This window comes from Afipia sp. Root123D2 (genome assembly GCF_001425835.1).
Lineage (GTDB): Bacteria > Pseudomonadota > Alphaproteobacteria > Rhizobiales > Xanthobacteraceae > Afipia.
This window is the reverse complement of sequence record NZ_LMDP01000001.1, coordinates 1,468,441-1,526,111: the sequence shown is the minus strand read 5'-3', so window position 1 is coordinate 1,526,111 and position 57,671 is coordinate 1,468,441. Positions and strand designations below refer to the sequence as shown.

Annotated in this window: 41 protein-coding genes, 2 tRNA genes and 1 pseudogene (2 of these 44 only partly in view); 35 read left to right on the top strand and 9 right to left on the bottom strand. The window is 61.5% G+C overall.

What is annotated here, in order from left to right; translation table 11 throughout:
• A protein-coding gene (locus tag ASC80_RS07370) for an LvrA C-terminal domain-related protein (protein WP_056294500.1) crosses the window boundary here: on the bottom strand, positions 1 to 1,088 show its 5' portion. The gene continues 286 nt to the left of window position 1, outside the view; 1,088 of the gene's 1,374 nt are visible here — the first part of the coding sequence; it begins with the start codon at positions 1,086 to 1,088; its stop codon lies off the left edge, out of view.
• The gene (locus ASC80_RS24000) at positions 1,075 to 1,287 is read right to left on the bottom strand and encodes a hypothetical protein (protein ID WP_162244583.1); all 213 of its coding nucleotides are present in this window, start codon (positions 1,285 to 1,287) and stop codon (positions 1,075 to 1,077) included. Before ASC80_RS24000 ends, ASC80_RS07370 begins: the two co-directional genes overlap by 14 nt.
• A 383-nt stretch (positions 1,288 to 1,670) precedes the next feature.
• Between ASC80_RS24000 and ASC80_RS07365 the strand changes: the two genes are divergently transcribed.
• The 6 genes from ASC80_RS07365 to ASC80_RS07340 all read left to right on the top strand — a co-directional run bounded on the left by ASC80_RS07365 (position 1,671) and on the right by ASC80_RS07340 (position 12,836).
• A complete protein-coding gene (locus ASC80_RS07365; protein ID WP_056294497.1) occupies positions 1,671 to 6,890 on the top strand; it encodes an alpha-2-macroglobulin family protein in 5,220 nt (1,739 codons plus the stop codon).
• Positions 6,887 to 9,019 carry a penicillin-binding protein 1C gene (gene pbpC / locus ASC80_RS07360; protein WP_082512433.1) on the top strand — a complete coding sequence of 711 codons (2,133 nt, stop codon included), beginning with the start codon at positions 6,887 to 6,889 and terminating at the stop codon, positions 9,017 to 9,019. The genes ASC80_RS07365 and pbpC overlap by 4 nt, the downstream gene beginning before the upstream one ends.
• A gap of 50 nt (positions 9,020 to 9,069) precedes the next feature.
• Positions 9,070 to 10,818, top strand: a complete 1,749-nt coding sequence (locus ASC80_RS07355) for an ArnT family glycosyltransferase (protein WP_056294495.1) — start codon at positions 9,070 to 9,072, stop codon at positions 10,816 to 10,818.
• A 40-nt stretch (positions 10,819 to 10,858) separates the two neighbouring features.
• Positions 10,859 to 11,665 carry a phosphatase PAP2 family protein gene (locus ASC80_RS07350; RefSeq protein ID WP_244487199.1) on the top strand — a complete coding sequence of 269 codons (807 nt, stop codon included), beginning with the start codon at positions 10,859 to 10,861 and terminating at the stop codon, positions 11,663 to 11,665.
• 80 nt (positions 11,666 to 11,745) lie between these two features.
• Entirely contained in the window at positions 11,746 to 12,504 is a 759-nt protein-coding gene (locus ASC80_RS07345) for a glycosyltransferase family 2 protein (RefSeq protein WP_056295749.1), read from the top strand.
• The gene (locus ASC80_RS07340) at positions 12,501 to 12,836 is read left to right on the top strand and encodes a lipid-A-disaccharide synthase N-terminal domain-containing protein (RefSeq protein WP_056294489.1); all 336 of its coding nucleotides are present in this window, start codon (positions 12,501 to 12,503) and stop codon (positions 12,834 to 12,836) included. Before ASC80_RS07345 ends, ASC80_RS07340 begins: the two co-directional genes overlap by 4 nt.
• A gap of 10 nt (positions 12,837 to 12,846) precedes the next feature.
• Here ASC80_RS07340 and metC read toward each other — a convergent pair whose 3' ends face one another.
• Entirely contained in the window at positions 12,847 to 14,046 is a 1,200-nt protein-coding gene (metC, locus tag ASC80_RS07335) for a cystathionine beta-lyase (RefSeq protein ID WP_056294486.1), read from the bottom strand.
• Positions 14,047 to 14,302: 256 nt separating this feature from the next.
• Between metC and ASC80_RS07330 the strand changes: the two genes are divergently transcribed.
• The 4 genes from ASC80_RS07330 to ASC80_RS07315 are packed head-to-tail and all read left to right on the top strand — an operon-like array spanning position 14,303 to position 18,821.
• Positions 14,303 to 15,319: an amino acid ABC transporter substrate-binding protein gene (locus tag ASC80_RS07330; RefSeq protein WP_056294485.1), complete on the top strand. Its 1,017-nt coding sequence runs from the start codon at positions 14,303 to 14,305 to the stop codon at positions 15,317 to 15,319.
• A 17-nt stretch (positions 15,320 to 15,336) separates the two neighbouring features.
• A complete protein-coding gene (locus tag ASC80_RS07325; RefSeq protein WP_056294484.1) occupies positions 15,337 to 16,542 on the top strand; it encodes an amino acid ABC transporter permease in 1,206 nt (401 codons plus the stop codon).
• Positions 16,539 to 18,068, top strand: coding sequence for an amino acid ABC transporter permease (locus ASC80_RS07320; protein WP_056294481.1), 1,530 nt, complete (start codon positions 16,539 to 16,541; stop codon positions 18,066 to 18,068). The genes ASC80_RS07325 and ASC80_RS07320 overlap by 4 nt, the downstream gene beginning before the upstream one ends.
• Before the next feature lie 12 nt (positions 18,069 to 18,080).
• Positions 18,081 to 18,821, top strand: a complete 741-nt coding sequence (locus tag ASC80_RS07315) for an amino acid ABC transporter ATP-binding protein (protein ID WP_056294478.1) — start codon at positions 18,081 to 18,083, stop codon at positions 18,819 to 18,821.
• Positions 18,822 to 18,830: 9 nt separating this feature from the next.
• Here ASC80_RS07315 and ASC80_RS07310 read toward each other — a convergent pair whose 3' ends face one another.
• Positions 18,831 to 19,874: a cysteine synthase A gene (locus tag ASC80_RS07310; protein ID WP_056294475.1), complete on the bottom strand. Its 1,044-nt coding sequence runs from the start codon at positions 19,872 to 19,874 to the stop codon at positions 18,831 to 18,833.
• A 90-nt stretch (positions 19,875 to 19,964) separates the two neighbouring features.
• Positions 19,965 to 21,194 carry an SAM-dependent methyltransferase gene (locus tag ASC80_RS07305; RefSeq protein ID WP_056294473.1) on the bottom strand — a complete coding sequence of 410 codons (1,230 nt, stop codon included), beginning with the start codon at positions 21,192 to 21,194 and terminating at the stop codon, positions 19,965 to 19,967.
• Between the two features lie 785 nt (positions 21,195 to 21,979).
• On the opposite strand from ASC80_RS07305, the gene ASC80_RS07300 reads away from it, so the two are divergent.
• The 14 genes from ASC80_RS07300 to ASC80_RS07235 all read left to right on the top strand — a co-directional run bounded on the left by ASC80_RS07300 (position 21,980) and on the right by ASC80_RS07235 (position 41,448).
• Complete coding sequence (locus ASC80_RS07300; protein ID WP_502690946.1) at positions 21,980 to 23,446, top strand: efflux transporter outer membrane subunit; 1,467 nt, start codon at positions 21,980 to 21,982, stop codon at positions 23,444 to 23,446.
• Positions 23,436 to 24,686, top strand: coding sequence for an efflux RND transporter periplasmic adaptor subunit (locus ASC80_RS07295; protein WP_056294469.1), 1,251 nt, complete (start codon positions 23,436 to 23,438; stop codon positions 24,684 to 24,686). The genes ASC80_RS07300 and ASC80_RS07295 overlap by 11 nt, the downstream gene beginning before the upstream one ends.
• A gap of 29 nt (positions 24,687 to 24,715) precedes the next feature.
• Positions 24,716 to 27,847 (top strand): efflux RND transporter permease subunit, encoded by a 3,132-nt coding sequence (locus tag ASC80_RS07290; RefSeq protein ID WP_056294467.1) that lies wholly within the window; start codon positions 24,716 to 24,718, stop codon positions 27,845 to 27,847.
• Positions 27,844 to 30,945, top strand: a complete 3,102-nt coding sequence (locus tag ASC80_RS07285; protein WP_056294464.1) for an efflux RND transporter permease subunit — start codon at positions 27,844 to 27,846, stop codon at positions 30,943 to 30,945. Before ASC80_RS07290 ends, ASC80_RS07285 begins: the two co-directional genes overlap by 4 nt.
• A gap of 63 nt (positions 30,946 to 31,008) precedes the next feature.
• Complete coding sequence (locus ASC80_RS07280) at positions 31,009 to 31,731, top strand: tRNA-uridine aminocarboxypropyltransferase (protein ID WP_056294460.1); 723 nt, start codon at positions 31,009 to 31,011, stop codon at positions 31,729 to 31,731.
• 162 nt (positions 31,732 to 31,893) lie between these two features.
• Positions 31,894 to 32,352 carry a carboxymuconolactone decarboxylase family protein gene (locus ASC80_RS07275; protein WP_056294457.1) on the top strand — a complete coding sequence of 153 codons (459 nt, stop codon included), beginning with the start codon at positions 31,894 to 31,896 and terminating at the stop codon, positions 32,350 to 32,352.
• Positions 32,352 to 33,230, top strand: a complete 879-nt coding sequence (locus tag ASC80_RS07270; protein WP_056294454.1) for a sigma-70 family RNA polymerase sigma factor — start codon at positions 32,352 to 32,354, stop codon at positions 33,228 to 33,230. The genes ASC80_RS07275 and ASC80_RS07270 overlap by 1 nt, the downstream gene beginning before the upstream one ends.
• A 179-nt stretch (positions 33,231 to 33,409) precedes the next feature.
• A tRNA-Cys gene (locus ASC80_RS07265) sits at positions 33,410 to 33,483 on the top strand.
• Between the two features lie 95 nt (positions 33,484 to 33,578).
• Positions 33,579 to 33,653, top strand: a tRNA-Asn gene (locus ASC80_RS07260).
• 338 nt (positions 33,654 to 33,991) lie between these two features.
• On the top strand, positions 33,992 to 34,657 hold the full coding sequence (locus ASC80_RS07255; RefSeq protein ID WP_056294453.1) for a protein-L-isoaspartate O-methyltransferase family protein: 666 nt from the start codon (positions 33,992 to 33,994) through the stop codon (positions 34,655 to 34,657).
• Positions 34,658 to 34,847: 190 nt separating this feature from the next.
• Positions 34,848 to 36,269 (top strand): TolC family outer membrane protein, encoded by a 1,422-nt coding sequence (locus ASC80_RS07250; RefSeq protein ID WP_056294450.1) that lies wholly within the window; start codon positions 34,848 to 34,850, stop codon positions 36,267 to 36,269.
• Positions 36,270 to 36,491: 222 nt separating this feature from the next.
• Positions 36,492 to 37,271 (top strand): PopZ family protein, encoded by a 780-nt coding sequence (locus ASC80_RS07245; protein WP_056295743.1) that lies wholly within the window; start codon positions 36,492 to 36,494, stop codon positions 37,269 to 37,271.
• 107 nt (positions 37,272 to 37,378) lie between these two features.
• Complete coding sequence (locus ASC80_RS07240) at positions 37,379 to 40,252, top strand: valine--tRNA ligase (RefSeq protein ID WP_056294447.1); 2,874 nt, start codon at positions 37,379 to 37,381, stop codon at positions 40,250 to 40,252.
• Positions 40,249 to 41,448 carry an MFS transporter gene (locus ASC80_RS07235; RefSeq protein ID WP_056294444.1) on the top strand — a complete coding sequence of 400 codons (1,200 nt, stop codon included), beginning with the start codon at positions 40,249 to 40,251 and terminating at the stop codon, positions 41,446 to 41,448. The genes ASC80_RS07240 and ASC80_RS07235 overlap by 4 nt, the downstream gene beginning before the upstream one ends.
• On the opposite strand, the gene ASC80_RS07230 is transcribed toward ASC80_RS07235, so the two are convergent.
• Positions 41,372 to 42,004, bottom strand: a complete 633-nt coding sequence (locus ASC80_RS07230) for a DNA-3-methyladenine glycosylase (protein WP_056294441.1) — start codon at positions 42,002 to 42,004, stop codon at positions 41,372 to 41,374. The two genes, ASC80_RS07235 and ASC80_RS07230, sit on opposite strands and share 77 nt — an antisense overlap.
• Positions 42,005 to 42,155: 151 nt before the next feature.
• Between ASC80_RS07230 and lipA the strand changes: the two genes are divergently transcribed.
• Both lipA and ASC80_RS07220 read left to right on the top strand, forming a co-directional pair.
• A complete protein-coding gene (gene lipA / locus ASC80_RS07225; RefSeq protein ID WP_056294439.1) occupies positions 42,156 to 43,115 on the top strand; it encodes a lipoyl synthase in 960 nt (319 codons plus the stop codon).
• 7 nt (positions 43,116 to 43,122) lie between these two features.
• Positions 43,123 to 43,593 (top strand): type II toxin-antitoxin system RatA family toxin, encoded by a 471-nt coding sequence (locus tag ASC80_RS07220; RefSeq protein WP_056295741.1) that lies wholly within the window; start codon positions 43,123 to 43,125, stop codon positions 43,591 to 43,593.
• 82 nt (positions 43,594 to 43,675) lie between these two features.
• Here the strand turns inward: ASC80_RS07220 and ASC80_RS24730 are convergent.
• Positions 43,676 to 44,044 (bottom strand): annotated as a pseudogene (locus ASC80_RS24730) (CinA family protein); the annotation flags it as partial.
• A gap of 55 nt (positions 44,045 to 44,099) precedes the next feature.
• Positions 44,100 to 45,296 (bottom strand): bifunctional 2-C-methyl-D-erythritol 4-phosphate cytidylyltransferase/2-C-methyl-D-erythritol 2,4-cyclodiphosphate synthase, encoded by a 1,197-nt coding sequence (locus ASC80_RS07210; RefSeq protein ID WP_082512431.1) that lies wholly within the window; start codon positions 45,294 to 45,296, stop codon positions 44,100 to 44,102.
• A 245-nt stretch (positions 45,297 to 45,541) separates the two neighbouring features.
• Here ASC80_RS07210 and dusB point away from each other — a divergent pair, with 245 nt between their 5' ends.
• The 9 genes from dusB to ASC80_RS07165 all read left to right on the top strand — a co-directional run bounded on the left by dusB (position 45,542) and on the right by ASC80_RS07165 (position 57,279).
• A complete protein-coding gene (gene dusB / locus ASC80_RS07205; RefSeq protein ID WP_283805039.1) occupies positions 45,542 to 46,576 on the top strand; it encodes a tRNA dihydrouridine synthase DusB in 1,035 nt (344 codons plus the stop codon).
• Positions 46,573 to 47,757 carry a two-component system sensor histidine kinase NtrB gene (locus ASC80_RS07200; protein ID WP_056295735.1) on the top strand — a complete coding sequence of 395 codons (1,185 nt, stop codon included), beginning with the start codon at positions 46,573 to 46,575 and terminating at the stop codon, positions 47,755 to 47,757. The genes dusB and ASC80_RS07200 overlap by 4 nt, the downstream gene beginning before the upstream one ends.
• Positions 47,757 to 49,199, top strand: a complete 1,443-nt coding sequence (gene ntrC / locus ASC80_RS07195) for a nitrogen regulation protein NR(I) (RefSeq protein WP_056294429.1) — start codon at positions 47,757 to 47,759, stop codon at positions 49,197 to 49,199. Before ASC80_RS07200 ends, ntrC begins: the two co-directional genes overlap by 1 nt.
• Before the next feature lie 175 nt (positions 49,200 to 49,374).
• Positions 49,375 to 51,636: a sensor histidine kinase NtrY-like gene (locus ASC80_RS07190; protein WP_056294428.1), complete on the top strand. Its 2,262-nt coding sequence runs from the start codon at positions 49,375 to 49,377 to the stop codon at positions 51,634 to 51,636.
• Positions 51,637 to 51,653: 17 nt separating this feature from the next.
• Positions 51,654 to 53,024: a nitrogen assimilation response regulator NtrX gene (gene ntrX / locus ASC80_RS07185; protein WP_056294425.1), complete on the top strand. Its 1,371-nt coding sequence runs from the start codon at positions 51,654 to 51,656 to the stop codon at positions 53,022 to 53,024.
• Positions 53,025 to 53,035: 11 nt separating this feature from the next.
• A complete protein-coding gene (locus tag ASC80_RS07180; protein WP_056294424.1) occupies positions 53,036 to 53,893 on the top strand; it encodes a D-amino-acid transaminase in 858 nt (285 codons plus the stop codon).
• 187 nt (positions 53,894 to 54,080) lie between these two features.
• A complete protein-coding gene (gene hfq / locus ASC80_RS07175) occupies positions 54,081 to 54,329 on the top strand; it encodes an RNA chaperone Hfq (RefSeq protein WP_056294421.1) in 249 nt (82 codons plus the stop codon).
• 12 nt (positions 54,330 to 54,341) lie between these two features.
• The gene (gene hflX / locus ASC80_RS07170; protein ID WP_056294418.1) at positions 54,342 to 55,727 is read left to right on the top strand and encodes a GTPase HflX; all 1,386 of its coding nucleotides are present in this window, start codon (positions 54,342 to 54,344) and stop codon (positions 55,725 to 55,727) included.
• A 115-nt stretch (positions 55,728 to 55,842) separates the two neighbouring features.
• Positions 55,843 to 57,279: an NAD-dependent succinate-semialdehyde dehydrogenase gene (locus tag ASC80_RS07165; protein ID WP_056295732.1), complete on the top strand. Its 1,437-nt coding sequence runs from the start codon at positions 55,843 to 55,845 to the stop codon at positions 57,277 to 57,279.
• 66 nt (positions 57,280 to 57,345) lie between these two features.
• Here ASC80_RS07165 and mazG read toward each other — a convergent pair whose 3' ends face one another.
• A protein-coding gene (gene mazG, locus ASC80_RS07160; RefSeq protein WP_056294415.1) for a nucleoside triphosphate pyrophosphohydrolase crosses the window boundary here: on the bottom strand, positions 57,346 to 57,671 show its final stretch. 490 nt of this gene lie beyond the right edge of the window; only the last 326 of its 816 coding nucleotides appear in the window; its start codon lies beyond the right edge, outside the window — the gene reads right to left on this strand; it ends in the stop codon at positions 57,346 to 57,348.

Here is a 57,671-nt window from a genome sequence, read left to right as displayed (position 1 = left end):
GTGTGATTGTATTCGACGCCAGTCTCGTCAGTTGCAACGATTGCAAGTGTCGACGACGCTGCGCCCTTCACAACGTCCGCCTTGATGATTGTCAGGAGGGTCTCGCCTTCCGCGAAAGCGTGGGTTGCCTTACTCAGCTTGCCAGCCTTGGCTTTCGTTGGCGCGTTCGCCTTGCCACTGCCGCGCGTCTTGCTGATAGCTGCGCTCTTGGCGTCGGTATGGATGATTGGCAAATCCTGAAGCCAGTTTTCACCGGCCAGCCAGTTATGCGGCAACACGCGCCAACGCGGCTCAACGTTGTGCTCAACATAGTGCGCAGCCCACCGGCCGGCTTCGGAGACGATTGTGGCGGCTAGCTCTGCATCTGGAACCAGTTTACCCCATGCCGCCTTCGCATCTTTGCGCTTCTGCTTGTGAGCGTAGGAATTCCAGAAACTCTCAAACCCTGGCGGCGTTTCCGCGGCGGTGGCCGCAAGGCCATCCGCAAGCGGCGGCGTAGCCGCGCCGTCAGAATCATTACTACTACTCATAGCCGCGTCTGGTAGCCGCGTCTTAGTAGTAGTGTCTTTGTCCGCTACGTCAGGGACGGTTAAGGCCAAACCGTCCGCTACGTCAGGGACAGTACTGTCCCCTACGTCAGGGACGGTTAAACCGTCCGCTACGTCAGGGACGGTTGGCATGTGGCCGAGCGCGGCATTGGCTAGGATGTCAGCCGGGACAACGTACCTTGAGGCATTCTTTTGGCCCGTGCCCTTGAAGGTGCGGACAATCCAGCCGGCATGGAGGAGGCAGGCAATGCCATTCTCGACGGTACGCTTAGCTATCGCGCAGCCCTCCGGCGCGCGGGCTTGGAGGTGCGCCACGATATGCCTTAGCGAGGCAAGCGAGTCGCCGCGCGCGTCGTGTTCCCAATCAATCATGAAATCGAGCACCTTGCGGGCTGCGGGCGTTAGCCTATCGTCCCACTCAGCAAGTTGCGCAATATTGCGCTCGGCCTTAATGCTCTTTGGATTATCGGCGCCGTAAGTCCAATACTGCCGGCTACACTTGATTTCGGCCACCGCGCCCGTTTTCTTAGCCTCGCTCATGCTGCGCCTCCATGTGCTGGAGGGCAGCCTTCGCAATGGAGTCCAAGAGTCGGTTGATGTCGTCACCAAAAACGCGAACGTCACCGTTCGGCTTTCGAATGAGCGTGAGCTTGTTGAGGCAAACGTTTTCGACTTCCGCGCTGAACATGCCAGCACGTCGTCCACCCCGCCCAATCGGGCGGAAATTCACGATTTCCAATGTGTAGTCCTATGGAGTGAAATAACCGGACTTTGCCGGGGAATGTGCGCCGTTGGCGGGCGTCTATTCAGGTAGGCAATCGCCAAAATTCGCTATGGGAAACAATGGCAGCAAAATTGCCTAACCTGCGTCTTAAGTGTCTGTAATCATTGAAATCAATCAATCCTGCTGGGATCGCCATCCCCTTTCCAGCCCCGCGGATTGAACCGAACTGCTCGCCCGGCAGACTAACGGTGGAGCGCCGTTGTCTTCGGCGCTTGCGCTCGTAAAGTCGTCCGGCACGGGTGGCGGAGCCAGGGCAGCCGGATAGCCTTGAGTCCGTCACGATTCACGCATTTCTTGGAATTCACGGCAGCGGTCGACTGCCGGGCAGGGAGTTCACCATGATCGGTCTGGTACGCGCCGTCGCCATTTGCGCCGCGCTCGCGGTTGGTCTCGTTTCGGCCCAGGCTGCCGACAAGGCATTCAAGCGTGACGATCTGGCCGATTCCGCGATCCGGCTCGAAGCCCAGATCAAGACCGAGGCCGGGGTGGTGTCAAAATCAGCCGCCACGCTCAAGACCGACGCCGACACCGCGTTCAGGAAGGGCGATTACCGCACCGGACTTCAACTGCTAGGGCAGGTCGCAACGGTGGCACCGAACGACAGCGGCAACTGGCTGACGCTGGCGCGAACGATTTTCCGGATCAAACCGGCCAACGCCCGCGAGCAGACTTTCCTGCGGGAGCGCGCCTCTACCGCGGCCTACATCGCCTATCAGCGCGCGACGACGTCTGACGCCGAGGCCGATGCTCTGGCAGTTCTGGGCCGTTCGTTCGTAGAACGGCGCCTGTGGCGTCCGGCGCTGGATACGCTGCGGCTGTCGCTCGACCAGCGCGAAGTCGCCGATGTGCGAGTGGAATACGAGAAAGTCCGTACTGACCACGGATTCAGGCTGCTGGACTACACAGTCGACTCGGACTCCGCATCGCCACGTGCGTGCTTCGTGTTCTCGGAAGACCTCGCGAAACGAGCCGATTTCTCGCCTTTCCTGACACTGGCCGATACTGACAGGCCGGCGCTGACCTCCGAAGACAAACAACTGTGCGTCGAGGGTCTCAAGCACGGCGAGCGTTACAACATCCATTTGCGCGCCGGCCTGCCATCAACCGTGAAAGAAACCCTGCCGAAGTCGGCCGAGTTCAACATCTATGTCCGTGACCGCAAGCCGCTGGTCCGCTTCACCGGCCGCGCCTATGTCCTGCCGCGCACCGGCCAGCGCGGCATCCCGCTGGTCAGCGTCAATACGCCCGCCGTCGCTATCGACATCTTCCGGATCGGCGACCGCAACCTGATCAACACCGTGCTCGGTAGCGATTTCCAGCGTAGCCTGTCGCGTTATGACCTGACGGACTTGGGCGGCGAAAAGGGTGTGAAGGTCTGGAGCGGTCAGGTCGCCACCGAGCAGACATTGAATGCCGATGTGACGACGGCGTTTCCGGTCGATCAGGCGGTCGGCGAAATGCAGCCCGGCGTCTACGTGATGACCGCCGCGCCGAAGGGACCAGGATCGTCCGCGAATGACGACTCAGGATCGTTGGCGACCCAGTGGTTCATCGTTTCCGATCTCGGCCTGACGGCATTTTCCGGCAATGACGGCATCCATGTTTTCGCCAACTCGCTGGCGACGACGGCGGCCGTCTCCGGCGCTGAAGTCCGGCTGGTCGCCCGCAACAACGAAATCCTCGCGACCAAGAAGACCGACAGCGCCGGACATGTGGCGTTCGAGGCCGGCCTTGCGCGCGGCGAGGGGGGACAATCGCCGGCGCTGTTGTCGGTGTCCGCCGGCAAGGGCGACTACGCCTTCCTGAATCTGAAATCGAGCGCCTTCGATATGAGCGATCGCGGCGTTTCGGGCCGGACCGTTCCAGCCGGGCCGGACGCTTTTGTCTACGCTGAACGCGGCGTCTATCGCTCCGGTGAAACCGTCTATCTGACAGCGCTGCTGCGCGACGGGCAGGGCAAGGCGGTCGCCGGGGCACCGCTCACGCTGGTGGTCGAGAGGCCGGATGGCGTTGAATTCCGCCGCGCGATGGTTCCCGATCAAGGAGCCGGCGGCCGCAGTCTAACCCTGCCGCTCAATTCAGCGGTTCCGACTGGTACCTGGAGAGTTCGCGCATTCACTGACCCGAAGGGCCATGCGGTCGGGGAAACCACCTTCATGGTCGAGGATTACGTCCCAGATCGGATTGAATTTGATATTAAAACCAACGCAAAGCACATTAATGCAGATATTCCTGTAGAACTTGAAGTCGCTGGCCGCTTCCTTTACGGCGCCCCCGCCTCCGGCCTGCAACTCGAAGGCGACATGCTGGTGACGCCGGCATCCGGCCGTCCCGGCTATGCCGGATACCAGTTCGGCGTGGTCGACGATGAAACCGCCAGCAACGAGCGGACCCCGATAGAAGACCTGCCGGAGGCCGACGCCAACGGCAAGGCGACCGTCAAGGTCAGCCTCGCCAAGCCACCGTCTGCCACCCGGCCGCAGGAAGCCCAGATCTTCATCCGCATGGTCGAAAGCGGCGGACGCGCGGTCGAACGCCAGCTGACCCTTCCGGTCGCTCCGAAGGATGCGATGATCGGCGTCAAACCTCTGTTCGCCGACAAGAACGTTGCAGAGGGCGACCCGGCCAAGTTCGATGTCATTTTCGTCGCGCCCGACGGCACATCACTGGCGCGCGGTGGGCTCCGCTACGAGTTGCTCAAGCTGGAGTCGCGTTATCAGTGGTACCGCCAGGGCTCGTCGTGGGACTACGAGCCGGTGAAGTCGAGCAAGCGGGTGGCCGATGGCGAGATTACCATCGCTGCCGACAAACCGGCCCGGATCGACGTCGCGCCTCAGCCCGGCCGCTATCGGTTAGACGTCAAATCGACCGAGGCTGACGGCCCGCTGACGTCCGTGCAGTTCGACGTCGGCTGGTACTCTGACGGCAGCGCCGATACGCCCGACCTGCTGGAGACGTCGATCGACAAGCCGGAGTACAGTTCCGGCGACACCATGACCGTGTCGGTCAACGCGCGCACCGAAGGGTTGCTGACGGTCAACGTGGTCGGTGACCGGCTGCTGACAACGCAGTCCGCCAACGTCAAGGCCGGCCCCAACAAGGTCGGCGTCGCCGTCGGCAAGGATTGGGGCACCGGCGCTTATGTGGTGGCGACCTTGCGCCGTCCGCTCGACGAGGCCGCGAAACGAATGCCGGGCCGCGCGATCGGCTTGAAATGGTTCGGCATCGACAAGGCCGAGCGCACGCTGAGGGTGAGCCTCACGCCACCAGCATTGATCCGGCCCGATACACGTCTGACGCTGCCGGTGAAAATCGACGGCATCAGCCCGGGCGAGGACGCCAAGATCGTGATCGCCGCCGTTGATGTCGGCATCCTTAACCTGACCAACTACAAGCCGCCGGCTCCGGACGACTATTATCTCGGACAGCGTCAGCTCACGACCGAAATCCGTGATCTCTACGGACAACTGATCGACGGCATGCAGGGCACGCGCGGCCAGATTCGCACCGGTGGCGACAGTGCGGCCGCCGAGTTGCAGGGCAGTCCTCCGGCGCAGAAGCCGCTGGCGCTCTATTGCGGAATCGTCACGGTCGGCGCCGACGGCGCCGCCAATGTCACCTTCGACATTCCGGAATTTGCCGGGACCGCGCGACTGATGGCCGTGGCGTGGACCGCAACCAAGGTCGGCCGCGCCGACACGGATGTCACGATCCGCGACCCGGTGGTGCTGACAGCGACGGTGCCGCGTTTCCTCCTGAACGGCGACCGCGGCACGATGAACCTCGATCTCGACAATGTCGAAGGCGCGGCGGGCGATTACGTGATCAGCGTCAAGGCCTCGGGGCCGGTGAAGCTGACAGGCAATCCGGCGACGACGATGCGTCTGGCCGCGAAACAGCGTAGCTCGGTCGCACTTGCGATCGATGCGGCAGGTGCAGGGGCAGGTCAGCTCGACGTCAGCATTACAGGTCCGAACGGCCTGACGCTGGCGCGGCACTATGCGCTCGACCTCAAGCCGGCCACGCAAATTCTGGCGCGGCGATCAATCCGCACGCTGGCGAAAGGCGAGAGCCTGACGCTGACGTCGGATATGTTCTCCGATCTCGTGCCGGGCACAGGAGGGGTGTCGATGTCGGTCGGGCTATCGACCGCGCTCGACGCCGCCACCATTCTCAAGGCACTGGATCGCTATCCATTCGGATGCTCCGAGCAGATCACCAGCCGCGCGATGCCGCTGCTCTACGTCAACGATCTTGCGGCGGAAGCTCACCTGGCGATGGACACCGCCGTCGATCAGCGGATCAAGGATGCCATCGATCGGCTGCTGGCGCGGCAAGGCTCGAACGGATCGTTCGGCCTTTGGTCGGCAGGCGGCGAAGATGCCTGGCTCGATGCTTATGTCACCGACTTCCTGACCCGCGCACGTGAGAAAGGCTTCGCGGTGCCGGATGTCCTGTTCCGTTCGGCACTCGACCGCATCCGCAATTCGGTGGTCAATGCCAACGAGCCGGAGAAGGACGGCGGCCGCGATCTCGCCTACGGTCTCTACGTTCTGGCCCGGAACGGCGCTGCGCCAATTGGAGACTTGCGCTATCTTGCCGACACCAAGCTGAACAACATTGCGACCCCGATCGCGAAAGCCCAGCTCGCAGCGGCGCTGGCGTTGGTCGGAGACCGCACCCGCGCCGAACGGGTGTATTCGGCGGCAGTCGAAAGCCTTGCACCCAAGCCGACACTCGAATTCGGCCGGACCGATTACGGCTCATCTCTGCGTGACGCTGCGGCTTTGGTCTCGCTTGCCAGCGAGGGCAATGCACCGCGTGCGACACTCACAATGGCGGTGCAGCGTGTCGAGGCCGCTCGCGACCTGACGCCGTATACGTCGACGCAGGAGAATGCGTGGCTGGTGCTGGCCGCCCGCGCGCTCGCCAAGGAAGCCAATGCAGTTTCGCTCACTGTCAACGGTGCTCCGGTCAAGAGTGCGCTCTATCGCAGTGAAAAGGCGGCAGAGATTGCGGCGAAGCCGATCACCATCGTCAACACCGGCGAAACGCCGGTGCAGGCGGTGATTTCGGTCGCCGGTGCACCGGTGGTGCCTGAGCCCGCAACCTCGAACGGCTTCAAGATCGAGCGCAACTATTTCACGCTCGACGGCAAACCCGCCGATCCATCGAAGGCGAAGCAGAACGACCGGTTCGCCGTCGTGCTGACCGTCACCGAAGCCAAGCCGGAGTTCGGTCACATCATGGTGGTGGATTATCTGCCCGCGGGGCTGGAGATCGACAATCCAAACCTCGTGTCGTCCGGCGACGCGGGTACGTTGGACTGGATCGAGGACGGCGCGGAGCCGGAGCACACCGAGTTTCGTGACGATCGTTTCAGTGCATCGATCGACCGGACGCGCAAGGACAAGGCTGTATTCACCCTGGCCTATGTCGTTCGCGCGGTGTCGCCCGGCAAATACGTACTCCCGCAAGCCTATGTCGAAGATATGTACAATCCGTCGCGCTACGGCCGAACCAATACCGGGTCCGCCGAGGTGCGGCCGGCGAAATGACGGCGTCAGCGACCATAGCGCCGGCCAATGGCTCGCGACGCTGGCGGCGCGTCAAAATTGCGGGAATTGCTTTCGCCGCGATGTGTCTCGCCGTCACCGGTGTGTTCGCGGCCTGGGTGATCTCGCTCCCGCCGCTGCCGCTGGAGCACGCGAGGCGCGGCTCGATCACCGTGGTCGATCGGCACGGCAAACTGCTGCGCGCCTATGCGATGGCAGATGGCCGGTGGCGGCTGCCGGTCGATGCCAGGACCGACGTGGATCCGCGCTATATCGGCCTGCTGCTCGCCTATGAGGATCAGCGCTTCCGGTCGCATCACGGCGTCGATCCGCTGGCGCTGGGCCGGGCAGCGCTGCAACTCGTGACGCGCGGCCACATCGTGTCCGGCGGGTCGACGATCACAATGCAGTTGGCGCGGCTGATGGAGCCGCGGCAACAACGCTCCGTTTACGCGAAGCTGCATCAGATCGTTCGCGCCGTCGAACTCGAGCGCCAGCTCAGCAAGGATGAAATCCTTGACCTCTATCTGATGCTGGCGCCGTTCGGCGGAAATCTGGAAGGCGTGCGCGCGGCATCGCTGGCCTACTTTGGCAAGGAGCCAAAGCGGCTGTCGCTTGCCGAATCCGCGCTGTTGGTCGCGCTTCCCCAATCGCCGGAGAGACGCCGTCTGGACCGTCATCCCGACGTCGCGCGAGTTGCGCGCGACCGCGTGTTGCGACGGATGGTCGAGGAAGGACAAATCTCGAATGAGGATGCAGCCCGCGCGATGCGGATGCCCGTGCCGCGCTTGCGCCAGCAGATGCCGATACTTGCTCCGCACTCGACCGACCGAGCCATCTCGATCCTGAAAAATCGACCGGCGATCCAGTTGACGCTGGACTCCACCATTCAACGCTCGCTTGAAACTCTCGCTCACGATCGCGCGGCAGCGATGGGCCCGGACATTTCGGTCGGGATTCTTGTTGTTGACCATGCGACCGGCGAAGTGATCGCCCATATTGGTTCGCCTGACTATTTCGATGAGCGCCGGGCAGGGCAGGTGGACATGACGCGCGCGGTGCGCTCGCCCGGATCGACGCTTAAACCGTTCATCTACGGCCTTGCCTTCGAGGACGGGTTCGTGAATCCCGAAAGTCTGATCGACGACCGGCCGTCGCGTTACGGCAATTATGCACCGGAGAACTTCGATATGAAGTTCCAAGGCACGGTTACCGTGCGCCATGCGCTGCAAATGTCGCTCAACGTTCCCGCCATCGCATTGCTCGACCGCGTCGGCTCAAGCCGGTTATCGGCACGGATCAAGCAGGCGGGCGCGGAGTTGATCCTGCCGAAGGACGAAGCGCCAGGACTGGCGATGGGGCTCGGCGGGGTCGGTATTACGCTGTCGGATCTTGTTCAGCTGTACGCGGGGCTGGCGCGGCTGGGCAGCACCGTGCCGTTGCGCGAGATCGCCCGCACCGGCCACGGAAGCGAACCGGACTTCCGCCGTCTTCTGGACCCTTCGGCTGCCTGGCAGGTTGGGAACGTTTTGCTTGGAACGCCCCCGCCATTGAATGCCCCGCGTCATCGCATCGCCTTCAAGACCGGCACCAGTTATGGCTACCGGGACGCCTGGTCGGTCGGCTTCGATGGCCGTTACGCGATCGGGGTCTGGGTCGGGCGCGCGGACGGCGTTCCGGTGCCCGGTCAATTGGGCCGGACGGCCGCCGCGCCGATCCTTTTTGATGCCTTTGCCCGCACCGGCAAACTGCCATTGCCGCTCGCCAGAGCCCCCCGAGGAACCCTGGTTGCCAGCAACACCAAGCTGCCGCTGCCGTTACGGCGATTCAGGCCGGCTGGCGATTTGCTCCGGACTGGCGGCGAGCAGCCGCTCAAAATCCAGTTCCCGTTGAACGGGTCGCGGATCGATGCGTCCGACATGGTGTCCGAAAGTGAAACAACCCTGCTGCCACTGCCTGTGAAAGTGGCCGGCGGTGAACTTCCGATGACCATGCTGGTCAACGGGATTTCGGTCGGTGAGATCGACAGCCGCCGGCAACGGATGGTCAAACCGCCGGGAAAAGGGTTTGTCAGATTGACCGTGATGGATGCGACGGGCGCGGCGGACACAGTTGTCGTAAGAATTCAATAGAACCGGTCTAACCGGTTGTCGCCCTAACGGTTTCATCGTATGCGGAACCGATGGCTGAAACCTTTCAACAACCGCGATTTGGCGCGCCACGTGAGCCGGCCGAGGCAAAAAACCCGGGGCAGGTGCTGGTGCGCTTGCTGGATTTCGTTGCCGCCGGCCGAATTCGCCCGATCGTGTTTCTGGTGATCTGCGGCGCGCTGTTCATCCTGCCGGGTTTTTTCAATATCCCGCCGATTGATCGCGACGAGGCCCGCTTCGCGCAAGCCACCAAACAGATGGTCGAAAGCGGCGATCCGGTCGATATCCGCTTCCAGGATGAGGTCCGTTATAAGAAGCCCGTTGGCATCTACTGGCTACAGGCGGCCGCGGTCGAAACCGCGTCGAAACTCGGTGTGCCGCGCGCCCAGCTGCGAATCTGGCTCTATCGGGTGCCGTCCCTGATCGGCGCGATCGGCGCGGTGCTGCTGACCTACTGGACTGCTCTCGGATTTGTCAGCCGGCGAGGCGCGGTGATTGCCGGCCTTGTGATGTGCAGTTCGATCCTGCTCGGGGTCGAGGGGCGACTGGCCAAAACCGATGCGATGCTGCTCCTGACCACCACTGCAGTGATGGGGGCAATGGCGCGCGTCTACCTGTCATGGCAGCGCGGAGACGTGTCACCACGTCCGTCGTGGGCGTTGGCGGCGATCTTCTGGACGGCGCTGGCCGGCGGAATTCTGCTCAAGGGCCCGCTGATCCTGATGTTCGTGGCACTGACCGTTGTCGCACTGGCGATCCTCGATCGTTCGGTGGAATGGCTGTGGCGTCTGCGGCCGGTATGGGGCGTGCTATGGACGCTGGTGCTGGTGCTGCCGTGGTTCGTCGCCATTTTCCTCAAATCCGGCGAAAGCTTTTTCGCCAATTCGCTCGGCGGCGACATGCTGAGCAAACTGACAAGCCCGCAAGAGTCGCACGGTGCGCCGCCCGGTACATATTTCGTGCTGTTCTGGCTGACATTCTGGCCGGGCGCGGCGATGGCCGGCATGGCCGCACCCGCGATCTGGCGCGCGAAACGCGAGCCGGGCGCGCAGTTCCTGCTGGCGTGGCTGGTGCCGTCGTGGATCGTTTTTGAGATCGTCATCACCAAGCTGCCGCACTACGTGCTGCCGCTTTATCCCGCAATCGCAATCCTGATCGTCGGCGCGCTGGAGCGCAAAGTGCTGTCGCGCTCGCCATGGATCGTACGCGGCGCGGCGTGGTGGTTCGCGGTGCCGGCTATCCTGTCGGTCGGCGTCATCGTCGGGGCAATCTCGCTGCTGTTACAGCCGGAATTCATCGCGTGGCCATTCGCCGCCGGAGCTATGATTTTCGGCTTGTTCGCATGGTGGCTGTATGACGACGAACACGCCGAGCGGTCGTTGCTTAACGGAATTGCTGCGTCTTTCTGTTTGAGCGTATGCATCTATGGGGTCGTGCTGCCGTCGCTGGCACCGCTGTTTCCCAGTGTCCAAATTGCCCGCGCGCTCCGCAGCGTCGAGTGCGTCGGCCCCCTTGCAGCCGCCGCCGGCTATCACGAGCCCAGCCTGGTATTCATGGCCGGAACGTCGACGTTGCTCACCAACGGATCGGGCGCGGCGGACTTTCTGCAGAAAGGAAGCTGCCGTTTCGCGCTGGTGGAGTGGCGTGAGGAGAAGGCCTTCGCCCAACGCGCGGAGACCATCGGACTACGTTATTCGCTGACGACGCGCGTCGAAGGGTTCAACTTCTCGCGGGGACGCTCCGTCTCCGTTGCGGTGTTCACCTCCGAAGGCACGAAATGATATGGCCGCGAATGTAGGTCATCCTTTGCCGGAGACTTACATGAGCCGGGCAGCGGTGCTCGGCTGGCGCTCAATGGCCAGGCTTGTGCGACCGCCGTCGCATTCACGCCGCGCGGAAGCCCGTCGTCGGCAGGCCCGGCATTGGTTGGCGTTGACCGCAGCCCTCGCCGTGGCGATTGCAGCGTTGATGTACACCTTCGATGTTACCGCTATTGTGGCGATGCCGCCGCGTGGCACCGCGAGCCTGTGGCCGCTGCATATTCTCACGGCTTTCGGCAAGGCGAGTTACATTCTCTGGGCCTTGTTCATGACGATGATTGCGGCGCTGGCGCTCGCGTCCGCCGCGCGGGGGAATAGAGCGGGAATCCTGATCGGATTCGGAACGCGTATTCAGTTCGTGTTTTTCGCGGTTCTGGTGCCGATGCTTGCTGGCGAGGTCATCAAGGGTATTGTGGGGCGCGCACGGCCGTTCGTCGGCGGCCATGCTGATCCCTTCAATTACTCCCATTTCGCCTGGACGGAAGCCTATGCGAGTTTTCCATCGGGGCACGCCAACGCCGCCTTCGCGCTGGCCTTCGCGATGTCTGCGGTGTGGCCCCGTCTGCGCGGTGCAATGTGGGCCTACGCGGTCATCATCGCCCTGACGCGGATAGCGCTTCTTGCCCATCACCCAAGCGATGTGGTCGGCGGCGCGCTGGTCGGCATTGTCGGCGCAATGGCGGTTCGTTACTGGTTCGCCGCCCGACGGCTGGTATTTACAATCCGCCCGAATGGTACAATCGAGCCGCTCGCTGGAGCCTCGTTGCAGCACCTGAAAGGGGTTGCCCACCGGGCGTCCGCCCCATAAGAAGCGGACGCCCCTGAACCCTACGGAACCGGAACTCCCTGGCCGAATACGCTGGCCGAGGCGGTCAGATTGATCGGATGATGAGCGACATACCACCAACCCGGAATGCGACGGCTCCGGCTGTATCGATCGTTGTGCCGGTCCGCAATGAAGCCGGGAACGTCGCACCGCTTATCGCCGAGATCGCCGCGGCGCTCGATGACCGCTGGGCCTATGAGATCGTCTACGTCAACGACGGCTCGACCGATGCGACCGCCGAGCGGCTGGCCGAGGAGATGGGCAAGCGGGCAAACCTGCGGCAGGTCCGCCATGCCAAATCGTCGGGCCAGTCCGCGGCGGTGCGGACCGGCGTTCGTTTTGCCCGGGGCGGGATCGTTGCGACACTGGACGGCGACGGCCAGAACAACCCGGTCTTTTTGCGGGACCTGATCACGGCGATCGAAAACGGCGGCGCCAGGACCGGCCTTGCGGCCGGGCAGCGTGTCGGGCGGAAAGACACCGGGTTCAAGAAATTCCAGTCGCGGGTCGCCAACGGCGTGCGCAACGCGATCCTGCGCGACGGCACGCGCGATACCGGATGCGGCCTCAAGGCCTTTCGCCGCGACGTGTTTCTGGCGCTGCCTTATTTCGATGGGTTGCATCGGTTTCTGCCGGCGCTGGTACGGCGCGAGGGATACGACATCGTCTATGTCGACGTCATAGATCGGCCACGTCATTCGGGCGTATCGAACTATGGATTTTTCGACCGGCTGTGGATCGGGATCATGGATCTCGCCGGCGTCTGGTGGCTGGTCCGCCGCAAGAAAACCACGCCGGTGGCAACCGAGGTGACGTCGTGATTATCCAGATCGGACAACAACTCTGGGACTACCTTTACGACGTGTTCGTCGCCAAGTTCGATTTCTGGCTGGCGTTCGGTCTGGTCGCGCAACTGTTCTTCACCGCACGTTTTCTCGTACAGTGGATATCGAGCGAGCGCGCCGGCATGAGCGTGGTGCCGATGGCGTTCTGGTTCTGCTCAATGGGTGGGGGAATCATGACCCTGATCTACGGCTTTGCCAAACGCGAGCCGATCATCATCCTTGGACAGGCGCTGGCGACGGTGATCTACATCCGCAACATCATGCTGATCCTGAAGAACAGGCGCAGGCAATCCGAGACCGCGCGCTGACCGGCTGAGGTCAGCCCTTCGCGGCGTTGAAGACCTCGAAACCTGCCGCAAGATCGGCCTTCAGATCGTCGAGGCTTTCCAACCCGATGTGAAAGCGCAGGGCCGGTCCACCCGGCGCCCATGTCGTCGCGGTGCGATAGCCGCTGCAGTCGAACGGAATCACGAGGCTTTCAAAGCCGCCCCACGAGTAACCCATTCCGAACAACGTCAACGCGTCGAGGAAGGCGTCGACGGCCTTCTGCGGCGCGGGCTTCAGCACGATGCTGAACAGGCCGCTGGCGCCGGTGAAATCACGTTTCCAGATCGCATGACCGGGATCGCTTTCCAGACCCGGATGGAGCACGCGAAGCACTTCAGGGCGGGCCGCGAACCAGCGCGCCATATCGAGGCCGGATTGCTGGTGATGGGCAAGGCGGACCGCAAGTGTCCGCAGACCGCGCAGGGCCAGAAACACATCGTCGGGGCCAGCGCAAACGCCTAGCAACCGGATCGCCTCCGTAATCAGCGGCCATGCCGTGGCATTGGCCGCGATCGTTCCAAACATGATGTCGGAATGCCCGCCGATATATTTGGTGGCTGCCTGGATGCTGATATCGACACCCTGATCGAGCGAGCGATGATACAGCGGCGTCGCCCATGTGTTGTCGTCGATGACGAGAATGCCCTTGTCGTGCGCAGCCTTGGCGATGGCCGGAATATCCGGCATCTCGAACGATTGCGATCCGGGTGCCTCCACCACGACCGCCCGGGTGTTCGGCTTGAACAGCGTGGCCACGTCGGCGCCGATCAGGGGATCGAAGTAACTCGTTTCGACGCCGTAGCGCTTCAGGAGACTGTCGCAGAAATTCCGCGTCGGCCGGTAGGCGCTGTCGATGACGAGCAGGTGATCGCCTGACTTCAGTACGGCGAGCAGCGTGGTGCTGATGGCTGCGACACCGGATGGCGCAAGGCCGACACCGGCGCAATTGGCTCCTTCAAGTGTCATCAATGCATCGATGAGCGCTTTCGTGGTTGGTGTCCCATGGCGGCCATACTGAAATTCTCCGCGATGCGCGTGGAGATCCTCGGCGGTCGGATAAAGCACGGTCGAACCGCGCACGATCGGGGGATTGATGAAACCCTTTTGCGCCAAGGTATCGCGTCCGGACGTCACGAGTCCGGTTGCGGGTGCGAGGGTTCGGGAAGGCTTCTTATCTTGTGGAGATTTCATGGGGCACATTCATTGCCGCGGCTGGATAAGCCGACGAATAGGAGAGCGAGGTGTCGGGAACGTCTGACAGACGGGATAATTGAGTAAGGAGACGGGGAACGCAAAGGTCAAGCCCTTGACCCGCCACGCCAGCCGTTCTGTTATGGGCTCCAAGTATTTACCTGGTCTCGGATCGGATATCGGACCCTCGATTCCGTTCGTTGGTTGCCGGATGGCGCGGCTGATCCGGGCTGGATATTTTTGAAAGGCACCCGTTATGAAACGCTCATCGCTCGGCATTGTCGTTGCTCTCGCTGCCGTCGGCTACATTCACGGCGCAGAGGCCCAGACCTTCAAGACAGTACAGGACCGCGGCATTTTGTCATGCGGCGTGAGCCAGGGATTGCCCGGCTTTTCGGCACCCGACGACAAGGGTAACTGGACCGGCCTCGATGTCGATGTCTGTCGCGCCATTGCTGCGGTCGTGCTGAACGATCCCAAGAAGGTGAAATTTGTGCCGCTGTCCGCCAAGGACCGCTTTACCGCACTGCAATCCGGTGAAATCGACGTCCTGTCGCGCAACTCGACCTGGACGCTGTCGCGCGACACCTCACTCGGTCTGAACTATACCGGCGTGACCTATTACGACGGTCAGGGCTTTCTGGTCCGCAAGGCGCTCAAGGTGAACTCCGCGCTGGAACTGAACAGCGCATCGATCTGCGTGCAGACCGGCACCACCAATGAGCAGAACGTCGCCGATTACTTCAAAAGCAATAACATGAAGTACGAGATCATCGCTTTCGGCACGGCGGACGAAACACTCAAGGCATACGAATCGGGGCGTTGCGATGTTTTCACCTCGGACGTGTCCCAGCTCTATGCCGAGCGCCTCAAGCTGGCGAATCCGGAAGATCATGCAGTGCTCCCCGAGGTGATTTCCAAGGAGCCGCTGGGCCCGGTCGTGCGCCATGGCGACGATCAGTGGTTCGACATCGTCAAGTGGACGCTGTTTGCGATGATCAATGCGGAAGAACTCAACATCACGCAAAAGAACGTCGATGAGATGGCCAAGGCGAGCAAACCCGAATTGAAGCGCGTGTTCGGAACCGACGGCAACCTCGGTGAACAGCTCGGCCTGACCAAGGATTGGGTGACCCGGATCATCAAGGCGGTCGGCAATTACGGCGAGTCGTTCGATCGCAATGTCGGCGCCGGCTCCAAGCTCGGGATTTCGCGTGGCCTCAACAACCTCTGGAACAAGGGCGGCATCCAGTACGCGCCACCGATCCGCTGACCCGACCGGTCGCTGCGATGGCAGCCGAGCAGCGAAAGCCTCCACTCCAGCTTCTCGCCCGGCTGCGCAGGATATTGGGCGGCCGCGCCGGTTGGGGCGGCTTCGTATTCCAGATCGCGTTTCTCGCGTTATTGGTCTGGGTCGGCTACGAGATCGTTGCCAATGCCCGCGCCAACCTCCAGGCCCAGCGCATTGCGTCTGGTTTCGGCTTCCTGTCCAACACCGCCGGATTCGGCATCAGTCAGACACTGATCCCGTATTCGGAGTCCGACAGTTACACCCGCGTATTCTTCGTCGGATTGCTGAACACGCTGGTGGTGTCCGCGATCGGCATCGTATTCGCGACGATCATCGGCTTTCTGGTCGCGCTGGGGCGGCTGTCTCCGAACTGGCTGCTCGCGCGCGTATCAGGCGGCTACGTCGAGTTGATCCGCAATCTGCCGCTCCTGTTCCAGATATTGTTCTGGTACCTTGCGGTGCTCGGCGCGCTGCCCAGCCCGCGGCAAAGCGTTTCCCTGTTCGATGCGATTTTCCTGAGTAATCGCGGATTCGTGGTACCGGCGCCGATCCCGCAGGGATCGTTCGGCACATTCATCGCTGCGATCGTGATCGCCATCGCCGCGTCGTTGGTGATGCGGGCCTATGCGCGGCGCCGTCTGTTTCAACGAGGAGAGACACTGACGATCTGGCCGCTTGCACTGGCGATGCTGGTTGGGCTGCCGCTGCTTGTGGTGTTGCTGTTCGGCGCTCCGATGCACTTCGAGGTGCCGGTCCTGCGCGGATTCAATTTCGCCGGCGGCTCGCGTGTCGCCCCCGAATTCGTGGCGCTGACGCTGGCGCTGTCGACCTATACGGCGGCCTTCATCGCGGAAATCGTACGCGCCGGAATACAATCGGTGCCGAAGGGGCAGATGGAGGCGGGCGCCTCACTCGGCTTGCCGCGCCGCACGACGTTGCGCCTTGTCGTGATTCCGCAGGCGCTGCGGGTGATCCTGCCGCCTTTGACCAACCAGTATTTGAATCTGACCAAGAATTCGTCGCTGGCGGTGGCTATCGGCTATCCCGACCTGTTCTCGGTGTTCGCGGGCACCACACTGAGCCAGACCGGGCAGGCGGTCGAAATCATCGCCATCACCATGGGCGTCTATCTGGCGATCTCGCTCGTGACCAGTGCGATCATGAGCCTCTATGGCTGGCGGATCGCGCGGAGTATGGGCGCATGACCGATCAGACCGCATCGTCATTCGTACGACAAGAGATCGCGCCGCCGCGCACTCCTCCAATCGCGACGACCGGGCTTGCGATATTCGTACGCACGCGGCTCCTGAGTTCGCCATTCAACATCATGCTGACAATCGTCAGCGCGTTGCTACTGTGGCTGACGATCGTGCCGACAGTCAGGTTTCTGCTGGTCGACGCAGTCTGGAGCGGAGCCGACCGGACCGCCTGCCTGCAGGCCAACGTCGGTCATCCGGTCGGAGCGTGCTGGCCATTCGTTCAGGCGAAATTCAGTCAGTTCATCTATGGTTTCTATCCGGACGGCGAGCGATGGCGGGTGAACCTGACCTTCGGACTGGGTGCGCTTCTCCTGCTGCCGTTGCTGATCCCGCGCGCCCCGGCGAAAGGCCTGAACGCAGGGCTGTTCTTCGCTGCATTTCCATTCGTCGCGTTTTTCCTGCTTCGTGGCGGCGGCTTGCGCGGGTTTGTGATCCACTGGCTCGCCGACCTCGGCTCGGCATTTTCATCGAGCTTTCGGGAAGCCGGGCAGCGGCTCGATTTTTCCGCTGGCACAATTGCGACCGGCTTACCGGCTAAATTACTCGGCCTGGTGGGCAAGGTGCTGGTCGGCATCGGAGATGCGATTGCGTTGGTTTGTTCTCCGCTGATCTGGCTGCGCGACTACATCGATGCGTTCGCCAGTTCGCTGTGGGCCGATCTTGCCTTCAGCGCGATCCTCGTCTCGATCCTCGTGTTCCTGGTGACGGGTGGATTTCGCAATGGCTGGCGCGGTCTATTCATCAGCCTCGCCACATTCGCCGGAATCGGCCTGTTGATTCTTGTCATGGGCCTCGACCAGGGCGGCCTGCCGCTCGTCGATACCCGGCTCTGGGGCGGTCTTCTAGTGACGATGGTGGTGTCCATCACCGGTATCGTCGCGTCGATGCCGGTCGGCATGGCGCTCGCGCTCGGGCGTCGTTCGACAATCCCGTTGATCCGCATCTTCTCTATAACCTTCATCGAGTTCTGGCGCGGCGTGCCGTTGATCACGGTGTTGTTCTTCGCTACCTACATGCTGCCGCTGTTCCTGCCCGGAAATTTCACCATCGACGGACTTGTGCGGGTGCTGATCGGCATCGCTCTGTTCGCGGGCGCCTACAACGCCGAGGTGATCCGCGGCGGACTGCAGGCGATTCCGCGCGGGCAACCGGAAGCCGCCAGCGCGCTCGGCCTGTCGCACTGGAAAACCACGGCGTTGATCGTGATGCCGCAGGCCTTGCGTCACGTCATTCCTGGTCTCGTCAATAGCTTCATTGCGCTGTTCAAGGATACAACGCTGGTTCTGATCGTTGCGATCTTCGATCTGCTTGGACAGTTGCGGGCATCCTTTGCCGATCCGAATTGGGCGACGCCGACGACGTTGTTCACCGGCTTTGCCTTCACTGGAATTATCTATTTCGTGGTCTGCTTTGCGATGTCCCGCTATTCGCTGTTCGTCGAGCGCCGCCTCAATGCACACCGCAACACCTGAGACGAGAACATCATGACAGGTGATCCGATCGTATCCATTGCGGGTCTCAACAAGTGGTACGGGGACTTCCACGTATTGCGCGACATCGACCTCGAGGTCGGGCGCGGCGAGCGTATCGTGATCTGCGGGCCATCCGGGTCCGGCAAATCGACGCTGATCCGCTGCATCAATGCGCTGGAGGAATTCCAGGAAGGCAAAATCATCGTCGACGGGATCGAACTGGGACCGAACCTGCGGCGCGTCGATGAAGTGCGCCGCGAGGTCGGCATGGTGTTCCAGAGTTTCAACCTGTTTCCGCATCTCACCGTTCTGGAAAACTGCACACTGGCGCCGATCTGGGTCCGCAATATTCCTAAAAAGGAAGCTGAAGCCGCAGCGATGAAATATCTCGAGCGGGTGCGGATTCCCGACAAGGCCAACAAATATCCAGGCCAGATTTCCGGCGGTCAGCAGCAGCGCGTCGCCATCGCTCGCGCCCTGACGATGAATCCCAAGGTGATGCTTTTCGACGAGCCGACCTCCGCACTCGACCCGGAAATGGTCAAGGAGGTGCTGGACACCATGGTGGATCTCGCCAAGGAGGGCATGACCATGCTGGTCGTGACCCACGAAATGGGCTTCGCCAAGGAAGTCGCCAATCGCGTGATCTTCATGGACGCGGGTCAGATCATCGAAGCGAACACGCCGGATCGCTTCTTCTCGAATCCGCAGCATGCGCGGACCAAGCTATTCCTCAGCCAGATCCTGCGCTGAGAGACCGCCTTACGCCTTTTCGTAAGGAACGCTGATCTTGCTCTTCTTCTGCTCAAGCCATGCAGGCACCGGCAGATTCTTTGAGCGCAGGAATGCCGGATTGAAGAGCTTCGACTGATAGCGTGTGCCGTAATCGCAAAGGATGGTCACGATGGTATGTCCGGGGCCGAGGTCTTTCGCAAGACGGATAGCGCCGGCGATATTGATACCGGACGAACCGCCGACACAAAGACCTTCATGTTCGAGAAGATCGAACACGATCGGCACGGCTTCCTCGTCCGGAATGAGATAGGCCTTGTCGGCCTTGACGTCTTGGATGATGGGGGTGACGCGGCCGAGGCCGATGCCCTCAGTGACCGAGCCGCCCTCCGTTGATTTGACCTCGCCATGGTCAAAATAGTTGTACATCGCGGCGCCGCGCGGATCGGCGACCCCGATCATGATGTCCTTTTTCTTCTCGCGGAGAAAACTCGACGTACCCGCCAGTGTACCGCCGGTGCCGATGGAGCAGATGAACCCATCCACCTTGCCGTTCGTCTGTTCCCAGATTTCCGGACCGGTCGAAACATAGTGAGCCTTGCGGTTATCCAGGTTGTTCCACTGGTCGGCAAAGATAACGCCGTTCTTCTCGGTCTTGCGCAACTCATCCGCGAGCCGGCGGCCGATATGCTGGTAATTGTTCGGATTGCTGTAGGGAAGCGCCGGCACTTCGACCAGTTCAGCGCCGAACAGCCGCAGCACGTCTTTCTTCTCCTGGCTTTGCGTTTCCGGGATCACGATGATGGTGCGATAACCGCGCGCGCCAGCGACGAGAGCGAGGCCGATTCCGGTGTTGCCGGCGGTGCTTTCAACCACAAGACCGCCCGGCCGGAGTTCACCGCGCTTCTCCGCTTCGAGGATCATCTGCTTTCCCGCGCGATCCTTGACCGATTGGCCGGGATTCATGAACTCGGCCTTGCCGAGAATTTCGCAGCCGGTCATTTCCGATGCGCGCTTGAGCTTGATCAGGGGGGTGTTGCCGATAGCGTCGACGACGTCTTTATGGATGTTCATGGGACCGCAATTCGCGCAGGAAAAAGGCAGGATGAGACAATCAACCTAGTTCCGCGACGCGGTCTGCACAAGTGTTCAGGAATAACGGTTTCATGCAGGTTTCGCGAAAATCACCTGACGCACGTCAATGTTTCCCGACAGAAATCCGGCTTCGCAATAGGCCAGGTAGTATTCCCACAATCTGCGAAACCGCTCATCAAAACCGAGTGGCATCAGGTTCGGCCAAGCCGCGCGGAAATTGTCTCTCCATGTCGCGAGCGTCTTGGCATAATCTTCTCCGAAGATGCGCTCCCGGATGACAGGTACACCAAATTTGTCGCCGAGCGATTTCAGCACCTGCGGGGAGGGCAGCATCCCGCCCGGAAAAACGTAACGCTGGATGAAGTCGACCTCGCGTCGATAGGTCTGGAAAAAGCGATCCTGAATCGTGATGGCCTGAATTCCGGCGAAGCCGCCGGGTTTCAACCGGTCGCGCAATTGACCGAAATAGTTCGGCCAGAACTGTTCTCCGACCGCCTCGATCATCTCGATGGATGCAATGCAATCATACTGGCCGCGTTCATCACGATAATCCTGCAGACGAATCTCGACTTTTTCACTGAGGCCGGCCGCCTGAATCCGCCTCTGCGCGAAATCATGCTGCTCGGTACTGATCGTCAGGCCGACCACTTTGACGTCATAGCTTTTGGCGGCGAACTCGGCGAACCCACCCCAGCCGCAGCCGATCTCCAGCAATTTCTGACCCGACTGGAGATGGATCGCTTCAGCGAGGCGACGATACTTGTTGTGCTGTGCGGCAGTCAGATCGTGGGTGTTGTCCTCGAAGATCGCCGATGAATAGGTCATGCTGGGGTCCAGCCACGCCGAATAGAACGCGTTGCCGATGTCGTAGTGCGCGTAGATGTTGCGGCGGGCCTGCCGCTTGGTGTTGCGATGGAACCAGTGCTGCAGGTGCTGGACCGCGCGCACGAGCGGCTTGTTGCCGAGCATCACCTGGATGAGATCGTGATTGACGCAAAAGATGTAGAGAAACTGCGTCAGATTGGGCGTGTCCCACTCGCGGCGCAAATAGGCTTCGGCGATTCCGATATCTCCACCGTTAAGGAAGCGCCACGCAAAACCATAACTGTGAATGGTCATGGTCGCGGCGGGACCTGGCTCGAGGCCACCGCATCGGATCGTGCGCCCATCCGGCAGCGTGATATCGAGTGTCCCGCGGCGCAGTTTTGCCGCGAAACCGAACGCCAGCCTCACGAGACGCGGCACGTCCCGCAACACAGACTCCACATTGTCGGGAGTCACGGTAATCAGATCAGACATCGCACAAGTCCATCAATCTGATGCGGCTCTGTATCCGGTATCCGGAAGTGTATTGTCCGAGTGGTTGCCGTCTGAGTTTGGGATTTCCCGTTTTGAAACTGCCCAGCCCCTCTTGCACCGCCGGCACGCTGGATTGTCCATCGGCTGCGGTGTGCATAAACCTCGCGCCTTTGAGCCAAAGACGCAAGACCTCCGGTGAACCGCGCCACATGATTTTAAGTGTCATGGGAGGGCAGACAAATGAACGTATTAGATTTGTCGATGTCAATTTCCTGCACTGACCTGAAGAGGGGCGAGGGCCGCGGCGCCCGTCTCGAAAATCCGCAACTTGAGGTCGATGGATGCAGCAGAAGCATCGAGCGCCTGGGCTACGGAAAGGCGACCGGAATACGTTCTCGTCGAAACCGATTCCGGCCCGGGCGCCGCACCAAGCGTCCGGTTGCCTTGAATTGCCCGGAGACGCTTCGGGTCCGCGAGCGCCGCTCCATCGTGGATGCTCGCATATCGCAGAGCTTAGCTCGCGGTCACGACCCGCCCGGAACGCCGACGTGACAAATGCGCATCAATGGATCGAAAATATCGGGTGAAATCTTTGTAATGAATGGCTGTTCACAATACGCGGTGCGCCAAAAGTTCATATTTTTCAGGACAAACTTGAATGTCTGGCGCAGCTCCCTGTGGAGTACTCAGGGTGCGCTCACATTAACATAGCTGTCCGCTATCCAGCCGGGTCGCTAGAATACCGCCTTGTTCAGCGAATCCCTTGGCTGGTGGTCTTGTTCCAGATTCAATCTTTACGCGACATACGCGCGCGGCTGTCGCGGCCGGCGGCGACATGTGCCCTGCTTGCGGCCGTTGCGTCCTCGTCGGGCTGTATTTTGACCACCGATCTTCCAGACCCCGCGCTCGATATTCCCGCCGCCTACAAATCCGACGCAAGCCGGGGGCAGGAACATCCACCCGCGCTGGACTGGTGGGGCGGCTTCCGGTCCCGCGAACTCACTACCCTGATCGAAGAAGCCCACACCGTGAATCTGGATATCGCCGCGGCGACATCCCGTATCCTGCAGGCAGATGCCCTCGCGCGACAAGCCGGCGCCAGTCTGTTTCCGGCGGTCGATGGCGGTCTGTCAGCAACGCGATCCAGGTCGTCGAACACATCGAGCTCCGTGACGAGCGGAACGACATTGAGGCGCGGTGAGGTCACGACCTATTCGGCCACACTGAGCGCGAGCTACGAAATCGATTTCTGGGGCAAGAACCGCGATGCTCTTCGGGCAGCCGAGGAAACGGCAAATGCCAACCGTTTCGATCGTGACGTTGTCGCTCTCACCACAATGGCGAGCGTGGCAAACGCCTATTTCCAGGTTTTGGCGGCTCAGGACCGGATTGCAACGGCGCAGCGCAATATCGCCAGCGCCCAGCGCGTCTACGACGCCATCAAGGCGCGGGTCGACGCCGGCACCGGCTCAGACCTCGATCTCGCCCAGCAGGAAAGCCTGCTGGGCAACCAGCGGGCGCAGTTGCCGCCGTTACGCCAGACGCTTGCGCAGAACCAGAACATCCTCGCGACGCTCGTGGCGCGCCCACCACAGAGCCTCCGCGTCATTGGCGGCTCATTAAACCGGATATCCGCTCCGCGCGTCACGCCCGGACTGCCGTCCGAGTTGTTGACCCAACGCCCCGACATCCGACGACAGGAAGCACAACTCGCGGCTGCCACCGCCAATGTCGGCAGCGCGCGGGCGCAGTTCTTCCCGAGCATTCAACTGACCGGGCAGGGCGGCTATCAAAGCGCGGCGCTCGTGGCGCTCTTCTCGCCGCAATCGGCCTTCTTCAGTCTGGCCGCCGGACTAACCCAGCCGATCTTCGATGCCGGACGAATTCAGGCCAATTTCGATCTGACCAAAGCCCAGCAGGACGAGTTGCTGCAGACCTACCGCAAGACCGTGGTGTCGGCATTCGCCGACGTCGATAACGCCTTGGTGGCGATCCGGCAGACGACCGAGCGGCTCCGATTACAGAGGATCGTCGTGTCAGCCTCGCGGCGGGCTTTCGACCTGTCCACGCGGCAGTTAACGGCCGGAACTGCCGACATCGTCACTGTGCTAAACACGCAATTGACGTTATTTCAGGCTGAGGATTCGCTGGCGCAGGCTCAGCTCGCACGGCTTCAGGCCATCGTCAGCCTGTACCAGGCGCTTGGAGGCGGATGGATGCCGAAGGTTGAAGGGGCGAGCAATGCTCTTTAAGCCCGATCTGAACGACACGGCTAAAGCAGCCGGCGAGGGCGTCGCCAAGGTGGCATCAGGCGCCCGCCGACGCACGGTGTCCATCGCCATCGCCCTGCTGATTGTCGGCGGCCTCGGTTACATCATCTGGTCGTCCTATCAGCAGGAGCATCGCGCAGGGCGCACAATACCGGAGCAAGCCGTTCCTGTGCTGGCTGCGAGCCCGCGTATCGAAAACATGCCGGTCTATCTCGACGGCGTCGGAACAGTCCGCGCGCTCAACACGGTTACGGTCCGCGCCCAGGTCGATGGCAAGCTGCTGTCGGTGAATTTCAAGGAAGGGCAGGACGTGAAAGCCGGCGACGTTCTCGCCGAGATCGATCCGGCGATCTACAAGGCACAATACGATCAGGCCGTTGCCAAGAAGGCCCAGGACGAAGCACAACTCGCGAACGCGCGCATCGATCTGACGCGCTATCAACAGCTCGCCGCCTCGAAAGCCGGATCAGCGCAACAGGCCGATACCCAGCGCGCCACCGTTGCGCAACTCGAGGCGCTGGTGCAGTCCGATCAGGCGGCGATCGACAACGCCAAGACCACCCTGGACTATACCAAGATCATCGCGCCGCTGTCCGGCCGCGCCGGTTTGCGACAGGTTGATCAAGGCAACATCGTTCATGCCTCCGATGCAACCGGCATCGTCGTCATCACGCAATTGCAGCCGATTGCGGTGCAGTTCAGCCTGCCACAGCAGCAGATCGTGCGGGTCAATGCAGCGGCGGCGAAAGGCACCCTGGAAACTGACGTGTTCGGCAATGACGGCAAGACGATTGTCGATAAGGGCAAACTGACCGGCGTCGACAATCAGGTCGATCAAACAACCGGCACGGTGAAGATCAAGGCCGAGTTTCCCAACGCCGACTTCCAGCTCTGGCCGGGGCAGTTCGTCAATGTGCGCCTGAAGGTGCAGACCCTCGACAAGGCCCTCGTGGTTCCAACCGCCGCCGTTCAGCGCGGCCCGAGCGGCACTTTCGCGTATGTGATCGGCGCGGACAACATCGTGAAGGCAAAACCGATTACAGTCACCCAGCAGACCGAAACCGATGCGGTGATCGCCAAGGGGCTGACGGTCGAAGATCGCGTCGTGACAACCGGGTTCGCCAACCTTGCCGATGGCGCGAAGGTCTCCATCGGTCAAGAAAGTACGCCGGAGCAGGATCTCGCGCCACAGAAGCGCCAGCAAAAAAAGGGCCGCCGCTAATTGAACCGATATGATCGCGGAACGATGAGATGAGCGTCTCCGAACCATTCATCCGCCGCCCGATCGCGACGTCGTTGCTCGGTATCGCGCTTCTGATCGGCGGCGCTCTGGGATACTGGTCGCTGCCGGTGTCCGCGTTGCCGCAGGTCGATTTCCCGACGGTGCAGGTGTCGACGCAATTGCCGGGTGCGAGCCCGGATGTGGTGGCGTCGCTTTTGACCGCGCCGCTGGAACGGCAACTCGGGCAAATCCCGGCGCTGTCGACGATGATCTCGACGAGTTCGTTCGGCGTCAGCCAGATCTCGCTGCAGTTCGACCTCAACCGCGACATCGACGGTGCCACGCAAGACGTGCAGGCGGCGATCAACGCTGCCGCCGGAACGCTGCCGAAAAACCTGCCGTATCCGCCGACCTACGCCAAGGTAAATCCCGCCGATGCGCCGGTGATGACGCTGGCGCTGACGTCCGAGACGGTGTCGCTTCGCTCAATGAGCGATCTTGCCGACACGATGATGGCTCAGCGCCTCGCACAGATCAGCGGTGTCGGGCGCGTCTCCGTCCTCGGTGGATTGAAGCCCGCGGTCCGGGTGCAGGCCGATTTGTCCCGGCTCGCGGCCTACGGCATTTCGATGGAGGATCTGCGCACCGCCATTGCCGGCGCCAACGTCTCGGGCCCGAAAGGCTCGCTCGACGGCGCCCAGCAGGCCTACACCATCGCGGCCAATGACCAGATCGCCGCAGCCGATGCCTACAAGGCGATCATCATCGCGTACCGCAACGGCTCGCCGGTCACGATCGGCAACGTCGCGCAGATCGTGGACGGACTTGAGAACGACAAGACCGGCGGCTGGTACCAAGGAACGCCGGCAGTCATCATCGACATCCAGCGCCAGCCCGGCGCCAATGTCATCGATGTCGTCCGGCAAATCCGTGCCGAAATTCCGAAATTGCAGAAGGCCGTTCCGGCGGCGGTGAAGCTGTCCATCGTCAGCGATCGCACCGACACCATCAAGGCGTCCGTGAAGGACGTTCAGTTCACGCTCGTCCTCAGCGTAATCCTGGTCACGCTGGTGGTGTTACTGTTCCTGCGCTCGATACGCGCGACCATCATCGCGGGCGTTGCCCTTCCGCTGTCGCTGATCACCAGCTTCGGCATCATGTATTTTGCGGGCTTCAGCCTCGACAACCTTTCATTGATGGCGCTGACCATCGGCACCGGGTTCGTGGTCGACGACGCCATCGTCATGATCGAAAACATCGTTCGCCACATGGAGAATGGCGAAAGCGCAATGGATGCATCGTTGCGCGGTGCGAAGGAAATCGGGTTCACGGTGATTTCGCTCACGGTCTCGCTGATCGCGGTGTTCATTCCACTGCTGTTCATGTCGGGATTGGTCGGGCGCATGTTCCGCGAATTCGCGCTGACCCTGACGATTGCCGTGGTGACGTCGGCAATCGTCTCGCTGACGCTGACGCCGATGATGTGTTCACGAATGCTGAAAGCGCATGGCGAGGAGCGGGCAATCCCCGGCCTTGCCGCGGTCAGCGCGTTTATCGACCGCACTGTCGAATCCTACCATCGCACGTTGTTGTGGGTGTTGCGGCATCAGCGCGCGACACTGGTGGTCACGTTCCTGACCATCATCCTCACTGTCGGTCTTTATATCGTGGCTCCGAAAGGCTTCCTGCCGCTCCAGGACACGGCGTCGATTACCGCCGTGACCGAAGCCGGGCCGGACGTGTCATTCACTGAAATGCAAGCGCGGCAGGAAGCCGTCGCCAAGGCTGTACAAGCGGACCCTGACGTGACCGGCGTGGTGTCGGTGATCGGCGCAGGCTCCGTCAACCCGACCACCAATGTGGGGCGTCTGGTAATGACGCTGAAGCCGCGCGGTGATCGCAAGCTCGGTGTCGGGGATATCGTGACCCGGCTTAAGGAACGCGTCGCGTCGATTCCGGGGATGACCGTTTACTTCCAGCCGGTGCAGGATATCCAGATCAGCACTCGCGCCAGCCGATCACAGTACCAATACACCCAGACCGGGACCAACGCGCCGGACGTGACGCTGTGGGCGAACCGGCTTGTTCAGGAGATGCGCCGCGACCCGTTGTTCCAGGATGTTTCGTCAGAATCGCAGGAAGGCGGATTGCGAGCGTTGATCGATGTTGATCGGCAGCGTGCCGGACAACTCGGCGTCTCGTTGCAGGCGGTGAACGACACGCTCAATGACGCCTTCAGCCAGCGCCAGGTTTCGACGATCTATGGTCAGGCCAACCAGTATCGCGTGGTGCTCGAGGCCATGCCCGAATATCAGCGTGACGCCTCGGTGCTATCGAAACTCTACGTGCCCGGAACCGCGGGCGCACAGGTGCCGATCGGCACCATCGCTACCCTGAAACGGACGACGGCGCCGCTGGCGATCTCGCATCAGGCACAGTTTCCGGCGGTTTCGCTCAGCTTCAATCTGGCGCCGGGCGAGGCACTCGGCAACGCCGTGACCCGGATCGCCGAGATCGAGAAGCGAATCGGGATGCCGAACATCATCACCGGGCTGTATTCCGGCGATGCTGCCGAGTTCTCCCGCTCGCTGGCGGGGCAGCCGTGGCTGATTCTCGCGGCGCTGATCACGATCTACATCGTGCTGGGCGTTCTGTACGAAAGCTACATCCATCCGATCACGATCCTGTCGACGCTTCCGTCCGCGGGCATCGGCGCTATTCTGGCGCTGATCCTGTGCGGGCAGGATCTGTCGGTGATCGGCCTGATCGGCATCATCCTGCTGATGGGCATCGTCAAGAAGAACGCGATCATGATGATCGACTTCGCGCTTGAGGCGGAGCGTCATCAGGGCATGACGCCTTACGATGCGATCGTGCAGGCATGCCTCCTGCGCTTCCGGCCAATCATGATGACGACTCTGGCCGCGTTGTTCGGTGCGCTGCCGCTGGCGCTGGAAAGCGGCACCGGCGCGGAACTGCGCTTCCCACTCGGCGTCTCGATCATCGGCGGACTGCTGCTCAGCCAGTTGCTGACGCTTTACACCACGCCCGTGATCTATCTGGCGCTCGACCGTATCAATCGCCGCATCGAAAAAGCCGTGCCGCCCGCCGGTGACCTGCCGTCGCCGCCGATCGCCGGGGTGACCGAGGGTCTGCATTGAGTTCGCTCTCTGAACCCTTCATCAGACGGCCGGTCGGCACCACGTTGCTGGCGATCGGCCTGTTTCTTGTCGGTGCGGTGGCCTACAACTTCCTTCCGGTCGCCAGTGTGCCGGCGGTTGATTTCCCATCAATCCGCGTCAGCGCCCAACGGCCGGGAGCTGACCCCTCGGTGATGGCCGCGACCGTCGCAGCCCCGCTGGAGCGACGGCTCGGCGAGATTTCCGGCATCGATCAGATCACCTCGCAAAGCTCGATCGGTTCGACGAGCATTTCGCTGCAATTCGCCATCGGCCGCGACATCGACAAGGCCGCACGCGATGTTCAGGCCGCAATCAACGCGTCGCTGAGTGATTTGCCGACCGATCTCCCGACACTGCCGAAGTTCCGCAAACTCAATCCCGCTGCCTCACCAGTCCTGATCATCGCGCTGACCTCAAAGACCATCCTGCCGAGTGCGATGTACGACATCGCCGACACCGTCGTGGCACAGCGTATCTCGCAGGTGCCGGGGGTGGGCGAGGCGACTGTGAGCGGCGCGGATCAACCGGCGGTACGCATCCAGATCAATCCGGGAGCATTGGCGACCGCCGGAATTTCCAGCGAGGATGTGAGAACCGCGATCGTCAATGCCAATCCGATCGGACCGGTCGGCATCTTCGACGGCGACCGGTTAGGAGAAACCATCGCGATCAATCCGCAAATGCGAACCGCCGTCCAGTTCCGCGACATCATTGTCAAGAACTCCAACGGCAATTCGGTGCGCCTGTCGGATATCGCTACGGTCGAGGATTCCACCCGCAACAGCCGCTCGTTTGCATGGTTCAACAAGCAGCCGGCCGTGCTGATCCTGATCACCAAGCAGCCCGACGCCAATGTCATCGAGACCGTCGATCGGGTGAAGGCGTTGCTGCCTGAATTGAAACAATGGATTCCGGGCGGCGTGGAAATATCGATTCTCTCCGATCGCACCGGCACGATCCGGGCCAGCGTCGACGACATGGAGTGGACGTTGTTTGCGACCGCTTTTCTGGTGATGGTCGTCGTCTTCATCTTCCTGCGCCGGCTCACGCCGACCATCGCAGCAGGCATTTCGGTGCCGCTGGCGCTGACCGGCACATGCGCCGGGATGTGGCTTGCAGGCTATTCGATCGACAATCTGTCGCTGATGGCGCTGGCGATTTCCGTCGGCTTCGTGGTCGACGACGCGATTGTCATGATCGAGAATATGTATCGCAATCTCGAACGAGGGTTGACGCCGTATCAGGCCGCGCTCGAGGGATCGAAGCAGATCGGGTTCACCGTGCTCTCGATCAGCCTGTCGCTGATCGCCGCATTCACTCCGCTGATCTTCATGGACGGCATCGTCGGGCGGCTGTTCCGCGAGTTCTCGATAACGCTGACCTTCGCAATCCTGGTGTCGATGGTGGTGTCGCTGACCGTGACACCGATGATCTGTGCACATTACGTCAAGGAAGCCGTTTCAGCGGATGCGACACGCTTCGACCGGCTGGTCGAGGGGACGCTGTCGCGCGTGGTGAGTTTCTACGAACGGACCTTGCGCGTCGTACTCGGTTTCCCGATTCTGACCCTGATCGTGTTCATTGCCACCATTGTCTTGACGGCAACACTGTATGTGACGGTTCCCAAGAGCTATTTTCCCCAGGACGACAGTGGTCTCATCATCGGTTCAACACGTGCATCGGCTGACGTGTCCTTCCAGGCCATGCTCGGGCTTCAACAGGAAGTTGCGGATATCGTGATGGCCGATCCTGCCGTCGATGGCATCGGATCGTCTCTGGGAGGCGTGAACGGTACCGGCTCCAATCGCGGCCGCATGTTCATCAATCTGAAGCCGGTCGCCGAGCGCGACGGTCTGTCGACGCAACTGGTCATCGACCGGTTGCGCCGCAAGCTGACTGCCGTGCCCGGCATCCGCCTGTTCATGTTCGCTGCTCAGGACCTGCGGGCGGGAGGGCGGCAAAGCGACTCCAACTATCAGTACACACTGGTCAGCCCCAATCTCGATCTGCTGGCGAAATGGTCGCCGATCGTCGCCAAGAAACTGGAAGGCGTCGAAGGTATCACCGGTGTATCCAGCGACCGCGAAACCGGAGGGTTGCAACTGACACTGTCGATCGACCGGCAGAAAGCCTCGAGTCTCGGCGTCGACGTGCAGGACATCGACAATGCTCTGAACAACGCATTCTCCCAGCGCCAGATCTCGACCGTCTATACCCAGCGCAACCAGTACAAGGTTGTGATGGAGGTGGGATCGCAATTCCAGGGCGACCCGGCCGACCTCGACCGCATCTACGTCGCCGGCAGCAATGGCGCGCAGGTGCCGCTTTCGGCGGTCATCCACACCAAACGCGAACTGTCGCCGTTGTCGATTTTCCATCAGGGGTCGTTCCCGTCGACCACTGTTTCGTTCGACACTCTGCCAGGCGTGCCGTTGCAGACAGCAATCAACAATATCGAGCGCGCGGTCGGCGAATTGCACATGCCCGAAGGCATCCGCACCAGCTTCGACGGAAATGCGGGCGACAGCCAGAAAACAACCGGGCGCCAGCCGTTGCTGATCCTGGGCGCGCTGATCGCCGTCTACATCGTTCTCGGCGTGCTCTATGAAAGCCTACTTCATCCGCTGACCATCATTTCGACCTTGCCGTCGGCCGGTCTTGGCGCCTTGCTGGCCTTGCAACTCACCAACACGCCGCTAACAGTCATCGCTTTCATCGGCATCATTCTGCTGATCGGCATCGTCAAGAAGAACGGCATCATGATCGTGGACTTTGCACTCGAGGGCGAACGCCATCGCGGGCTGTCCTCGGCGGAGGCAATCTTCGAGGCCAGCATCGCGCGCTTCCGCCCGATCATGATGACGACGATGGCCGCATTGCTTGCAGCCGTGCCGCTGGTCCTGGCGGTCGGGCCGGGGACGGAACTGCGGCGGCCGCTCGGCATCACCATTATCGGCGGTCTGATCGTGTCGCAGATCCTGACGCTCTACACCACGCCGGTGATCTACCTGCTGATCGACCGGCTGCGGGACCGGAGACGAACAGTTCCGCTGCCGGGGGCGGCACCGGCCGAATAGCGTCTGCCGGCATCGCTGAAGCCGACATTGCTGAAGTCTCGGGTGCAGCGTATAGGCTGGCCCATGTCAGCCGCTCCCGAGACCACGCCGCCACAAGAGTTCCCCGAATGTCCGCGGTGCGGCAAGCCCGAACCTTTGTGTATCTGCGACGAACTTGAGCCGATCGAAAATCGGATCGAGGTCGTCATCCTGCAGCACCCGCAGGAGCAGGACAGGGCGCTTGGAACAGCGCGGCTCACGGCACTCCAGCTTGCGAACTCGACGCTCAAAATCGGACTGTCGTGGCCGAGCCTGTCGAAGATTCTCGGCCGCACCGTCGATCCGGCGCGCTGGGCCATTCTCTATCTCGGATCGGCCAAGGTCGCGGACCTCGCGACCGACCGGGATATTGTCGCCATCGACCGCAAGGGGCAGCCCGAGGATCACCAGCGCGCGATCCTCGAAGACATCGAGGGCATCGTGGTGCTCGACGGGACCTGGAGCCAGGCCAAGGCTCTGTGGTGGCGGAATGCCTGGATGTTGAAGTGCCAGCGCGTCATCCTCGGACCGGCGAATCCGTCACTCTACGGCAAGCTGCGCCGCGAACCGCGCCGCGACGGATTATCTACCATTGAGGCGACCGCCATGCTGCTGGGACGTCTGGAGCGGCGCGCGGACGTCGAGGCGGCGTTGATCGGCACCTTCGAGCGAATGCTCGCGAAATATCGCGAGGCGCAAGCCACGGTTCCGGAACTCGCGCCAAAGCCTAGGCCGAAACGCGATTGGCGCCGCAAAAAGCCAAAGTAATGTCGGCATGTATTGCTGTATAATTTTGATACTGCTCGATTTTTAGCTTCGCCGCGTGGACTCGGCCGGAAGGCGATTGCAAAATTTTTGCCGACATCTGTCACACCACAACGTGCTGTCTCGTCTTGTTTCCGGGAATTGACCCATAACCAAGGAAACAACATGAAACCGAGACTGAACCTTTTCGCGATGCCGGATTTGCTCACACCGTTGCTCGATTTTGGAACCAGCATTACCAAGAACGGCCTTGAGCCGAGCCTAATGGAACTGGTGAAAATGCGAGCCTCGCAGATCAACGGCTGTGCTTTCTGCCTCGATATGCACGCCAAGGACGCCCGCAAGGCCGGTGAGACGGAAGCGCGTCTCTATCTGCTTCCCGCATGGCGGGAGTCGCCGCTGTACAGCGACAGGGAACGCGCGGCACTCGGGTGGACCGAAGCACTGACACTGGTATCGGAAAACGGCGCCCCCGACGATGTCTATGAAGCGGTGAAAGCGCAGTTCTCCGAGGAAGAGCAGATCAAGCTGACCATGATGATCATCGCCATCAACGGCTGGAACCGGCTTAACGTCGGCTTCCGCACCGTCCATCCCGTCAACGCTGCACGTACGGCAGCCTGATGGCATCGGCCTCTACACTGGGCGCAGCGGACTCATTCGATCCGCTGCGTCCCAAGCTGATCCGGATCGCATACCGGATGCTAGGGTCGGTCGCGGATGCGGAAGACGTCGTGCAGGACGCCTTCATCCGCTGGCTCTACACCGACCGGGATGCGGTTCGCGAACATGAGGCGTTCTTGCGCCGTGTGGTGACCCGGCTTTGCCTCGACCTCCTGAAATCGGCCCGACGACGGCGCGAGACCTATGTCGGGCCGTGGCTGCCCGAACCTGTCGTGGAATCCGGGGACGAGGAGATCGACGATATCACGCTGCCGCTGATGGTCGCGCTCGAACGCCTGTCGCCGCTGGAGCGCGCGGCCTTCCTGCTCCATGACGTTTTCGGCGTCGGCTTCGACGAGATCGCAGAAACGATCGGCCGTGAGCCGGCGACCTGCCGCCAACTCGCGAGCCGCGCCAGAATCAATGTCCGCTCCGCACGACCACGATTCGCGGTGCCGAAAGAGCAGGGGCTGGAGATCGCCGCCGCCTTCTTTACGGCATCCCGCAGCGGCGACATGAAGAAGCTGCAAGCGTTGCTAGCTACCGATGTCACCGTTCATGCCGACGGCGGGGGCAAGCGGGCGGCCGTCGCCAAGCCGATCGTTGGAATCGACAAGGTGGTGGCATTCCATACATCCCTCGCGCAGTTTTTCACGCAACATCCATCGCGCATCGTGCACTATGGCTTCATCAACGGCCTGCCGGGGTTCATCACTCTGGAGGATGACGGAGTGCCCCAAACGACGGCGCTCCAAATCGACGACGGCCAGATTGTCGCGATCTATGTGGTGCGTAACCCGGACAAGCTGCGGCACATCGACGATCAGGTGATTCACTGACTCCGCTCGATGCCGTATGGACGGCCGCGCGCATCGGCCCGCGAGATACTGCGCCGGCCGGATGGAGCACTGTCGTCTGTTTCAGGCGCCAAGCGGTGCTGAGCCCTGGAAAGGCGCAGGGGACAAACTGGCGCAGGTTGCCTAAGAGAGTGGTTGTCTATAAGAGTTTCGCCGGTTGAGGCCACGTGGCGGAGTGGTTACGCAGCGGTCTGCAAAACCGTTTACACCAGTTCAATTCTGGTCGTGGCCTCCAACACTCTCATCGCAGGTTGCCCTTTTTGAGCGATTTGAGCTTTGCAAGACTGGGGGCCTTTGTTATATGCGGCCCCATTGCTGCTTCGGCAGTATTCCTCGGTAGCTCAGCGGTAGAGCATTCGACTGTTAATCGAATGGTCGCTGGTTCGAATCCAGCCCGGGGAGCCAAAAACTCCACAAACTCAGATATTTATACAAGATTTTGACCGCAATTCCTGATGCGGGCCAAGCGACGTGCGCGGGAGCCTCCAGGTGCCGTTGCAGCCAACGGTCGTGAGAATCGCCGAATTCCGTCTGATCGAGGCGAATCCACTCCCGCGCAAATATGGGTTCGCGAACCGCAACCTTTCATATCCCAAGCGCCAATAGAGCTCGGGATTCCCACTGTTGGCGGACGGGCCGATGATGACGCCCTGCGAGACTTGCATCGCTCCGACGCTTGCATCAATGATGCCGCGCAGAAAGCCCCGTTGCGCGGGGACAATAGCTGCTTGCGAGGATATTTGATGTCAGACGTTTCGACCGCCCGCCAGAACATGGTCGATTGTCAGGTGCGGCCCAGCGACGTGACCGACTTGCGCATTATCGATGCGATGCTTGAAATTCCGCGCGAGGCATTTGTGCCCGGCGATCGCCGCGCGCTGGCCTATATGGATATGGACCTCGACGTCGGAGGAACTCCGGCCGCCAAGGAATATCTCATCAAGCCGGCCGTTCTCGCCAAGATGCTGCAGGCTGCCGAGATCACCGAAGCCGACCGTGCCCTCGTGACAGGTTGTGCCACCGGTTATGCTGCCGCAGTGGTTGCCCGTTTGGCGGGGGAGGTTTTCGCTGTCGCATCGACGGAGGAGATGGCTGCGGCTGCTCGCACCGCGCTCGGTAATTCGGGAACAGCCGGCGTGACTGTGTCCTCAGGGCCGGCGGGAGAGGGCGATCCTGCCTATGGCCCCTACGATGTGATCGTTCTCAATGGCGCCACGGAAATCGAGCCGGAAACGCTGTATAAGCAACTCAAGGTTGGGGGGCGCCTGGTCGGAGTCTTTGCAACCACCCGGCCGGCACGTGCAACCCTCGTAACCCGATCGCCCTCGGATTATGGTACTCGGGCACTCTTTGACGCCGCCGCACCCGTCCTGCCGGGCCTTGAGCGAGTGCCAGCTTTCAGCTTTTAGGGCGAGCCGGTAGCCGGTACAGAAGTGTGGCCCCAATGTCCCATGTGGGGACTTTCCGACCGGAAAGTACGGATGGGGTTCCGTCACACCGCGCCGCCGCATATGTTGGCGCGGGGAGCGGGCTCTCATTTGAGTCGATGATCCGGCGTGCGGATTGATAATCCAGCAGTCGGCCTTGGGAACGGATGGCATGTTGAAGAAGAATGGGGCGTGGCGGTTTGCAGGAGCTGCGGTAGCGGCACTTACGCTGTTCGCGGCGAGTACGCCCGTCCTTTCGGACACGATCGAAGCAGCTCTGGCCCGCGCCTATCAGAACAACCCACAGCTCAATTCCCAGCGCGCATCGGTGCGCGCGACCGACGAAAACGTTCCACAGGCCTTGTCGGGCTATCGTCCGAGAATCGCGGTGTCGGCGAGCGTCGGTGGTCAGTATACCTCAGTCAAATCGGACACCACGACCAACACACCGACCGGTCCCGTACAGTCTTCACAGGTCCTGAGCGGAACGCAGATACCGCGAAGCGTAGGCGGGACGATCACCCAAACACTTTACAATGGTGGCCAAACGGGCAATCGCGTTCGCGCCAGCGAGAGTCAGGTATCGGCCGCGCGCGAAGGTCTGCGAGTCCTTGAGCAGAGCGTTCTGTTGTCGGCGGCCACGATCTACATGGATTATCTTCGCGATTCAGCCATCGTCGAAGTTCAAAAGAGCAACGTGCGCGTGCTCGATCAAACGCTGAAGCAGACGCGTGATCGTTTCAACGTCGGCGAGGTGACCCGTACCGACGTCGCGCAGTCGGAAGCTCAGCTTGCGGCCGGCCGCACACAGTTGCTGACGGCAGAGTCCAACCTCACGACGACGCGCGCGAATTTCCGACGCATCATCGGCAGCGACCCGATGCAGCTAGCGCCCGGTTCGCCGGTTGACAGGTTCCTGCCCAAAACGCTGCAGACGGCGGTCAATCTCGGCCTGATCGAGAATCCGAACGTCACTGCCGCAATGTACGGCATCGACGTCAGTCACCTGCAGGTCAAGATCAACGAAGGTGCGCTGTTCCCGACCGTGACTTTGCAGGGCAGCGTGCAGCAGGCATATGAGCCCACCTTGGCGTATAGTCGGCAGTTCAGCGCCTCGGCGGTGGCTAATCTGTCGGTTCCTATCTATCAGGGTGGCGCCGAATACGCGCTGATCCGGCAGTCAAAGGAATCGCTCGCACAGCAGAGGCTGAACCTCGATCGGGTTCGCGACCAGGCCCGCGCCGACATCGCTCAGGCATGGGGACAGCTACTCGCCGGAAAGGCGCAGGTCTCCTCGGCGCAGTCGCAGGTGGAAGCTGCCGAGATCGCACTCAACGGTGTTCGCGAAGAAGCTCGCGTCGGCCAACGCACCACGCTCGACGTGTTGAACCAGCAACAGGCGCTGGTGAACGCCCGTGTGGCGCTCGTCACCGCGCAGCATGACCGCGTTGTGGCATCCTACAGCGTCCTCAACGCAGTCGGGCGCCTGTCGCCGCAGGTCCTCAGGCTGAAGACCTCAATCTACGATCCGAACGTGCACTATCAGCAGGTTCGCGACAGTTGGATCGGCGTTCGCACACCCGACGGACAATAACAGCGTTCATCGGCACATGATCGCTCTGCGATCCTGAGTGTCCATGAACGTACGTGCGTGGTCCGCTACCGATTTTTACCGCACGACGTTGTGGTGAAAGCCTCGTAGTCGGACCCGATTGCTTGCAATCAAATGTTACGATGCCGTACCTTTTACGAAGGTGACGAAGCGATTCGTGGCGATTGTGTGCGGCTTTCTAAGGCCGTCGATGTGGAGTCGGAGATGAACCAACCGGCAAAGGCGCAGGAGCCCTCGATGGAGGAGATTCTGGCGTCGATCAGACGGATCATTTCCGATGACGAGGCTAAACCGGCTGCGGCTGCGGAGCCGGCAAAGCCCGAGCCCGCCAAACCCGCCGTTGCGAAAACAGAGCCTCCGCGCGCCGCGCCCCCGGCATCGGATCCGAAGCCCGCTCCCGTGCGAACCGCCGGTGCCTTATCGTCCGTCAAGCGACCTCCGCCAGCGCCCCCGGCGCCGGTCGAGAAGGTTGCCGCCGCCGCTCAACCAGAAAAGAACAGCCAGGCCGAGATCGATGCGATGATGGCAAGCTTCGACGCGCCGGCGCAGACTGCTGCTGCCGCCGCGCCGGAAATTGATGAGTCCGAGAGCGACGTTTTCGAGTTGACCGAACAGATGGCGATGCCCGAACTGCCCCCAGTTGCATTTCAGAAAATCGAGGCCGATGACGACCTCGAATTCGCCGAATCCATGCCCCAGACACCGACACGTCCGACACCGATCGATCCTCCGACCTATGAGCGGGCGGCCTATAACGCCCTTGCGGAAGCTCCCAGTATGCTGTCGAACACAACCGTGTCTTCGGTCGAGTCCGCATTCAACGCGCTCGCAAGCACGGTGCTCAGCAACAATGCCCGGACCCTCGAGGATCTGGTCAAGGAAATGCTGCGCCCAATGTTGAAGTCGTGGCTCGACGACAATCTGCCCAATCTGGTGGAGCGCATCGTCAAATCCGAGATCGAGCGCGTATCCCGGGGCCGATAATCTCCGCTCCGGCAGGCTTTACGCCGAAAAACCTCCATTTTGACGTGTTGACTTGATGCGCGCCGGAAGGTTTCTAGCGCATCAGTCCCCATTTTGATTGCAGTCTCATGATCGAAAAGACCTATCTGCCAGCCGATATCGAAGGCCGCATCGCGCGCGCGTGGGAAGAAGTGGGCGCCTTCAAGGCTGGGCGGCCGGAACGCCGCGACGCGGAGCCGTTCACCATCGTGATTCCGCCGCCGAACGTCACCGGCTCGCTCCACATGGGTCATGCGCTGAACAACACGCTGCAGGACGTGCTGTGCCGCTTCGAGCGGATGAGGGGCCGGGATGTGTTGTGGCAACCCGGCACCGATCACGCCGGCATCGCCACCCAGATGGTGGTGGAGCGGCAATTGATGGAGCGGAAGCTCCCGGGCCGTCGCGACATGGGTCGTGCAAAATTTGTCGAGCGGGTCTGGGAATGGAAAGCCGAGAGCGGCGGGACCATCGTCAATCAGCTTAAGCGCCTCGGAGCGTCCTGCGACTGGTCGCGCGAGCGGTTCACCATGGATGAGGGGCTGTCCAAGGCTGTTCTTAAAGTTTTTGTGGAACTTTATAATGCCGGCCTAATCTACAAAGATAAAAGGCTGGTCAATTGGGACCCCAAGCTATTGACCGCGATCTCCGACCTTGAGGTCCAGCAGGTCGAGGTCAAAAGCAGTCTCTGGCATCTGCGCTACCCGCTGGAAGGCGTGGAGTTTAATCCGGAGAACCCAGCCACCTTCATCGTCGTTGCCACGACGCGTCCGGAAACCATGCTGGGCGATACCGCCGTCGCGGTGAACCCGGACGATGAGCGCTACAAGCATGTCGTCGGCAAACACGTGATCCTGCCTCTGGTCGGCCGGAAAATTCCGATCGTCGCCGACGCCTATTCCGATCCTGAAAAGGGATCGGGCGCGGTGAAGATCACACCGGCGCACGACTTCAACGACTTCGAGGTCGGCAAGCGGCACAGCCTGGCGCAAATCAGCGTTCTCGATCAGGAGGCGCGCCTGTCGCTGTCCGGCAACGAGGACTATCTGCGCAACCTGCCCGAAGGCTCGCTGATGTTCGCCGAAGAGCTGGACGGCATGGACCGGTTCGCGGCCCGCAAGCTGATCGTGTCACGTCTTGAGGAATTCGGCTTCCTCGACAAGATCGAACCCAACACGCACATGGTGCCGCATGGTGACCGTTCGGGCGTGGTGATCGAGCCTTATCTGACCGACCAGTGGTACGTCGACGCCAAAACGCTCGCCGAACCTGCGATCGCGGCCGTGCGGAACGGCGAGACGTCTTTCGTCCCGAAGAACTGGGAAAAAACCTACTTCGAGTGGATGGAGAACATCCAGCCGTGGTGCATCTCGCGTCAGCTGTGGTGGGGTCACCAGATCCCGGCCTGGTACGGTCCGGACGGCAAAGTCTTCGTCGCGGAATCCGAGGAAGAGGCCGTGGGCCATGCGCTCGGCTATTACGTCGAGAAGGAAATCATCACGCCGGAGCAGGGCGATGAGATGGCCCGCGACCCCGCAAAGCGCGAAGGTTTCATCACCCGCGATGAAGACGTCCTCGACACCTGGTTTTCGTCAGCGCTGTGGCCGTTCTCGACGTTGGGCTGGCCAGCCGATGATATCGACGTCAATCGCTATTACCCGACCAATGTTCTGGTCACCGGCTTCGACATCATCTTCTTTTGGGTCGCCCGCATGATGATGATGGGTCTGCACTTCAAGAAGGAAGTGCCGTTCCGCGACGTTTACATTCATCGTCTGGTCCGCGATGAGAAGGGCGCGAAGATGTCGAAGTCGAAAGGCAACGTCATCGATCCGCTCGGCGTCATCGACCAATACGGCGCCGACGCACTGCGCTTTGCGCTGGCGCGCGCGGCGGCTCAAGGGCATGACATCAAGCTCTCGCCCCAGCTTGTCGAAACCAATCGCAATTTCGCGACCAAGCTGTGGAACGCCGCACGGTTCGCCGAGATGAACGGCTGTGCACGGATCGACGGTTTCGATCCGGCGCAGGCCAAGGATCCGCTCAATCGCTGGATCGCCCATGAGGCGGCGCTCACCACCCGCGAGGTGACCGAAGCGATCGAGACCTATCGCTTCAACGACGCTGCGGCGGCCATCTATCGTTTCGTCTGGAACGTTTATTGCGACTGGTACCTGGAACTCGCCAAGCCCGTGATGATGGGCGCGGACAGCCCGGCGAAAAACGAGACGCAGGCATCGGTGGCGTGGGCGCGCGACGAAATCCTCAAGCTGCTGCATCCGTTCATGCCATTCCTCACCGAGGAGTTGTGGGCCGTGACGGAAAAACGCGAAGGCCTGCTCACGCTCGCCGAATGGCCGTTGCGCAAGCAGGTCAACGCGGCCGCAATGGCCGAAACGATCAACGCCGCGATGGCCGGCGATCCGCTGGCGATGACAGTGATGCCAACTCACGCGCCGTTCGAGGAGCAATTCAGCGACCCTGCCGCCGAAGCGGAAATCGGCTGGCTGGTCGATCTCGTCACTGCGGTGCGCTCGGTGCGGTCCGAGATGAACATCCCGCCGGCGACGCTCGTCCCGCTGGTTCTGGCAGGCACGTCCGGGGACAGCCAGGCACGCGCCGGCCGATGGATCGACGTGGTGAAACGTCTTGCGCGCGTGTCGGACGTCTCATTTGCGAATGTCGCACCGGGCGGATCCGTGCAGTTGCTGGTGCGCGGAGAAGTCGCTGCGATTCCGCTCAAGGGCGTCATTGATCTGGCCGCCGAGAAAACCCGCCTCGACAAGGAACTTGCGCGCGCAGATGGCGACATCAAGCGGGTCGACGCCAAACTCGGGAATGCCGACTTCATGGCCCGCGCGCCCGAGGATGTCGTCGATGAGCAGCGCGAGAAGCGCGACGAGGCGATCGGGCGCCGGGACAAGATTCTGGAAGCGCTGGAGCGCCTCAAAGGCGTCGGATGACCTCAGTACGATCCTCTTCGTTTGGCGCGCTCCTTTTGTTGTGGCTCGCGGGAAACGGCCTGCGGCTGACTATCCTCGCAGTGCCCCCGATCCTGGCGCTGATCATTCTCGATCTGAATCTGTCGGGTACCGAAGTCGGCATTCTGAACGCCATTCCGGTTTGCCTGTTTGCACTGGTTGCCGTGCCGGGTTCGCTGCTGATCGCACGCGTCGGCGCCACACCTGCGCTCATCATCGGGCTTCTGACGGCAGCCGCGGGATCGGCCCTGCGCGGGTTGGCATTCAATACCCTCACGCTTTATGCCGCGACGGTTGTCATGGCTGCGGGAATTGCCGTCATGCAACCCGCGCTGCCGCCCATAGTCCGTCAATGGGTGCCGCGCCGCATCGGCTTTGCTACCGCTGTCTATACCAACGGCCTTCTGTGCGGTGAAATCTTCCCGGTCATCCTCGCGGCGGCGATCCTGCCGCTTCTCGCAGGAAGCTGGCGCGCGAGCCTTGTAGTCTGGTCGATTCCCCTCGCGGTGATCGCGCTGTTAGTCTTTCTGTTCCAGCCCGGCGGCAAGGATGCACCGATCGCACGCCATCGCAACTGGATGCCGGATTGGCGCGATCCGCTGCTCTGGAAACTTGGCCTGATGATGAGTGGGGCCAATCAACTCTATTTTTGCGCGAACGCTTTTCTTCCCGGGTTTTTACTGCATTCCGAGCGTGCCGACATGATTGGCCCTGCGCTGACGGCGCTGAACGCCGGTCAATTGCCGGCGTCATTCATCCTGCTCACGATGGCGAACCGCCTGGAGCGCAAAAGATGGCCGTTGCTAGTTGCCGGCATAATGGGTCTTGCCGGAATCGCAGCCGTTTTGACGGGTTCCAGCCTGTGGGGAATTGTCAGTGGCGCGGTCCTTATTGGATTCGCCTGCGCGGTCGTGCTCACGCTTGTGCTGGCGCTCCCGGCACTCCTGGTCTCGGCTGATGATGTTCCGCGCTTGTCGGCCGGGGTCTTTGCGATCGGTTATAGCGTTGCGATGATCAACTCGATCCTCGGCGGCGTCGCATGGGATATAACCGGAAACGCAGCATTCGCGTTCCTGCCGGTGGCGATTGCGGTCCTTCCGATCATTGCGGTCTCGTACTTGATCGATCTTTCGAAGCAGCGTTCCGGAATGGCTTACTCAGGAACCGTGATCCTCTGATCCCGTAACGCCAGGGCAATTCGACTGCCTTGGTGATCCCGATGCGAATGCCCGTCGCAATCTCCGGAACCTCGGTGCGGGCGTGAACGACGATGGGTGCTGCATCGAGCGCCATTCCGTTGTGCTTGTCGGTCACAGCCATTGCCGAGCATAATTTTCCCGGTCCCGAACAGAGCGAGCGTTCCTCGTGCACCATTCGCCGCCGACGCATCGCCGCGATGCCGTGGGTCGGCTCCAGCGCCCGGATCAGGATCGCGCTGGCGGAGCCTTCCTTTTCGCAGACGAAATTCATGCACCAGTGGATGCCGTAGGAGCGATAGACATAGAGAAAGCCGGGCGGACCGAACATCACCATGTTGCGCGGCGTCGGGCCACGGTAGGAATGAGCCGCCGGCTCGGTGTGGTGGTAGGCCTCGATTTCGGTGATGATTCCGCCGACGCCGTTGACCAGCAAAGTCGCTCCCACCAGTTCGGGCGCGACCTCATGCACGCTGCGGGCAAAGAATTTGCGTTTCAGGGCTGGGCCAAGTGCGCGCGGGCTGCGGATTTCAGGCATCTGGTTCGGGAGGGCTGCAACTGGAGCATACGAAAGCGGGGCGGGACGTGCTACCTATTCCAAAGCTAACACAATGGAGGCGGGTTGCGGCAACCGGCGTCCGGTCTTAGGTAGTGGGTGCGGCTCAAAGGCCCGCCAGCAAGAGTTTTTCATGGTCGTTCTCATCGATACCGTTTCCGAGAAGCAGGTTCGCCCCCGGCACCCGGAAAAGGTCAACCGGCCCGACGCCAAATCGCCCCCGAAGCCGGACTGGATTCGTGTCCGCGCGCCGACGACGCGCGGCTATGCGGATACCCACAAGATCGTCAAGGAGAACGGCCTCGTCACGGTCTGCGAGGAAGCCGGTTGCCCGAACATCGGCGAGTGCTGGGACAAGAAGCACGCGACCTTCATGATCATGGGCGACACATGCACCCGGGCTTGCGCCTTCTGCAACGTCAAGACCGGCATGCCCGGCGTACTGGACGCGACCGAGCCGGAGCACGTGGCACTTGCGGTGGCGAAACTCGGCCTTGCGCATGTCGTCATCACCTCGGTCGATCGCGACGATCTGGCCGATGGCGGCGCCGATCATTTCGCGCAGACCATTCGCGCGATCCGCGCCAAAACCCCGACCACGACAATCGAGATTCTGACACCCGACTTCCTGCGCAAGGACGGCGCGCTGGAGAAAGTTGTTGCGGCCAGGCCGGACGTATTCAACCACAATCTGGAAACGGTCCCGTCACGTTATCTGACAGTGCGGCCGGGCGCGCGCTACTTCCATTCGATCCGCCTGTTGCAGCGAGTCAAGGAAATGGACCCGACGCTTTTTACCAAATCCGGCATCATGGTCGGCCTTGGCGAAGAGCGCCACGAAGTGTTGCAGGTGATGGACGACCTGCGCTCCGCCGACGTCGATTTTCTCACCATCGGCCAGTATCTGCAGCCCAGCCTGAAACATCATGCTGTGATGCGCTACGTCACGCCAGACGAATTCGGCGGCTATGAGAAGGTCGCCTACACCAAAGGATTCCTGATGGTGTCGGCGAGCCCGCTGACACGCTCATCGCATCATGCCGGCGAGGATTTCGCCAAATTGCAGGCGGCTCGTGCCGCCGCAGGCCGCTGATCGTAAGATGCCGCAGTTTTCGAACAAGCGCCGGGTCCGCCACAGCGCGGACAAGATGTTCGACCTTGTCGCCGACGTCGAGCGCTATCCGGAATTCGTGCCGCTGTGTCATTCGCTGAAGGTCCGTCAACGCACTCGAAATCCTGACGGCAGCGAAATCATCATCGCCGACATGACGGTGTCGTTTCAGTTGATCCGCGAAGCCTTCACCAGCCGCGTGACGCTCGACCGGCCGAATTCGCGCATCCTGGTCGAGTATCTGAAAGGCCCGTTCAGCAAGCTGGAGAACCGCTGGACCTTCGAGGCGAAGTCCGAGAATGCCTGCGAGGTCGGCTTTTTCATCGCGTACGAGTTCAAGAGCCGGATGCTCGGGGTGTTGATGGGCGCGATGTTCGACGCCGCTTTCCAGCGCTTCGCCGCGGCGTTCGAGAAACGCGCGGATGCGATCTATGGGCCACCGCGCGTGGGCGCTTCTTGAGCGGCGGTTTCGGCCCGCGCGCCATCTCCATCAGCATTTTCAGGGCTTCGATCACCGACTGCTGGCGCACCTGACCGCGGCCGATTGCGCCGAACCGGCATTCCTTGTGGGTGATGCGACCGTCGCGCGACGCCACAGCAAGGTGTACGAGGCCGACCGGCTTGCCGGGCGTGGCACCGCCGGGACCGGCGATGCCGGTGATCGACACCGAGAGATTGGCGTCTGCCTGTTCCAGCGCACCGACGGCCATAGCCACGGCGGTCTCCTTGCTAACGGCCCCGAAAGTCGCAAGGGTCGCGGTCTCAACGCCGAGCATCGCGTGCTTGGCCTCGTTGGAATAGGTGACGAAGCCACGATCGACGACATCGGACGATCCTGGAATTTCCGTCAGCGAGCCGGCGACAAGACCGCCGGTGCAGGACTCGGCGGTCACGATGGTCAGCTTGCGCATACGGCAAAGATCGAGCAGCGAACGGGCGAGGGCGCGAGTGGCGCTGCCGCTCATGCTAGTTGCTCCCACCATTGACGTCCCACGGCAGGCCGATGGTGGCGCTCGCCGTCGCTGCGATGCCCTCCTGACGGCCGGTGAAGCCGAGCCGTTCGCTGGTGGTCGCCTTCACCGCCACACGGGAGAGCGGCACGCCGGTGATTTCCACGATCCGCGCCCGCATCGCCTCGCGCAGCGGGCCGATTTTCGGCGCTTCGCAAATCATCGTCACTTCGAGATGGGCAATTCGGCCGCCGCGGCTCTTCACCAGATCGACAGCATAGGCGAGAAACTGGTCCGACGCCGCGCCTTTCCACTTGGGATCGCTCGGCGGAAAATGCGAGCCGATGTCCCCGTCGGCCAGTGCGCCGAGAATTGCGTCGACGATGGCGTGAAGTCCAACATCGCCATCGGAGTGGGCGAGAAAACCACGGTTGAACGGCACACGCACGCCGCACAGCATCAGGTGGTCGCCATCGGTGAGGGCATGAACGTCGTAGCCGGTGCCTGTGCGAATATCGCCGAGCATGGCGCCGAGCCGCGCTTCTTCACGCGCGAAGTCTTCCGGTGTCGTCAGTTTCATGTTCGCAACATCGCCTTCAAAGGTCGCGACCGTCAATCCCGCCCATTCCGCCAGCGCGGAATCATCCGTGAAGTCGTCACGGCCTTCCTGCGCCGCGCGGCGATGTGCTTCAAGAATGGCGTCGAAACGAAAAGCCTGCGGCGTCTGGGCGATCCTCAGGTGCGCGCGACTCGGCGTCGCCTCGACCGATCCAGTTTCACTCACCAGTTTGACCGTATCGGTCACCGGGATGACCGGAATGGCAGCCCCCGTCACCAGTGCCGCATCGATCGCTCGCGAAATCACAGCCTCGGTGACAAACGCCCGCGCCGCATCGTGGATCAGAACGATGTCGGGAGCCTGCGCCACCAGTGCTTCGAGCCCGGCGCGCACGGAAATCTGCCGGGTCGCGCCGCCGTCAACGGGCGGCTGGTAGGTCAGGTCGCCTGCCGCTTGGGGAAAAATATCGGCGTCGTCCCGATTGCGCACCGGCTGGACTGCAACGATCTGCGGATGCGTGCAAAAGGGGCTCATCGCCCGGGACAAGACGGTCTGGCCGCCGATAGAGCGGAATTGTTTGGGGCCGCCGGCGCCGGCACGCAAACCGCGTCCCGCTGCAACAATTATGGCGGCTGTCCGTTTCGACTTGGGCATGGATGACCGAGTTACCAGAATGCGGAATGGCTGCTCCACCATTGGCAGCCAAGGTAGCTGCCTTTACCATATCTTGGCGAAAAACAGCATGATTCCAGAGCCATGCGTCGATTACTGAATTTGCTGCGCTGCACTTGCAAGACATTCGAAATTGGCTAAACTGTAGGCAGAAAATTCCATTGCTCAACAATTGAGCTATTCGGCCATCGCAACGGCGCGATAGCCGCCAAAATACGAGAAGAGCAGTGATCGGCCTCGCACCATCACGTCTTGCGGACCTGCGGATTGGCGATATCGCAATCGCCAACAGGGTTCTTTTAGCTCCAATGTCCGGTGTCACCGACGCGCCGTTCCGGCGGCTGACAGCCAGGCTGGGCGCCGGTCTGGTTGTTTCCGAAATGACGGCGAGCGACGATCTTGCACGTGGCCGGCCGATGTCGGTCCTGCGCTGCGAGGCGACAGGCATCGGTCCTCATGTCGTTCAACTGGCGGGCTGTGAAGCGCACTGGATGACTGAAGGCGCGCGGATCGCCGAAGCCGCAGGCGCCGACATTATCGACATCAACATGGGTTGCCCTGCGCGGCATGTCACTGGCGGCCAGTCTGGATCGGCGCTGATGCGCGATCTCGATCATGCGTTGCGTCTGATCGATGCGACCGTGTCTGCGGTCAGTGTACCGGTGACGCTGAAAATGCGGCTGGGCTGGGACGAGCGCTCGATGAATGCGCCCGACCTCGCGCTGCGTGCGCAAAACGCCGGCGTGCAGATGATTACCGTTCACGGCCGTACCCGATGCCAGTTCTACAAGGGGGTCGCGGACTGGAGCGCGGTGCGCGCGGTCAGGGACGCCATCGATATTCCCCTAGTGGTCAACGGCGATATCACATCCTACGAGCAGGCCGTCACTGCGCTCGATTTGTCCGGCGCGGATGCAGTCATGATCGGGCGAGGCGCGCAGGGGCAGCCGTGGCTGCCGGGCCAGATCGCCCGCCGCATGACTACCGGTCTCGCGGAAACAACGCCGGCGCTTCCCGATCAGCTCGGCCACGTCCACGATCTCTACGAAGCTGTTGTCTCGCATTACGGCGCGCGTATCGGCATGCGTCATGCCCGCAAGCATCTCGGCTGGGCGCTCGACGTTGCCGCCGCCAGCGTCACCGCTTCGGCGGAGACTCTGAAGAGGTGGCGTCAGAAAATCCTCACCAGCGAAGAACCAGCGGACGTGCGGCGCGCCTTGCACGACGCATTCAACGAATTCGCATGGAGCGCTGCGGCATGAGTCATACAGCCGAACAGCTTGCTCCGGCCTCAAGCGACGGCGAGGCCGTCCTCAACGCCTTGCCAAACCCGGTGATGCTGATCGCGCCTGACGGCAAGATCGTCGACGCCAACATGGCTGCGGAATCGTTTTTTGAAACATCGGCTCAGCATCTCAAGCGGCAATTGCTCAAGGAACTGGTGCCGTTCGGAAGCCCCTTGCTGGCGCTGATCGATCAGGTGCGCCAGAGCAATACCGCCGTCAACGAATACAAGGTCGATCTCGGCACACCGCGGATCGGCATCGACCGTCAGGTCGATCTCCACGTCGCGCCGCTGCCAGAACGTCCCGGCCATATCGTCGTGATGCTTCAGGAGCGCTCGATCGCCGACAAGATGGACCGGCAACTCACCCATCGCAGTGCCGCCCGGTCCGTGATCGCGCTCGCCGCAATGCTGGCCCACGAAATCAAAAACCCACTGTCTGGCATCCGTGGCGCGGCGCAATTGCTCGAGCAGTCTGCATCGCCGGAAGATCGTACGCTGACACGGCTGATCTGCGACGAAGCCGACCGGATCGTGACACTGGTCGATCGCATGGAGGTTTTCGGCGACGAGCGTCCCGTGGCGCGCGGCCCCGTCAATATCCACTCGGTACTCGATCACGTGAAACGGCTCGCGCATTCGGGTTTTGCGCGCAACATCAAGTTCGTCGAGGACTACGATCCGTCGTTGCCGCCGGTGCTGGCCAATCAGGACCAGTTGATTCAGGTGTTTCTCAATCTGGTCAAGAACGCCGCCGAGGCACTGAACGATATGGACACCGATGCGGAAATTCAGCTCACCACCGCGTTTCGGCCGGGCGTCCGGCTGTCGGTGCCAGGCAAAAAGACGCGGGTGTCGTTGCCGCTGGAATTCTGCGTCAGGGACAATGGGCCGGGCGTGCCGGAAGACCTGATGCCGAACCTGTTCGATCCGTTCGTCACCACCAAGCCGACCGGCAGCGGCCTCGGCCTCGCGCTTGTCGCCAAGATCGTCGGCGATCACGGCGGCATCATCGAGTGCGAGTCGCAGCCGCGCAAAACCGTGTTTCGTGTTCTCTTGCCGATGTTCAACACCACCAGACAATCCACGCATGCAGATCACGACGACGAACCGGGAACGGCGTCGCGATCTCTCAATGCCCAAGATAAGGATCGCTAATGCCTGCAGCCAGCATACTTGTCGCAGACGACGACACGGCTATCCGGACCGTGCTCAATCAGGCCTTGTCGCGCGCCGGATATGAAGTCCGCCTGACCGGCAATGCTGCGACGCTGTGGCGATGGGTCAGTCAGGGGGAGGGCGACCTCGTCATCACCGATGTGGTGATGCCGGACGAGAGCGCTTTCGACCTGTTGCCGCGGATCAAGAAGATGCGGCCCAATTTGCCGGTCGTCGTCATGAGCGCGCAGAACACGTTCATGACCGCGATCCGCGCCTCGGAGCGCGGCGCTTACGAGTATCTGCCTAAGCCGTTTGACCTCAAGGAGCTGATCGCGATCGTCGGGCGCGCATTGGCCGAACCGAAGGATCGCCCGGCCGCGGCCAAGGATGATGGCGAGTTCGATTCGATCCCGCTTGTCGGCCGTTCGCCGGCGATGCAGGAAATCTATCGGGTGCTGGCGCGCCTGATGCAGACCGATCTGACGGTGATGATTTCGGGCGAGTCCGGTACCGGCAAGGAACTGGTCGCGCGCGCGCTGCATGACTACGGCAAGCGCCGCAATGGGCCGTTCGTGGCCGTCAACATGGCGGCAATCCCGCGCGATCTGATCGAATCGGAATTGTTCGGTCATGAGCGCGGCGCTTTCACTGGCGCCAATGCGCGGGCGACCGGCCGCTTCGAGCAGGCCGAAGGTGGCACGCTGTTTCTTGACGAGATCGGCGACATGCCGATGGAAGCTCAGACACGGCTGTTGCGCGTGCTGCAGCAGGGCGAATACACCACCGTCGGCGGGCGCACTCCGATCAAGACCGATGTCCGTATCGTCGCCGCATCCAACAAGGACCTGCGAATCCTGATCCAGCAGGGCCTGTTTCGCGAAGACCTGTTCTTCCGCCTCAATGTGGTGCCGCTGCGTTTGCCGCCGCTGCGCGAACGCATCGAGGATCTGCCGGATCTGATACGGCATTTCTTCGCGCTTGCGGAGAAGGACGGACTGCCGTCAAAAAAGCTCGACGCCCAGGCGCTCGAGCGGATGAAGCAGCATCGCTGGCCGGGCAACGTCCGCGAACTCGAAAATCTGGCGCGCCGACTTGCTGCACTCTATCCGCAGGACGTCATTACCGGCTCGGTGATCGAAGGTGAACTGGCGCCGCCGGCAATCGTGACCAGCGGCAGCATGCCGCAAACCGTCGATAATCTCGGCGGCGCGGTCGAACTTTATCTCGCGTCGCATTTCGCGGGCTTCCCGAATGGCATGCCGCCCCCGGGGCTCTACCATCGCATTCTTCGGGAAATGGAGGTGCCATTACTCACGGCGGCGCTGGCCGTGACTCGCGGCAATCAGATTCGTGCCGCCGATCTGCTCGGGCTGAACCGCAATACCTTGCGGAAGAAAATCCGCGATCTCGATATTCAGGTCTACCGGAGCGGTAGTTGATCGCTTGGTAGCGGGCAGGGCGCAATTGACGTCACTTTGGCGTGGAATGTCTCCAGATCGGGGATAGGCACGCCAAGGAAATGTCGCAATTTGGCAACATTGTGATATGAAAGCATCACCGGGCTGGGCGTTAGCCGCCTCCCGGTCTCTCTTTCCGCCTTTCATATTGCCAGGCATGACCAGCGCAAACACGTCGGCCCCATCGTTCGACCCAGCGTTTGCCGAGCAACGCAGGCGTCCCCTCCACAGGCTGGTAGCGCCGTTCGCGGTCGGGCTAGCCTTGCTGTCGGCGTTTCTGACCTTTGTTGTGCTGACCGGGCTGACGCCGATCATGCCGACCCACAGGGTCGTCGTCACTTTCCTGCTGATCAACGCAGCCACCGTGCTGCTGCTGCTCATCATCATCGGCCGCGAACTCTGGCAGGTGGTGAAAGCACGGCGCGAGAACCGCGCGGCGGCGCGGCTGCACGTTCGCATCGTCGGCCTGTTCTCCGTGATCGCGGTGCTTCCGGCGGTGCTGGTGTCTATTGTCGCGAATGTCACGCTGGATCGCGGCCTTGACCGTCTGTTCTCCGGCCCGACAAAGGCGGTGATCCAGAACTCGCTGATCGTCGCCAACGCCTATCTCTACGAACATGCCCAGTTGATCCGTGGCGACATCATCGGAATGGCGAACGACATCGCGCGCGCGCGACCGCTATACGATCAGGATCGCCAGAGCTTCCGGCAATTGCTGACCCAGAGTGCTGCCTCGCGCAATCTTCCCGGCGCCATGCTGATCGACAAGGATCGTCATGTCCTTGAAACTGCTGCCACCGGAATTCGGCAGGATTTCACCACGCCGGCGCCTGAATTTTTGAGCAACGTCAACGAGACTGATCCCCAGATCGGTGTGTTTATCGAGCAGAATTACGTCGCGGCGGTTATCCGCCTGCGCGCTTTCAGCGACACCTTCCTTTACGTCGCGCGTCTGCTTGATCCGCGCGTGGTGGCGCAACTGAAACAGACGCAGGCGAGCGTTGCCGAATATGCCGAACTTGAATCGCGCAAGCTCGGCATTCAGGTGGCATTTGCGCTGATGTTCACCGTGATCGCACTCACGGTTCTCATGTCATCGGTGCTCATCGGTCTGAACTTCTCAAACGGACTCATCGCGCCGATCCGGCGCTTGATGGGCGCGGCCAATCTGGTGTCGACCGGCGACCTTCATGTCCAGGTGCCGGTCATCAAGTCCGAAGGCGATCTCGCGACCCTCGGCGAGACCTTCAACAAGATGACTCACGAACTGCGGACCCAGCGCGATGAACTGGTCAGCGCCAGTGACGTCATCGACAGCCGCAGGCGTTTCATCGAAGCGGTGCTGTCGTCGGCCAGCGCCGGTATCATCGGCGTCGATGGCGTCGGGAACATCGGTATTCTCAATCGCTCCGCCGAAAAGCTGATCGGGTTTGTCGAATCCGAAGCTCTCGGCCATCCGCTGTCCGAGATCATCCCCGAGCTGAATGATATGATGGCGACAGCGCGAGGCAGCGCCCACCGGATGGTGCAGGGTCAGATCGAAATCCAGCGCGGCGGAACAGAGCGCACTTTGTCGGTCCGCGTCAGCGCCGAACAATCCAGCCAATCCAAGGAAAGCTACATAATCACGCTCGACGATATTACCGAGCTTGTGTCGGCGCAGCGCACTTCGGCGTGGGCCGACGTCGCGCGCCGCATCGCCCACGAGATCAAAAATCCGCTGACACCGATCCAGTTGTCGGCCGAACGTATCCGCCGCAAGTTCGGCAAGAGCATCGTTGAGGATCGCGCCATCTTCGATCAATGCACGGAGACCATTGTCCGTCAGGTCGACGACATCCGTCGCATGGTCGATGAGTTCTCGAAATTCGCCCGAATGCCGAAACCAGTGATGGAAGGCGAGGACGTCGCCGATACCGTGCGGCAGGCGGTATTCCTGATGCGCGTCGGCCATCCCGACATCGATATACAAGCCGAAATCAAGCAAGAGCCGATGCGCGCGCAATTCGACCGCCGGCTGATTTCGCAGGCGCTCACCAATATCATCAAGAACGCAACCGAGGCCATCAGCGCCGTTCCGCCGGACGAACTCGGCCGTGGCCGCATCGATGTCACAGCCGCGATGGAAGATGACGATATCGTTATCGATGTTATCGACAACGGCGTCGGACTGCCCAAGGAAAGCCGCGCACGCTTGCTGGAACCCTATGTCACCACCCGCGAGAAGGGCACTGGTCTCGGCCTCGCGATTGTCGGACGAGTGCTGGAGGAACATGGCGGGCGGATCGAACTCAACGATTCCGCTGCAATCAGGCCGGGAACGCGCGGGGCATGGGTGCGACTGCGATTTGCCGTCACAGGCGCGAAGAAAGACGAAGAGACTGAGCAGACGAAAGCAGAAGCCGCCGTTGGCGGCTAAGGGAGCGGGCGATATCTATGGCGAATGATATTCTGATCGTCGACGATGAAGCTGACATCCGGGATCTCGTCGCGGGCATTCTCGACGACGAAGGCTTCAAAACGCGCACCGCGCGCGATAGCGATTCGGCGCTGGCGGAAATTTCGAACCGGCGGCCTAATCTGATTTTTCTCGACATCTGGTTGCAAGGCAGCAAGCTCGATGGCCTGCAGCTGCTCGAGCAGATCAAGAAGGACCATCCCGAAGTCCCCGTGGTGATGATCTCCGGGCACGGCAACATCGAAACCGCGGTCGCCGCGATCAAGCGCGGCGCCTACGACTTCATCGAAAAGCCGTTCAAAGCCGACCGCCTGGTGCTGGTCGCCAATCGTGCCTTGGAGACTTCGCGACTTAAGCGCGAAGTGCGAGAGTTGAAACATCTGACGTCGTCCTCCAATACGCTGATCGGGCGATCGCCGTGTATGAACCAGTTGCGCCAGACCATCGATCGCGCGGCCAAAGCGAACAGCCGCATCATGATCGTCGGCCCGTCGGGTGGTGGCAAGGAATTGGTCGCTCGCACGCTGCACGCTCACTCGGCGCGAGCGTCGGGACCGTTCGTCGTCATCAATGCCGCTGCGATCACCCCTGAGCGCATGGAAGTCGAACTGTTCGGCGTCGAACTGTCCGACGGTGAAAGCCAGCGCAAGGCCGGCGCCCTCGAAGAGGCGCATGGCGGCACATTGTTTATCGACGAAATCTCCGACATGCCGCGCGAGACCCAGAACAAGATCCTGCGCGTGCTTGTCGATCAGACCTTTCAGCGCGCCGGCGGCACGACGAAGGTCAGCGTCGATGTCCGGATCATTTCATCCACCGCGCGTAACCTCGAGACTGAGATCGCCGAGGGGAAGTTCCGCGAGGACCTCTATCATCGTCTGTCCGTCGTGCCGATCCGGGTGCCGCCATTGTCGGAACGCCGCGAGGACATTCCCGAGCTTGTCGACTATTTCATGGAGCAGATTTCGTCATCGACCGGCTTGCCGAAGCGGCGGATTGGCGATGACGCAATGGCGGTGCTGCAATCGCACGTCTGGCCCGGCAACGTCCGCCAGCTTCGCAACAACGTCGAACGCGTGATGATTTTGGCCGGCGGCGAGCCCGAGGCAACGATCACCGCAGATATGTTGCCGCAGGACGTCGGCTCGATGATTCCAGCGATGCCGACCGGCGTGAACGGCGAACACATCATGGGTCTGCCGTTGCGCGATGCTCGCGAGGTGTTCGAACGTGACTATCTGATCGCCCAGATCAGCCGCTTCTCCGGCAACATTTCGCGCACGGCGGAATTCGTCGGCATGGAGCGCTCGGCGCTGCATCGCAAGCTGAAGGCGCTGGGCGTCGGCTAGGATCGGAAATCATGTCTCGCATTGCTTACGTCAACGGCCAGTATCGCGACCTGCGCGATGCGACCGTTCATATCGAGGATCGTGGCTACCAGTTTTCCGACGGTGTTTACGAAGTCTGTGAAGTGCGCGGCGGCAGGATCGTCGATCTGCCGAAACATGTGGCGCGATTGCAGCGGTCGCTCGGTGAATTGCGGATCGACATGCCGATGTCGCCGCAGGTCCTTAAGATTGTCATTCACGAAACCGTCCGCCGCAACCGCGTCACTTACGGAATCATCTATCTGCAGATCACGCGCGGCGTGGCGCACCGCGATCACGCGTTTCCCGTTAACCCGGTGAAGCCAAGCATCGTCATTACCGCGAAGAATCTCAGCTACGCGAAGAACCAGGCAACCGCTGCGCGGGGCATCGGCGTTATTACCGTTCCCGAAAATCGCTGGCCACGGGTCGACATCAAATCGGTAGCGTTGCTGCCGAACGTGCTGGCCAAGCAGCAGGCCCGCGAGCAGGGCGCTTATGAGGCCTGGTTTGTGGACCACGACGGTTTCGTCACCGAGGGGGCCTCAAGCAATGCCTGGATCATCACCAAAGAAGGGGCCGTGGTGACCCGCTCGGCGGAGAGCGGGATCCTGGCTGGTGTCACCCGCAAGGTTCTGCTGGACGTGATCGCTTCCCTTCAGATGAAGTTCGAGGAACGACCCTTCACCCCGCAGGAGGCCTATGGTGCGGCGGAGGCTTTCGTGACCGCCTCCAGCCAGATCGTGATGCCGGTCGTGACCATCGACGGCAAAAGCATTGGCACTGGGGTACCGGGCCCCTTGGCGCTGAAACTCAGGGAGCAATTCCATGGATTTTCAGCATTTTCCTGATTTTTCAGCCGATTCCAGTCATCCGGACCTGAAGCGGCCTTGCGTACCGGCCGGGCCTGCCGTTTAATTGCAACGCAGCACCCGGAGGGGGATCTCAGGGCACGCAGGCAGCCTAGCTGATATCCCGCAGAAGGGAGGAGCCGGGTCCAAATATAAAAACAAGCAATGAGACTGCGAGACAAAAACAATGGCGGCAGAGCGCGCACAAAATCTACAGGACACCTTCCTTAATCACGTTCGGAAAACCAAAACGCCGCTGACGATCTTTCTGGTCAACGGGGTCAAGCTACAGGGCATTGTCACGTGGTTCGACAATTTCTGCCTGCTGCTACGGCGCGATGGTCATTCGCAGCTTGTCTACAAGCACGCGATCTCGACCATAATGCCCGGCGCCCCAATCCAGTTGTTCGAGGGCGGCGAGGACGCTCCAGCTTGAGATTGAACTGACTTGGAACCCCGCACGTTCGACGGGGGCGCCGACCGTCCAGGGTCGGCAAGGGGCGAAACAACCGGGCGGGTGCTGGTCATCGGCCCGTACAAACGTTTGCGACGCGGCGATGCCGACTCGCAAGCGTCGGCTCACACTGTACGGAATCCGGAAGCTAGGCTCGAGGAAGCAGTCGGTCTGGCGCGTGCGATCGACCTCACGGTGACCGAAGCCATCATCACCCCGCTCAATGATATCCGTCCGGCAACCTATCTCGGCAAGGGCAAGGTCGAGGAAATCGTCGGCCTGATCAAGGCGCACCATGCCGACCTAGTGGTCATGGATTGTGCACTGTCGCCGATCCAGCAACGAAACCTCGAAAAGGAATGGAACGCCAAGGTGCTCGACCGCACCGGGCTCATCCTCGAGATTTTCGGGCGGCGTGCCAAAACGAAAGAGGGCGCACTGCAGGTCGAGCTTGCGCACCTCAACTATCAACGCAGCCGCCTCGTCCGGTCATGGACCCATCTGGAACGCCAGCGCGGCGGTTTCGGCTTTCTCGGTGGCCCTGGTGAAACCCAGATCGAGGCCGATCGACGGCTGATCGGCGAGCGCATCGTGCGCATCGAAAACGAGATCAAGAAAGTACAGGCGACACGGCGGCTCCATCGCGCCGGCCGCCAGCGGGTCCCTTACCGCGTCGTGGCACTGGTCGGCTACACCAATGCCGGTAAATCGACGCTGTTCAACCGGCTGACCCGAGCCGACGTGCAAGCCGCCGACATGCTGTTCGCCACGCTCGACCCGACGCTGCGCGCGTTGACGCTCCCTCACGGCGGCAAAGCGATGCTGTCCGATACGGTCGGGTTTATTTCCGATCTGCCGACCATGCTGGTGGCTGCATTCCGCGCAACGCTGGAGGAAGTGATCGAAGCCGATGTCATTCTCCACGTTCGCGATATTTCGCACGAAAATGCCGAAGCCCAACAACGTGACGTTGACACGATCCTGCGACAATTGAACATCGATCCGGATAACGGTCATCGCATTCTCGAAGTCTGGAACAAGATCGATCGTTTCGATGTCGACGAACGCGAGAATCTCGCGCGGATCGCCGCTCGCCGTCCGCCCGAGCGGCCCGCTTTTCTCGTCTCCGCGGAAACTGGCGAAGGGATCGAAGCCCTGCTGGCCGCGATCGAGGGATTGCTGGCCGCGACGCGGATTACGCTCGATCTGTCGATCGACGCGTCGGACGGCTCCGGCATCAGCTGGCTTCACCGCAACTCTGAAGTCCTCGACAAGCATCTCGAGGATGGACGGTTCGTGATGACCGTGCGCGTCGACGAAACCAAGCGTGACACCGCGATCGGCCGATTTGGCGCAGTCCCGCGGCGACCTCCAGACTGAATGCATTGCAGGGCTGTTTTACCCGGCGACACTCCATGCGGGAAACACTTGACCGCACAGGCACCGGGTCTATTCATTCTCACCAACTCCAACAAACGATAATCGGGAGATGCACGTGACATATCCAAACGTACAGCTGCATATCGACGGCAAGTGGCGCGCCAGCGCCTCGGGAAAGACCATTCCTGTGCTCAATCCCGCGACGGAAGAAACCGTCGGCACTGTAGCCCATGCCGGCAAAGCGGATCTCGATGAGGCGCTCGCCGCCGCCGACAAGGGCTTCAAGGTGTGGCGCGCGGTCGCACCTTTCGAGCGCGCCAAGATCATGCGCAAAGCTGCTGAAATTCTGCGCGAGCGCGCAGACGCTATCGCTCCGCTGATGACGATGGAGCAGGGCAAGACCCTGGTGGAATCCAAGGGCGAGACGCTCGCTGCGGCCGACATCATCGACTGGTTCGCGGAAGAGGGAAAACGCGCCTATGGCCGTGTTATTCCCGCGCGCGGCCCAGGCATCTATCAGCTCGCGATCAAGGAGCCGGTCGGCCCGGTCGCAGCGTTCACGCCATGGAATTTCCCGATCAATCAGGTGGTCCGCAAATTGTCCGCCGCGCTGGCCGCCGGTTGCTCGATCATCGTGAAGGCTCCGGAAGAAACCCCGGCGTCGCCCGCCGAATTGATCCGCGCCTTCGTCGACGCCGGCGTTCCGGCCGGTGTCGTCGATCTTGTCTATGGCGTGCCGTCTGAAATCTCGGAGTATCTCATTCCGCACCCGATCATTCGCAAGATCTCCTTCACCGGCTCGACCAATGTCGGCAAGCAACTCTCCGCTCTCGCGGGCTTGCACATGAAGCGCGCCACCATGGAGCTCGGCGGCCATGCACCGGTGATCGTGTTCGACGATGCCGATGTCGACTCGGCAGCCAAAATCATGAGCGCCGCCAAATATCGTAACGCCGGACAGGTCTGCATTTCGCCGACGCGTTTCCTTGTACAGGAAGGCGTCTACGACAGGTTCGTCGAACAATTTGTCGCTAACGCCAAGAAGGTGACAGTCGGCAACGGTCTCGACAAGGACTCTCGCATGGGTTCGCTCGCAAACCCGCGCCGCGTCAACGCCATCGAGGAAATGGTGCAGGATGCGGTCAGCAAGGGCGCGAAGGTGGCGACCGGCGGAAGCCGCATTGGCAACAAGGGCTATTTCTTCGAACCCACCGTAGTGACCGATGTGCCGAACAACGCCCGCGCGATGAGCGAGGAGCCGTTTGGACCGCTGGCGCTGATCTCACCGTTCCAGAAATTCGATGACGCTGCGCAGGAAGCCAACCGCCTGCCGTTCGGTCTTGCGTCTTACGCCTTTACCCGATCCGCGAAGACTGCGACTGCCATCGGCGCCGCGATCGAAAGCGGCATGGTGTCGATCAACAGCTTCGGCCTCGCGCTGCCCGAAACCCCGTTCGGCGGAATCAAGGATTCCGGCTACGGGTCCGAAGGCGGCACCGAAGCGATGGACGCCTATTTCAACACCAAGTTCATCACCCAGACCGGGGTGTGATCGAAATCTGCGCAGGTATCCTGCGCATCCGTCAAAAGCGAAGCGGCGGATCACTCGCCGCTTTCGTCATTTTGGATCGTGTTTCTTGGCTTCGTTCCACAGGGCGTCCATCTCGTCGAGTGTCGCCTGCGCGAGCGATGAGCCATGTGCCGCGAGCGTGTGCTCGATATAGGCGAACCGGCGCTCGAACTTCGCGTTGGCGCTGCGCAGCGCGAGTTCAGGATCGGTGTTGGCATGGCGAGCCAGGTTGACGACCGCGAACAGAAGATCGCCGGTTTCCGATGCGATTTCCGTCTGGTCGCCGGCATCCAGCGCAGCCTCGATTTCGTCGGCTTCTTCTCGGATTTTCCGCAACACCGCGCGCGGATCATTCCAGTCGAAGCCGACCGTCG

Bases quoted from the DNA above. Each gene is read 5' to 3' on its own strand.
- ASC80_RS07305 (WP_056294473.1), bottom strand. From the start codon at position 21,194: ATGTCTGATCTGATTACCGTGACTCCCGACAATGTGGAGTCTGTGTTG.
- ASC80_RS07270 (WP_056294454.1), top strand. From the start codon at position 32,352: ATGGCATCGGCCTCTACACTGGGCGCAGCGGACTCATTCGATCCGCTG.
- ASC80_RS07210 (WP_082512431.1), bottom strand. From the start codon at position 45,296: ATGCCCAAGTCGAAACGGACAGCCGCCATAATTGTTGCAGCGGGACGC.
- ASC80_RS07240 (WP_056294447.1), top strand. From the start codon at position 37,379: ATGATCGAAAAGACCTATCTGCCAGCCGATATCGAAGGCCGCATCGCG.
- ASC80_RS07275 (WP_056294457.1), top strand. From the start codon at position 31,894: ATGAAACCGAGACTGAACCTTTTCGCGATGCCGGATTTGCTCACACCG.
- ASC80_RS07315 (WP_056294478.1), top strand. From the start codon at position 18,081: ATGACAGGTGATCCGATCGTATCCATTGCGGGTCTCAACAAGTGGTAC.
- ASC80_RS07190 (WP_056294428.1), top strand. From the start codon at position 49,375: ATGACCAGCGCAAACACGTCGGCCCCATCGTTCGACCCAGCGTTTGCC.
- lipA (WP_056294439.1), top strand. From the start codon at position 42,156: ATGGTCGTTCTCATCGATACCGTTTCCGAGAAGCAGGTTCGCCCCCGG.
- metC (WP_056294486.1), bottom strand. From the start codon at position 14,046: ATGAAATCTCCACAAGATAAGAAGCCTTCCCGAACCCTCGCACCCGCA.
- ntrC (WP_056294429.1), top strand. From the start codon at position 47,757: ATGCCTGCAGCCAGCATACTTGTCGCAGACGACGACACGGCTATCCGG.
- ASC80_RS07220 (WP_056295741.1), top strand. From the start codon at position 43,123: ATGCCGCAGTTTTCGAACAAGCGCCGGGTCCGCCACAGCGCGGACAAG.
- ASC80_RS07200 (WP_056295735.1), top strand. From the start codon at position 46,573: ATGAGTCATACAGCCGAACAGCTTGCTCCGGCCTCAAGCGACGGCGAG.
- ASC80_RS07365 (WP_056294497.1), top strand. From the start codon at position 1,671: ATGATCGGTCTGGTACGCGCCGTCGCCATTTGCGCCGCGCTCGCGGTT.
- ASC80_RS07350 (WP_244487199.1), top strand. From the start codon at position 10,859: ATGAGCCGGGCAGCGGTGCTCGGCTGGCGCTCAATGGCCAGGCTTGTG.
- ASC80_RS07280 (WP_056294460.1), top strand. From the start codon at position 31,009: ATGTCAGCCGCTCCCGAGACCACGCCGCCACAAGAGTTCCCCGAATGT.
- ASC80_RS07245 (WP_056295743.1), top strand. From the start codon at position 36,492: ATGAACCAACCGGCAAAGGCGCAGGAGCCCTCGATGGAGGAGATTCTG.
- pbpC (WP_082512433.1), top strand. From the start codon at position 6,887: ATGACGGCGTCAGCGACCATAGCGCCGGCCAATGGCTCGCGACGCTGG.
- ASC80_RS07345 (WP_056295749.1), top strand. From the start codon at position 11,746: ATGAGCGACATACCACCAACCCGGAATGCGACGGCTCCGGCTGTATCG.
- ASC80_RS07355 (WP_056294495.1), top strand. From the start codon at position 9,070: ATGGCTGAAACCTTTCAACAACCGCGATTTGGCGCGCCACGTGAGCCG.
- ASC80_RS07290 (WP_056294467.1), top strand. From the start codon at position 24,716: ATGAGCGTCTCCGAACCATTCATCCGCCGCCCGATCGCGACGTCGTTG.
- ASC80_RS07325 (WP_056294484.1), top strand. From the start codon at position 15,337: ATGGCAGCCGAGCAGCGAAAGCCTCCACTCCAGCTTCTCGCCCGGCTG.
- hfq (WP_056294421.1), top strand. From the start codon at position 54,081: ATGGCGGCAGAGCGCGCACAAAATCTACAGGACACCTTCCTTAATCAC.
- ntrX (WP_056294425.1), top strand. From the start codon at position 51,654: ATGGCGAATGATATTCTGATCGTCGACGATGAAGCTGACATCCGGGAT.
- ASC80_RS07250 (WP_056294450.1), top strand. From the start codon at position 34,848: ATGTTGAAGAAGAATGGGGCGTGGCGGTTTGCAGGAGCTGCGGTAGCG.
- ASC80_RS07255 (WP_056294453.1), top strand. From the start codon at position 33,992: ATGTCAGACGTTTCGACCGCCCGCCAGAACATGGTCGATTGTCAGGTG.
- ASC80_RS07180 (WP_056294424.1), top strand. From the start codon at position 53,036: ATGTCTCGCATTGCTTACGTCAACGGCCAGTATCGCGACCTGCGCGAT.
- ASC80_RS07320 (WP_056294481.1), top strand. From the start codon at position 16,539: ATGACCGATCAGACCGCATCGTCATTCGTACGACAAGAGATCGCGCCG.
- ASC80_RS07330 (WP_056294485.1), top strand. From the start codon at position 14,303: ATGAAACGCTCATCGCTCGGCATTGTCGTTGCTCTCGCTGCCGTCGGC.
- ASC80_RS07230 (WP_056294441.1), bottom strand. From the start codon at position 42,004: ATGCCTGAAATCCGCAGCCCGCGCGCACTTGGCCCAGCCCTGAAACGC.
- ASC80_RS07235 (WP_056294444.1), top strand. From the start codon at position 40,249: ATGACCTCAGTACGATCCTCTTCGTTTGGCGCGCTCCTTTTGTTGTGG.
- ASC80_RS07295 (WP_056294469.1), top strand. From the start codon at position 23,436: ATGCTCTTTAAGCCCGATCTGAACGACACGGCTAAAGCAGCCGGCGAG.
- ASC80_RS07310 (WP_056294475.1), bottom strand. From the start codon at position 19,874: ATGAACATCCATAAAGACGTCGTCGACGCTATCGGCAACACCCCCCTG.